The 57,298-nt window shown below is 63.5% G+C and carries 47 protein-coding genes and 1 tRNA gene (1 of these 48 cut by a window edge); 22 read left to right on the top strand and 26 right to left on the bottom strand.

Features of this window, described 5'->3' with window-relative positions:
• The 3 genes in view from rapZ to AC3WUT_RS11450 are tightly spaced (at most 3 nt apart) and all read right to left on the bottom strand, a layout consistent with a single transcriptional unit that may run on beyond the window.
• Positions 1 to 365, bottom strand: partial view of an RNase adapter RapZ gene (gene rapZ / locus AC3WUT_RS11460; protein ID WP_492347202.1) — the 5' end (the start) only. 487 nt of this gene lie to the left of the window's left edge; the window shows 365 of its 852 coding nt (coding positions 1–365); it begins with the start codon at positions 363 to 365; its stop codon lies beyond the left edge, outside the window.
• A gap of 3 nt (positions 366 to 368) precedes the next feature.
• Positions 369 to 2,081: a DNA repair protein RecN gene (gene recN, locus AC3WUT_RS11455; protein ID WP_492347201.1), complete on the bottom strand. Its 1,713-nt coding sequence runs from the start codon at positions 2,079 to 2,081 to the stop codon at positions 369 to 371.
• Positions 2,082 to 2,083: 2 nt separating this feature from the next.
• On the bottom strand, positions 2,084 to 2,980 hold the full coding sequence (locus tag AC3WUT_RS11450) for an NAD kinase (protein WP_492347200.1): 897 nt from the start codon (positions 2,978 to 2,980) through the stop codon (positions 2,084 to 2,086).
• A 29-nt stretch (positions 2,981 to 3,009) separates the two neighbouring features.
• On the opposite strand from AC3WUT_RS11450, the gene hrcA reads away from it, so the two are divergent.
• Positions 3,010 to 4,014 carry a heat-inducible transcriptional repressor HrcA gene (gene hrcA / locus AC3WUT_RS11445; RefSeq protein WP_492347199.1) on the top strand — a complete coding sequence of 335 codons (1,005 nt, stop codon included), beginning with the start codon at positions 3,010 to 3,012 and terminating at the stop codon, positions 4,012 to 4,014.
• 46 nt (positions 4,015 to 4,060) lie between these two features.
• Positions 4,061 to 4,137, top strand: a tRNA-Ile gene (locus tag AC3WUT_RS11440).
• 98 nt (positions 4,138 to 4,235) lie between these two features.
• On the opposite strand, the gene AC3WUT_RS11435 is transcribed toward AC3WUT_RS11440, so the two are convergent.
• On the bottom strand, positions 4,236 to 4,406 hold the full coding sequence (locus AC3WUT_RS11435) for a hypothetical protein (protein ID WP_492347198.1): 171 nt from the start codon (positions 4,404 to 4,406) through the stop codon (positions 4,236 to 4,238).
• Between the two features lie 169 nt (positions 4,407 to 4,575).
• On the bottom strand, positions 4,576 to 5,187 hold the full coding sequence (locus AC3WUT_RS11430) for a TetR/AcrR family transcriptional regulator (RefSeq protein ID WP_492347197.1): 612 nt from the start codon (positions 5,185 to 5,187) through the stop codon (positions 4,576 to 4,578).
• A gap of 138 nt (positions 5,188 to 5,325) precedes the next feature.
• Here AC3WUT_RS11430 and AC3WUT_RS11425 point away from each other — a divergent pair, with 138 nt between their 5' ends.
• The 3 genes from AC3WUT_RS11425 to AC3WUT_RS11415 are packed head-to-tail and all read left to right on the top strand — an operon-like array spanning position 5,326 to position 10,918.
• Entirely contained in the window at positions 5,326 to 6,705 is a 1,380-nt protein-coding gene (locus tag AC3WUT_RS11425) for an efflux transporter outer membrane subunit (RefSeq protein WP_492347441.1), read from the top strand.
• On the top strand, positions 6,702 to 7,859 hold the full coding sequence (locus AC3WUT_RS11420) for an efflux RND transporter periplasmic adaptor subunit (RefSeq protein ID WP_492347196.1): 1,158 nt from the start codon (positions 6,702 to 6,704) through the stop codon (positions 7,857 to 7,859). The genes AC3WUT_RS11425 and AC3WUT_RS11420 overlap by 4 nt, the downstream gene beginning before the upstream one ends.
• On the top strand, positions 7,856 to 10,918 hold the full coding sequence (locus AC3WUT_RS11415) for an efflux RND transporter permease subunit (RefSeq protein WP_492347195.1): 3,063 nt from the start codon (positions 7,856 to 7,858) through the stop codon (positions 10,916 to 10,918). The genes AC3WUT_RS11420 and AC3WUT_RS11415 overlap by 4 nt, the downstream gene beginning before the upstream one ends.
• 65 nt (positions 10,919 to 10,983) lie before the next feature.
• On the opposite strand, the gene AC3WUT_RS11410 is transcribed toward AC3WUT_RS11415, so the two are convergent.
• Entirely contained in the window at positions 10,984 to 11,685 is a 702-nt protein-coding gene (locus AC3WUT_RS11410; protein WP_492347194.1) for a GntR family transcriptional regulator, read from the bottom strand.
• Between the two features lie 306 nt (positions 11,686 to 11,991).
• On the opposite strand from AC3WUT_RS11410, the gene AC3WUT_RS11405 reads away from it, so the two are divergent.
• The 8 genes from AC3WUT_RS11405 to AC3WUT_RS11370 all read left to right on the top strand — a co-directional run bounded on the left by AC3WUT_RS11405 (position 11,992) and on the right by AC3WUT_RS11370 (position 23,583).
• Positions 11,992 to 13,623, top strand: a complete 1,632-nt coding sequence (locus AC3WUT_RS11405) for a DUF1302 domain-containing protein (protein WP_492347193.1) — start codon at positions 11,992 to 11,994, stop codon at positions 13,621 to 13,623.
• A gap of 13 nt (positions 13,624 to 13,636) precedes the next feature.
• Positions 13,637 to 15,010 (top strand): DUF1329 domain-containing protein, encoded by a 1,374-nt coding sequence (locus AC3WUT_RS11400; protein ID WP_492347192.1) that lies wholly within the window; start codon positions 13,637 to 13,639, stop codon positions 15,008 to 15,010.
• A gap of 125 nt (positions 15,011 to 15,135) precedes the next feature.
• The gene (locus tag AC3WUT_RS11395) at positions 15,136 to 16,248 is read left to right on the top strand and encodes a WD40/YVTN/BNR-like repeat-containing protein (RefSeq protein WP_492347191.1); all 1,113 of its coding nucleotides are present in this window, start codon (positions 15,136 to 15,138) and stop codon (positions 16,246 to 16,248) included.
• Positions 16,245 to 18,638, top strand: a complete 2,394-nt coding sequence (locus AC3WUT_RS11390; protein ID WP_492347190.1) for an efflux RND transporter permease subunit — start codon at positions 16,245 to 16,247, stop codon at positions 18,636 to 18,638. Before AC3WUT_RS11395 ends, AC3WUT_RS11390 begins: the two co-directional genes overlap by 4 nt.
• Positions 18,639 to 18,837: 199 nt before the next feature.
• On the top strand, positions 18,838 to 20,313 hold the full coding sequence (locus AC3WUT_RS11385) for an efflux transporter outer membrane subunit (RefSeq protein ID WP_492347189.1): 1,476 nt from the start codon (positions 18,838 to 18,840) through the stop codon (positions 20,311 to 20,313).
• Positions 20,310 to 21,629, top strand: coding sequence for an efflux RND transporter periplasmic adaptor subunit (locus tag AC3WUT_RS11380; protein WP_492347188.1), 1,320 nt, complete (start codon positions 20,310 to 20,312; stop codon positions 21,627 to 21,629). The genes AC3WUT_RS11385 and AC3WUT_RS11380 overlap by 4 nt, the downstream gene beginning before the upstream one ends.
• On the top strand, positions 21,629 to 22,378 hold the full coding sequence (locus tag AC3WUT_RS11375; RefSeq protein WP_492347187.1) for an ABC transporter ATP-binding protein: 750 nt from the start codon (positions 21,629 to 21,631) through the stop codon (positions 22,376 to 22,378). The genes AC3WUT_RS11380 and AC3WUT_RS11375 overlap by 1 nt, the downstream gene beginning before the upstream one ends.
• Positions 22,378 to 23,583, top strand: coding sequence for an ABC transporter permease (locus AC3WUT_RS11370; protein WP_019577917.1), 1,206 nt, complete (start codon positions 22,378 to 22,380; stop codon positions 23,581 to 23,583). Before AC3WUT_RS11375 ends, AC3WUT_RS11370 begins: the two co-directional genes overlap by 1 nt.
• Positions 23,584 to 23,765: 182 nt before the next feature.
• Here the strand turns inward: AC3WUT_RS11370 and AC3WUT_RS11365 are convergent, their stop codons facing one another.
• From AC3WUT_RS11365 to AC3WUT_RS11350, 4 genes are all read right to left on the bottom strand, one after another.
• Positions 23,766 to 24,383, bottom strand: coding sequence for a chalcone isomerase family protein (locus AC3WUT_RS11365; protein ID WP_492347186.1), 618 nt, complete (start codon positions 24,381 to 24,383; stop codon positions 23,766 to 23,768).
• A 49-nt stretch (positions 24,384 to 24,432) separates the two neighbouring features.
• Positions 24,433 to 25,020 carry a flagellar basal body L-ring protein FlgH gene (locus tag AC3WUT_RS11360; protein WP_492347185.1) on the bottom strand — a complete coding sequence of 196 codons (588 nt, stop codon included), beginning with the start codon at positions 25,018 to 25,020 and terminating at the stop codon, positions 24,433 to 24,435.
• A gap of 158 nt (positions 25,021 to 25,178) precedes the next feature.
• On the bottom strand, positions 25,179 to 25,409 hold the full coding sequence (locus AC3WUT_RS11355; RefSeq protein WP_492347184.1) for a hypothetical protein: 231 nt from the start codon (positions 25,407 to 25,409) through the stop codon (positions 25,179 to 25,181).
• Positions 25,410 to 25,434: 25 nt separating this feature from the next.
• Complete coding sequence (locus AC3WUT_RS11350) at positions 25,435 to 25,854, bottom strand: hypothetical protein (protein WP_492347183.1); 420 nt, start codon at positions 25,852 to 25,854, stop codon at positions 25,435 to 25,437.
• Between the two features lie 981 nt (positions 25,855 to 26,835).
• On the opposite strand from AC3WUT_RS11350, the gene AC3WUT_RS11345 reads away from it, so the two are divergent.
• Entirely contained in the window at positions 26,836 to 27,675 is an 840-nt protein-coding gene (locus AC3WUT_RS11345) for a pirin family protein (protein WP_492347182.1), read from the top strand.
• Between the two features lie 189 nt (positions 27,676 to 27,864).
• Here the strand turns inward: AC3WUT_RS11345 and AC3WUT_RS11340 are convergent, their stop codons facing one another.
• The 8 genes from AC3WUT_RS11340 to AC3WUT_RS11305 all read right to left on the bottom strand — a co-directional run bounded on the left by AC3WUT_RS11340 (position 27,865) and on the right by AC3WUT_RS11305 (position 37,963).
• Positions 27,865 to 28,866, bottom strand: a complete 1,002-nt coding sequence (locus tag AC3WUT_RS11340; RefSeq protein ID WP_492347181.1) for a Bug family tripartite tricarboxylate transporter substrate binding protein — start codon at positions 28,864 to 28,866, stop codon at positions 27,865 to 27,867.
• Between the two features lie 63 nt (positions 28,867 to 28,929).
• A complete protein-coding gene (locus AC3WUT_RS11335) occupies positions 28,930 to 29,523 on the bottom strand; it encodes a malonic semialdehyde reductase (RefSeq protein WP_492347180.1) in 594 nt (197 codons plus the stop codon).
• A 44-nt stretch (positions 29,524 to 29,567) separates the two neighbouring features.
• Complete coding sequence (locus tag AC3WUT_RS11330) at positions 29,568 to 30,461, bottom strand: acetoacetate decarboxylase family protein (RefSeq protein ID WP_492347179.1); 894 nt, start codon at positions 30,459 to 30,461, stop codon at positions 29,568 to 29,570.
• Between the two features lie 33 nt (positions 30,462 to 30,494).
• Complete coding sequence (locus tag AC3WUT_RS11325) at positions 30,495 to 31,949, bottom strand: aldehyde dehydrogenase (protein ID WP_492347178.1); 1,455 nt, start codon at positions 31,947 to 31,949, stop codon at positions 30,495 to 30,497.
• Between the two features lie 279 nt (positions 31,950 to 32,228).
• On the bottom strand, positions 32,229 to 33,089 hold the full coding sequence (locus AC3WUT_RS11320; protein WP_492347177.1) for a 4Fe-4S dicluster domain-containing protein: 861 nt from the start codon (positions 33,087 to 33,089) through the stop codon (positions 32,229 to 32,231).
• Between the two features lies 1 nt (position 33,090).
• A complete protein-coding gene (locus tag AC3WUT_RS11315; protein ID WP_492347176.1) occupies positions 33,091 to 36,066 on the bottom strand; it encodes a molybdopterin-dependent oxidoreductase in 2,976 nt (991 codons plus the stop codon).
• 25 nt (positions 36,067 to 36,091) lie between these two features.
• Positions 36,092 to 36,991: a fumarylacetoacetate hydrolase family protein gene (locus AC3WUT_RS11310; RefSeq protein ID WP_492347175.1), complete on the bottom strand. Its 900-nt coding sequence runs from the start codon at positions 36,989 to 36,991 to the stop codon at positions 36,092 to 36,094.
• A 39-nt stretch (positions 36,992 to 37,030) separates the two neighbouring features.
• Positions 37,031 to 37,963, bottom strand: a complete 933-nt coding sequence (locus AC3WUT_RS11305) for a VOC family protein (RefSeq protein WP_492347174.1) — start codon at positions 37,961 to 37,963, stop codon at positions 37,031 to 37,033.
• Between the two features lie 398 nt (positions 37,964 to 38,361).
• Here AC3WUT_RS11305 and AC3WUT_RS11300 point away from each other — a divergent pair, with 398 nt between their 5' ends.
• The 3 genes from AC3WUT_RS11300 to AC3WUT_RS11290 all read left to right on the top strand — a co-directional run bounded on the left by AC3WUT_RS11300 (position 38,362) and on the right by AC3WUT_RS11290 (position 42,317).
• Positions 38,362 to 39,081 carry an FCD domain-containing protein gene (locus tag AC3WUT_RS11300; RefSeq protein WP_492347173.1) on the top strand — a complete coding sequence of 240 codons (720 nt, stop codon included), beginning with the start codon at positions 38,362 to 38,364 and terminating at the stop codon, positions 39,079 to 39,081.
• Positions 39,082 to 39,131: 50 nt separating this feature from the next.
• On the top strand, positions 39,132 to 40,310 hold the full coding sequence (locus AC3WUT_RS11295; protein ID WP_492347172.1) for an MFS transporter: 1,179 nt from the start codon (positions 39,132 to 39,134) through the stop codon (positions 40,308 to 40,310).
• Positions 40,311 to 40,508: 198 nt separating this feature from the next.
• Entirely contained in the window at positions 40,509 to 42,317 is a 1,809-nt protein-coding gene (locus AC3WUT_RS11290) for a hypothetical protein (RefSeq protein ID WP_492347171.1), read from the top strand.
• 35 nt (positions 42,318 to 42,352) lie between these two features.
• Here the strand turns inward: AC3WUT_RS11290 and AC3WUT_RS11285 are convergent, their stop codons facing one another.
• Entirely contained in the window at positions 42,353 to 42,859 is a 507-nt protein-coding gene (locus tag AC3WUT_RS11285) for a flavin reductase family protein (protein WP_492347170.1), read from the bottom strand.
• 219 nt (positions 42,860 to 43,078) lie between these two features.
• Between AC3WUT_RS11285 and AC3WUT_RS11280 the strand changes: the two genes are divergently transcribed.
• The 4 genes from AC3WUT_RS11280 to AC3WUT_RS11265 all read left to right on the top strand — a co-directional run bounded on the left by AC3WUT_RS11280 (position 43,079) and on the right by AC3WUT_RS11265 (position 47,691).
• Positions 43,079 to 44,356, top strand: a complete 1,278-nt coding sequence (locus tag AC3WUT_RS11280) for an acyl-CoA dehydrogenase family protein (protein WP_492347169.1) — start codon at positions 43,079 to 43,081, stop codon at positions 44,354 to 44,356.
• 62 nt (positions 44,357 to 44,418) lie between these two features.
• Entirely contained in the window at positions 44,419 to 45,696 is a 1,278-nt protein-coding gene (locus AC3WUT_RS11275; RefSeq protein WP_492347168.1) for an MFS transporter, read from the top strand.
• A gap of 44 nt (positions 45,697 to 45,740) precedes the next feature.
• Positions 45,741 to 47,234 carry a carbohydrate porin gene (locus AC3WUT_RS11270; protein ID WP_492347167.1) on the top strand — a complete coding sequence of 498 codons (1,494 nt, stop codon included), beginning with the start codon at positions 45,741 to 45,743 and terminating at the stop codon, positions 47,232 to 47,234.
• Positions 47,235 to 47,259: 25 nt separating this feature from the next.
• The gene (locus AC3WUT_RS11265; RefSeq protein WP_492347166.1) at positions 47,260 to 47,691 is read left to right on the top strand and encodes a nuclear transport factor 2 family protein; all 432 of its coding nucleotides are present in this window, start codon (positions 47,260 to 47,262) and stop codon (positions 47,689 to 47,691) included.
• Between the two features lie 255 nt (positions 47,692 to 47,946).
• Here AC3WUT_RS11265 and AC3WUT_RS11260 read toward each other — a convergent pair whose 3' ends face one another.
• The 7 genes from AC3WUT_RS11260 to AC3WUT_RS11230 form a co-directional block, all read right to left on the bottom strand.
• Positions 47,947 to 49,827 (bottom strand): subtype B tannase, encoded by a 1,881-nt coding sequence (locus AC3WUT_RS11260; RefSeq protein WP_492347165.1) that lies wholly within the window; start codon positions 49,825 to 49,827, stop codon positions 47,947 to 47,949.
• 230 nt (positions 49,828 to 50,057) lie between these two features.
• Positions 50,058 to 50,876: an HpcH/HpaI aldolase/citrate lyase family protein gene (locus AC3WUT_RS11255; protein WP_492347164.1), complete on the bottom strand. Its 819-nt coding sequence runs from the start codon at positions 50,874 to 50,876 to the stop codon at positions 50,058 to 50,060.
• 25 nt (positions 50,877 to 50,901) lie between these two features.
• On the bottom strand, positions 50,902 to 52,140 hold the full coding sequence (locus AC3WUT_RS11250; protein ID WP_492347163.1) for an MFS transporter: 1,239 nt from the start codon (positions 52,138 to 52,140) through the stop codon (positions 50,902 to 50,904).
• Entirely contained in the window at positions 52,137 to 53,558 is a 1,422-nt protein-coding gene (locus tag AC3WUT_RS11245; RefSeq protein ID WP_492347162.1) for an MmgE/PrpD family protein, read from the bottom strand. The genes AC3WUT_RS11250 and AC3WUT_RS11245 overlap by 4 nt, the downstream gene beginning before the upstream one ends.
• A gap of 16 nt (positions 53,559 to 53,574) precedes the next feature.
• The gene (locus tag AC3WUT_RS11240) at positions 53,575 to 54,543 is read right to left on the bottom strand and encodes a Bug family tripartite tricarboxylate transporter substrate binding protein (protein ID WP_492347161.1); all 969 of its coding nucleotides are present in this window, start codon (positions 54,541 to 54,543) and stop codon (positions 53,575 to 53,577) included.
• Between the two features lie 59 nt (positions 54,544 to 54,602).
• Positions 54,603 to 55,106 (bottom strand): MaoC family dehydratase, encoded by a 504-nt coding sequence (locus AC3WUT_RS11235; protein ID WP_492347160.1) that lies wholly within the window; start codon positions 55,104 to 55,106, stop codon positions 54,603 to 54,605.
• 43 nt (positions 55,107 to 55,149) lie between these two features.
• Positions 55,150 to 56,313 carry an acyl-CoA dehydrogenase family protein gene (locus tag AC3WUT_RS11230; protein WP_492347159.1) on the bottom strand — a complete coding sequence of 388 codons (1,164 nt, stop codon included), beginning with the start codon at positions 56,311 to 56,313 and terminating at the stop codon, positions 55,150 to 55,152.
• A 141-nt stretch (positions 56,314 to 56,454) separates the two neighbouring features.
• Here AC3WUT_RS11230 and AC3WUT_RS11225 point away from each other — a divergent pair, with 141 nt between their 5' ends.
• Positions 56,455 to 57,270, top strand: coding sequence for a GntR family transcriptional regulator (locus AC3WUT_RS11225; RefSeq protein ID WP_492347158.1), 816 nt, complete (start codon positions 56,455 to 56,457; stop codon positions 57,268 to 57,270).
• Positions 57,271 to 57,298 lie beyond the last annotated feature (28 nt).

Raw genomic sequence — 57,298 nt, 5'->3', positions numbered from 1 at the left:
AGTTCGATGGCCTGAACCAGGGCGCGCTCTTGCGTGGCCCCCTGCGACAGCGGGTGGCGGCGCCGGGTTTCCGAGTAGCGCCGCACCAGGATGTCGGTGGTGGCGTCCAGAAACAGGGGCCGCACCGTGATGCCGGCGTCGCGCAGCGCACGCAGCTGTTGCGGCACCTGGGGCAGCGAGGTGGCGCTGCGCACATCCATGGCGATGGCCAGCTTGTGGGCGTGGTGTTCTTGCTCCAGGGCCACCAGAGGCTGCAACAACTCGGGGGGCAGGTTGTCCACGCAGTAGAAGCCGGCGTCTTCGAGCGCATGCAGCGCCACCGATTTGCCCGAGCCCGACATGCCGGTGATGAGGACGATTTCCATGGTTCAGGCCCTTTTCTTGCGCGTCACCGGCACTGCCGCGACAACGGGTTCCGGCAGCGCGCCCGGTGGCACCAGGTCCAACATCTCGCGGGCATGAGCCAGCGAGGCGGCCGATTGCACATCGCCGCCCAGCATGCGTGCCACCTCCTGGACGCGGGTGCCGCCAGCGATGGGGGCCACGTTGCTGCGGGTGCCACGGGGCCCCGACAGCTTGGACACCTGCAGGTGCTGGTGCGCATAGGCCGCCACCTGGGCCAGGTGGGTCACGGCCAGCACCTGCCGGTCCTGGCCCAGTTGCCGCATCAGTTGGCCCACGGTCTGTGCCACGGCGCCGCCCACACCTGAATCCACCTCGTCAAAAATCAGCGTCTGGGCCTGGCCCAGGCGACTGGTGGTGACGGCAATCGCCAGGGCAATGCGCGACAGCTCGCCGCCCGAGGCCACCTTGCCCACGGGCCGTGGCGTGGTGCCGGCATGGCCGGCCACCAGAAACTCGACGTCTTCCAGTCCGCAGGCCCCTGGGCTGCTGGCTGCGGGCAGGGCCACCTCAAAGCGCCCCCCCTTCATGCCCAGCGACTGCATGGCGGCGGTAATGGCCCGCGACAGCTGGGGCGCGGCCACGGCACGTTGGCGCGAAACCTGCCGTGCCTCGGCCAGAAAGGCTTTTTCGGTTTGCGCGGCAGCGTTTTCAAGCTTGTCGAGATCGGCCGCGGCGTCCAGCGTCTGCAACTCTCGCTTCCAGTCGGCCAGCAGGGCGGGCAGATCCGCCGGGGGGCGCTTGTAGCGCCGCGCCAGGCCCATCCACTGCGTCAGGCGGTGGTCCAGTTCGGCCAGGGTGTCGGGGTCGAGGTCGGTGCGGCGCAGCCAGGCGTTGAGCGAGTGCGCCGCATCTTCGGCCTGGGCCAGGCTGGAGGCCAGCACATCAGCGATCGCCTTGAATTCGGGCTCCAGGTGCTCATGGTCTTGCAGGCGTGCCTGGGCGCGGGCCAGCAGGGCCAGGGCGCCGGCATCCTCGCCCTCCAGTGTTTCAACGGCACCCTGAGCGGCCTCAAGCAAGGTGTGCATGTGGGACAGGCGGGTGTGCTGATTGCTCAGTTCGTCCCACTCATCAACCCCAGGGGCTAGTTTGTCCAGTTCGCCGATCTGCCAGGTCAGGCGCTCGCGCTCGCGCAGCAGCGTGGCCTGGGCGGCGCGGGCGTGCTCAAGGGCACCCAACGCCGTGCGCCATTGTTGCCAGGTGGTCTGCATGGCCCGGCTGTCAATCTGGGCATAGGCATCCAGCAGACTGCGCACCGACTCGGGGCGGGTCAGGCTTTGCCAAGCATGCTGGCCATGAATGTCGAGCAGCAGATCGCCCAGTTGGCGCAATTGGGTGGCGGTGGCCGGCGTACCGTTGATCCAGGCCCGGCTCTTGCCCTGGGCGTCCACCGTGCGGCGCAGCAACAGGCTTTGGTCGTCGCCCTCCAGGGCGGCTTCCTCCAGCCAGTGGCGCACCTCGGGGGTCAGGTCAAACTCGGCACACAGGTCGGCGCGCGCCGCGCCGTCACGCACCACCGTGGCATCGGCCCGGGCGCCCAGCGTCAGTTGCACCGCGTCAATCAAGATCGACTTGCCCGCACCGGTCTCGCCGGTGAGCACCGTGAAACCCGATGCCAGATCCAGTTCGAGTTGCTCCACGATCACGAAGTCGCGAAGGGCTATGCGTTTGAGCGCCACGGTCAGGAACCTCCCTCGTTCCAGTGCATTTTCTTGCGCAGGGTGTCAAAGTAGCTCCAGCCGCGCGGGTGCAGAAACCGGGCCCGGTGCACCGAGCGGCGCACGATGATCCGGTCGCCCAGCATCAGCGAGGCCAGCGATTGCATGTCGAAATTGGCGCTCACATCGCGCCCGCTCACGATCTCGATCGCCACCTCGCCCGTGTCGGCCAGCACAATCGGCCGGTTGGACAACGTGTGGGGCGCAATCGGCACCAGGATCCAGCCCGGGATCGACGGGTGCATCAAGGGCCCGCCGGCCGACAGCGCATAAGCCGTGGAGCCGGTGGGTGAGGCAATGATCAGGCCATCAGCCCGCTGATTGGCCACAAAATGACCGTTCACCTCCACCCGCAGCTCGACCATGCCCGAGGTGCCGCCCCGGTTGACCACCACATCGTTCAGGGCCAGGGCATCAAACACCACGTGGCCATCACGCATCACCTGCGCATGCATCAGGCTGCGATGGTCTTCTTCGTATTCACCCCGCAGCATGGGGCGCAGCGTGGTCTGGTAGTTTTCCAGGGGAATGTCGGTGATGAAACCCAGCCGCCCCTGGTTGATGCCGATCAAGGGCACTCCATGGCAGGCCAGCCTGCGCCCGATGCCCAGCATGGTGCCATCGCCACCCACTACCAGACACAGATCGCAGCGGGCGCCGATTTCTTCGACAGTCAGCGTGGCATAGGAGCCCAGGCCCGTGTTAGCCTGGGTCTCGCTTTCCAGCACCACCTCACAGCCCTGGCGGGCCAGAAAATGCGCGATGTCATCCAGCACCTGACGCGAGTTGACGGCATTGGCGCCAGGCCCATGAGTCTGGTACTTGCCGATCAGGGCAACGTGGTGGAATTTGGACTTCATTCGATAAATTACATCATTAAAATTGCGCCATGCTCGATGACCGTTCCAAGTTGTTGTTGAAAGCTCTGGTCGAGCGCTATATCGCTGATGGCCAGCCGGTCGGATCGCGCACGCTGTCCAAGGCTTCGGGCCTGGAGTTGTCGGCGGCCACCATCCGCAACGTCATGTCCGATCTCGAGGACCTGGGCCTGATCGCCAGCCCCCACACCTCGGCCGGTCGCATTCCCACGGCGCGGGGGTATCGGCTGTTTGTGGACACCATGTTGACAGTGCAGCGTGAACAATTGTTGACGCCCCAGCTGGCCCCTGAGCAACCCCAGAAGGTGATCGCCAATGCGGCCCACCTGCTGTCCAACCTGTCCCAGTTTGTGGGCGTGGTCATGGCCCCCCGGCGCACCTCGGTGTTTCGCCACATCGAGTTTCTGCGCCTGTCTGATCGCCGCCTGCTGGTGATCATCGTCTCGCCCGACGGCGACGTGCAAAACCGCGTCATCTTCACCGAGGCCGACTACACCCAGTCTCAACTGCTGGAAGTGGCCAACTTCCTCAACGCCAACTATGCCGGTCTGGCCATCGAACAGGTGCGCGAACGACTCAAGGGCGAAGTCGAAAGCCTGCGCGCCGAAATCGCGGCGCTCATGCAGGCGGCCGTCAATGTCAGTTCAGACGCACTCACCCAGGCCCAGGACGAGGTGGTCATCTCGGGTGAGCGCAACCTTCTGTCGGTCAGCGATTTTTCGGGCGACATGGGTCACCTGCGACGGGCCTTTGACCTGTTCGAGCAGAAAACCCAGCTCATGCGCCTGCTCGATATCTCCAGCCAGGCCGACGGCGTGAGCATCTTCATCGGTGGCGAAAGCAAAACCGTACCCTTCGAAGAGCTGTCGGTCGTCAGTTCACCCTACGAAGTCGACGGCCAGATCGTAGGCACCCTCGGCGTCATCGGCCCGACCCGCATGCCCTACGACCGCATGATCCAGATCGTCGACATCACAGCGAAATTGGTCACCAACGCCCTGAGCCACAACAAGTAGCCTCTTACAATACAAAGATCCTGACCCGGTCACGGGCTCAGGTTGGGGGGCGTTAGCTCAGTTGGTTAGAGCAGAGGACTCATAATCCTTTGGTCGCGGGTTCAAGTCCCTCACGCCCTACCAAGCTGCATAAGGAAATCCCGCTATTCAAAAGATAGCGGGATTTTTGTTTTCTGGGGTTGTGTAGCCACTGTGTAGCCAGATTCCAAGCGTTGCGGTGTTCATCGAAGGTCAACCTTGCCGGACTCCGCGATCCAGCGTCCATAAGCCTTGGAAACTGAGGCCAACTGGAATCCAATTTCTTTGTCCCGCACGATGAAGGCGGAAACCTCCAGGTGGTCGTGGGCGTCGAAGAACAGCTTGCCTTGGTATCTGCGTGCTTGCGTAGTCATGATCCGGTCGTGTGTCTTGTTTGTTGATGATGCGGGCCTTCTGGGGCGAATGCATCATTGATGTCACGAAGCCTCAGGTCTGCTCTTGATTCAAAAAATGTCCATTTAGAAGTGAAGGGGGCATCGTCGGGAGCTCTGATATGGGGGACAAGATGGGAGGACAGGCTGCTTACCACCCTTCGTCTTGCTGGGCTCCATAGACCGCCCAGAAAACACGCAGGGCGTGGCTAGCCGTCTCTGAGATCTCTTGCTCTGACGGCATCGGCATGACGCCAAACAGGCGCCCATGAAAGTAACGCGAGTCCAACAAGCCGCGCAGGTCACTCGCCGCCAGGGCAGTGTCGCAGCGCTTGAGCTCGCCCCTGTCGACGGCCTGGTTCAGAAAATCGACCAGGGGATGGTCAGGCATCCTGGGGCCTTTCTCCAAAAGACACTGGGCCACCAGCTTGTCGACTGAGCCCGCGACCGCCAGCCGGAACAAGGCCAGGGCATCGTCTGAGGTCGTCGCCCTCAGCATGGCTTCACCGAATGCCTGCAAGGCGTCCCGGGTGGCACCCGCTTGGTTCAATTGGCTGAAGGCCGTGTTGAACTGTGCGTCGGCCAGGGTCTGGATCGTCACCAGGAACAGGTCTTCCTTGGAGTCAAAGTAGCCATACAGAGTGGCTTTGGAATGACCCACTGTCTGGGCAACGTCAGACATCTTGGTGCCGGCGTAGCCCTTTTCCATGAAGACAAGGGCTGCAGCCCGAATGATGGCCTGCCGACGAGACTCGGTTTTCACGCGCATGCTTAACCTAACTTTACTTATTTCTACGCAGCGGATGTTTGCCCGGATTTAGCTTGTTTAAAAATAGACCCATAAGTTTAGTTATTGGTTGATCATTTCACAATGCAAATTCAAACACCGCTTCGGCTTTCAATGGTCGTGGCATGGGTAGCCACCCTGTTGGTGGGTTGTGCCACCGTGGGACCGGACTACGTCAAGCCCGACGTGGCCTTGCCGGCGACCTGGCAAGCGCCCCGCCCCCACGGAGGCCAGTTGTCTCAGATGGCGGATTGGTGGGCACAGTTCAATGATCCGGTGCTCGCCCAGTTGCAGAAGGCTGCTCAGGACAACAGCCCGAGTCTGGGCAAGGCGGCGGCGGCCATCCAGTCGGCCAGGGCCAGCGTGACTGTGAACCGGTCTGCGGGTCTGCCTTCGCTCAGTGCCAATGCGTCGTCAACCCGATCGGCCGATCAAACGGGCTCAACAGGCGTCTCCACGACGACCAGTGCGGGCTTTGATGCCAGCTGGGAGGTCGACCTGTTTGGCAGCGTGCGCCGCAACGTTGAGTCGGGCCAGGCCACGCTTCAGGCCAAGCAGGCTGATTGGCACGATGCCCGCATCAGCCTGGCAGCGGAAGTGGCCGGGGATTACGTGGACTACCGAGCCTGCCGTCTCAAGCAGGCGGCCTACCAGGACCAGGCGCTGTCTTATCAGCAGACGCTCAGGTTGACCCATGTCTCGGTTCAGTCTGGCTTCAGCGCCCCCTCGGATCTCATGCTGGCAAAGGCTGGCGCTGCTTCAGCCTCGTCTAGTGCCACGGCCCAGCGGGCCACTTGTGATGTGCTGGTCAAAACCCTGGTGTCGGCAACTGGATTGCCCGAGCCCCGGGTGCGCACCTTATTGGGTGAGCAGGCTGCGGCGCTGCCCAACCCCGCTGAGTATTCTTTGGACGCTCTGCCTGCCAGCGTCATCGGGCAACGCCCTGATGTGACCTCGGCAGAGCGGCAGGTGGCCTCGACCTTGGCCAAGATTGGCGTGGCCGAGGCCAATCGGTGGCCGACGTTCACCATCACGGGCTCGATATCGGCGGCCAGCACGGCGGGCTTGGCAACAACGCCCTGGTCATTGGTCCCTGCGATCTCGCTGCCGCTCTTTCAAGGCGGGTCACTGATCGCCAAGGTGGCCAGCGCCCGGGCCGACTACGACACCGCCGTGGCCAGTTACACCAGCACTGTGCGCAACGCGGTCTTTGAAGTGGAACAGGCCTTGGTCAACCTGGACAGTGCCGCCCTGCGTGAGCGCGATGCCCAGACCAGTGCCGAGCAGTATCGCCAGTACGTGGCCGCGTCCGAGGTCAGCTGGCGGTCTGGCCTGGGCAGCTTGCAAGATCTGGAGACCGCCCGGCGCTCTTACCTGTCGGCCGAACTGAGCCGCATCGAATTACAGCAATCGCGCGTGACTCAGTGGATCACGCTTTACAAGGCCATCGGGGGCAGCTGGCAAGGTGCCCTGGCTTCTGGAGAAAAATCATGAAGTGGATGACCACCCCCTGGCATCGCTGGACCGCCCTGGCCTTGGCGGCCCTCTTGCTCATCGGTGGCGGAACAGCCCTGCAAGTGCACTCACAGCAAAGCGCGGCCGCGACCATCGCCGCCGCGCCCGACACGGCACGCACGGCCTTGACCGTTCAGACCACCCAGCCCAGTACACAGAACTGGCCGCTGATGGCTACCGCCAACGGCACCGTGACCGCCTGGCAAGAGGCCGTGGTGGGTGCCCAGACCGGGGGCCTGCGGGTGGCCACTTTGCGTGCCGAGGTGGGCGACAAGGTGCGTGCCGGCCAGGTGCTTGCTGAATTGGCGAGTGAGGCGGCCCGTGTCGAACTGCGCCGCCTGGAAGCCAACCTGAGCTCGGCCCGGGCCAGCCTGGCGCAGGCCAAGGGCAATGCCGATCGGGCCCGTGCGGCGCGCCAAGGCGCGGCCCTATCCGACCAGTCCTACAACGAGTACCTGAACAACGAACTGACGGCCCAGGCCAGCGTAGACAGCAACCAGGCCCAGGTGGATGCGCAACGCCTCGTGCTCGACCACACCCGCATCGTGGCGGTGGACGATGGGGTGATCACCGCGCGCTCGGCGATGCTGGGCAAGGTGGTGGCCAGCGGCGACGAGATGTTCCGCATGATCCGCCAGGGCCGGCTTGAATGGCAGGCTGAACTGGATGCCGGCCAGATCGGCCGCATCCAGCCGGGACAGAGTGCCAGCCTCAAGTTGCCCACCGGCGTGGCCGTCAACGGCAGGGTGCGGGCCGTGGCCCCCAACCTGTCCACTTCTACGGGGCGTGGCATCGTCTATGTGAGCTTGCAGGCAACGCCCGCCAAGGCGGGCATGTTTGCCAGCGGCAGCATCGAAGTCGGCAATGCGCCGGCACTCACGGTACCGCAATCGTCGGTGGTGTTGTCCGACGGCTACAACTATGTGTTCGAACTGGGCAGTGGCGATCGCGTCACGCGCCGGGGCGTGAGTTTGGGGCGCCGGGTGGGCGATCGCGTCGAAATTGTCGAAGGCCTCGATCCGTCGGCCCGCATCGTCAGTTCGGGCGGTGCTTTCCTGGCGGACGGCGACAAGGTGGCGGTGGCCACCCAGGCCCCGGCGGCGGCCAGCCGCCGTGAGGGGGCTCAGCGATGAACTTCTCCTCCTGGGCCATCCACAAGCCGGCGCCCACCGTGCTGTTGTTCATTCTGTTGACCGTGCTGGGCTTTCTGGGCCTGCACAACTTGGGCATCCAGAAGTTCCCGGACATGGACTTGCCCACCATCAAGATCAGCGCCACCCTTGAAGGGGCGGCACCGGCCCAGCTCGAAACCGAGGTGGCGCGCAAGATCGAGAACAAGCTGGCCTCCCTCAGCCGGCTGGACCATGTCACGACCACCATCTCGGACGGCTCGGTGTCCATCTCGGTGAGCTTTGATATTGCCAAGAACGCCGAAGAAGCCCTCAACGAAGTCCGCAACGCGGTTGACAGCGTCAAGGCCGAATTGCCCACCGCCATGGCGGCCCCGACGGTGGCCAAGGTGACCATGGCGGGCTCGGCCCTGCTCACCTACACAGTGCAGAGCGACCGGCTCAATGAATTCGAAGCCTCTTGGTTTGTCGACAACAACATCTCCAAGGCCATGCTGGCCGTCAAGGGCGTCGCTCAGGTGCAGCGCGTGGGCGGGGTGGACCGCGAAATCCAGGTGGATCTGGACCCGGCCGCCATGGCCGGCCTGCAGGTGAATGCGGCCAATGTGTCCAGCCTTCTGAAATCGATCGAGAAGGACTATTCCGGCGGCCGGGGTGACGTGGGCGGAGCGCGTCAGTCCATGCGCATCCTGGGCGCGGCGGCTTCGGCGCAGGACATCGCTGCCCTGACCTTGCCCTTGTCCGACGGTCGCCGCGTGCGCCTGGACCAGGTGGCCCGCATCAGCGACACCCATGCCGAGCGCAGCACCCGCGCTTACTTCAACGGCCAGCCGGTGATCGGCTTTCAGATCACCCGCTCCAAGGGCTTCTCCGATGAGGGCGTGGCCCGTTCGGTGCGCGCCGCGGTGGCCGACTTTGCCGCGGCCAACCCCCAGGTCAAGATCCAGGAGGCCTATAACACCGTCACCCCGGTAGAAGAGAACTACAAAGGCTCGATGCAACTGCTGTACGAGGGTGCGGCTTTGGCCGTGGTCGTGGTGTGGTGGTTTCTGCGCGACAAGCGTGCCACCTTGATCTCTGCCACCGCCTTGCCCATCTCGATGGTGCCGACGTTTGCCGTCATGCAATGGGCTGGCTTCTCGTTGAACACCGTGTCGTTGTTGGCCCTGGCCCTGGTGGTGGGCATTCTGGTGGACGATGCCATCGTCGAGGTCGAGAACATCGTGCGCCACCTGAAGGCCGGCAAGCCGCCCAAGCAGGCGGCTGAAGAGGCCGCTGGCGAGATCGGCTTGGCCGTGATCGCCACCACCCTCACGCTGGCCGCCGTGTTCTTGCCCACCGCCTTCATGGGGGGCATCCCGGGCCTGATCTTCCGGCAGTTCGGCATCACGGCGGCCACCGCCGTGCTGATGTCGCTGCTGGTGGCGCGCCTGCTCACGCCCATGATGGCGGCCTACTTTCTCAAGACCCCAACCCACGAGGAAGCACCTGACGGCCCCATCATGCGCCGCTACCTGGGCTGGGTGAACCTGTGCCTGAGCCACCGCAAGACCACTGTGGCGGTGGTCGTGGCCCTCTTTGCGCTATCGGTGGCCTTGATTCCGCTGATCCACACCGAGTTCTTTCCGGCGGGTGATGATGGCCAGGTGCAGCTGACCCTGACCCAGCCCCCAGGCAGCACCCTGGACACCACCACGGCCGTGGCCCTGCAGGCCGCCGACATCGCCCGCCAGTTGCCCGAGGTGAGCGATGTGTTCATCTCGTCCGGCACAGCCAGTTCGGGCGATGGCATGAACGCCTCCACCACAGCCGAAGTGACCAGCGCCATCGTGACCCTGAACCTCGTCCCTCATGGCGAGCGCCACCGCAAGCAATCCGAGGTCGAAGGCGATCTGCGCAAACGCCTGCGCGCCCTGTCGGGCACCCGCGTCAGCGTCGGCAATGGCGCTAGCGGCACCAACCTGACCCTGACGCTGGCCAGCGACGACCCGGGTGCCCTGAGCCGGGCCGCCAATGCCGTCGAAAAAGACCTGCGTGGCCTGCCGGGTCTGGGCAACGTGACCTCCAGCGCTGCGCTGCAGCAGCCCGAGGTGCAGGTGCTGCCCGATTTTGCCCGGGCCGCCGCCTTGGGCGTGTCCACCTCCGACCTGGCCGACCTGATGCGGGTGGCCACCAACGGTGACTTCAGCACCAGCCTGGCCAAGCTCAATCTACCCCAGCGCCAGGTGGCGGTGCGGGTGCGCCTGGACCCTGCGGCGCGTTCCAATCTGGCGACCATCGCCCAGATGCGCCTGCCCGCCACCAATGGCAGCGTGGCCCTGGCCTCGGTGGCCGAGGTCCAGATGGGCTCCAGCCCGGCGCAGATCAACCGCATCGACCGTGAACGCAACGTCACCTTGACCATCGAGCTCAATGGTCAGACCCTGGGCGATGTGAACCGGGCCGTGATGAATCTGCCTTCGGTGCGCAACTTGCCCCCGGGCGTCCACACCGTGGCCCAGGGCGACCTGCAGCGCATGTCCGAGATGTTCAGTAGCTTCGGCATTGCCATGGCCATCGGTGTGTTCTGCATCTATGGGGTGCTGGTGCTGTTGTTTCATGACTTTCTGCAGCCTGCCACCATCCTGGCAGCACTTCCCCTGTCGCTGAGCGGTGTTGTCGCCGCCTTGCTGGTCACGGGTAACAGCTTCTCCATGCCCACCGTGATCGGCTTTGTGTTGTTGATGGGCATTGTCACCAAGAACTCCATCCTGTTGGTCGAGTACGCCATCATGGCGCGCCGCGACCACGGCATGACGCGCCACGATGCCCTGGTGGACGCCTGCCACAAGCGGGCCCGACCCATCGTCATGACCACCATCGCCCTGACGGCGGGCATGCTGCCGATTGCACTGGGCCTCGGCGCTGACCCCAGCTTCCGCCAGCCGATGGCCATCGTGGTGATTGGTGGCGGGATCGCGTCGACGGCCCTCAGCCTGTTGGTGATCCCTACCGTGTTTACTTATGTGGACGACTTGTTGATCTGCGTACGAGGGTGGTTCATCCGCCGAGCGCCCTCGTGAACGCTTCTCGCCTGCGGTGCAGGTGCGCATTAGCAATGCTGGTCTTGCTCAGATGTTTGAAAACATCACCCAGTCGCTTTTCGAGCGCCGGTGGCGCGGGAAGAGTAACCATCGCGTTGTCCAAAACCAGCCTCGAGAATGATGTTGGCGGTTTGCCAAAAATGGTCTTCAAGAATCTTGCAGGCCAGGTCTGCATCCTTGCCCATGACCGCTTCCATCAACTGTTGGTGTTCATCTGAAGTGTTCCGTCCCTGGCTTGCCGGCACGACTGCTGAATTGTTTAGGTACTTTTCGGCCAGATTTCTGTAGCGCTCGGACTTGTCATAGAGCAGTCCGCACAGGCGCATCAACCATTCCGAGCGGCAACCCGAGACCAGCGACTCGTGAAACTGCCGATGAGCCAGCGCCCAGGCGGCGTGTTTCTCAACTGAAGTAGGCAGGTCGGTCCGTGAGAGCCGGTGGAAGCTCGACAGGATCCGCGTCTCCCATTCCACATCACCGCGCTCTACAGCTTGGCGCAAGGCCAATTGTTCGATCTGGATGCGGGTTTGCGTGAGGTCGACCAGCTCTTCCTGTGAAACCGGCGCGACGCAAAAGCCGCGCTGCTCTTCCGATTCGACCAGTCCATCCGTCACCAGGCGTGACAAGGCCTCCCGGATGGCGGTGGCCCCGATGTTGTATCGCTCGCTCAAGGTCTGGATGCGCAGGCGCTCGTCCGGACGCAGCTCACCAAGAAGTATGTCGGCACGCAGCAGTTCAAACGCCATGGTGGTGAGGCTGCGGGCATTTGAGGCGACTGGGGCAGTTGCAGTGGGTGTGACCATGAAGCAAGTGGATGGAAATCGAACTGAAATCTTACAGGCTCGCAATGATGGATGAACCTTCACTTTGTGTCTATATCGTTGTTTCTATGGATATCCCTAAGAAAAATATATAAAACACAACTTAATATATACATCAGCCCGGTAGCAATGTACCGGTGGCCAGGTGAGAGGTTCACATCACCCCAGAAGGGGAAAAGAGGAGACTTAATGAGGACAGATATGAGGACGGGGGGTGCCGGGTCTCGGCGCATGGCTCCATTGGCTGCTGCGGTTGCGCTGTTGGGATGCGGCGCAGCTCATTCGCTTGAGCTTCAGACTGACAACAGTGACTTGTCGGTGCGGTGGGACAACACCGTCAAATACAGCTCTGCCTTTCGAGTGAGGTCACCCAGTGCGACGCTGTTGTCGAATCCCAACAACGATGATGGAGACCGCAACTTCAGCAAGGGGCTGATCTCCAGCCGCCTTGATCTGTTCAGCGAGATGGACCTGAGCTATCAGCGCAACTTTGGCATGCGCCTGAGTGCGGCGGCCTGGAATGACAGTGTCTATCTCCGGCCTAACGGCAACCCTGGCTTTTCTGGTGGTGCCTACCCCAATCAGACCTCCGTGGCAGGCAACCGGTTTACGCAGGCCACTCGCGACATTCATGGTCGCAAGGCGGAAATGCTGGATGCCTTCGTTTTTGGCAAGTTCGATCTGGATGGCCGTTCGGCCAGCGTTCGTGCTGGCCGGCACTCACTGCTCTGGGGTGAAAGCCTGTTTTTTGGCGGCAATGCGATCGCGGGTGCGCAGCAACCCTTTGATGTGGTCAAGCTGGTCTCGGTGCCCAACACCCAGTTCAAGGAGGCCATCCGCCCGGTTCCCCAAATTTCCGGTCAGTATCAGTTGAGCTCGACAGCCTCAGTCGGGGCCTATGTGCAAACTGGCTGGGCGCCCAGCCGCATGCCCGGGGTCGGCAGTTACTTCAACAACACCGACCCAGCACCCGTGGGTGGCGAAAGCATTTTGCTGTCCCCCGGCACATCGCCTGCGCAAAGATCGGCCGATGTCCGGCCCAGCGATCGCGGGCAAGGAGGGGTGCAGCTGAAATTGCGGGGCGAAGAGGCTGACTATGGCTTTTACCTGATCCGCTATCACGCCAAGACACCCCAACTGGTACCTCATCTGGTCATGACCGCCGGGGGGCCGACGCCTGATTCCTACTCACTGGTCTATCACCAAGGTACGACCGCACTGGGTGCCAGCGCAAGCAAGACATTCGGTAATTTCAATGTGGCCATTGAGGGGTCGATCCGGCACAACGCCGACCTGGCTAGCAGTCAAGCGGCTGATGTGAGCGCCTTTGCAGCGGGTGGGGCCACCAACAACACCAACAATCCGGGATATGCGGTCGGCAGGACCGCGCATTTCAATGTCAACACGATCGGCAGCCTCGGGCCGGGGCCGCTGTGGCGTGAAGCGAGCCTGATTGGCGAAATCGCGTGGAACCGCCTCTTGTCGGTGTCCAGAAACGCGGCGGCGCTCGACACCAACGGCACCCGGGATGGTGTGGCTTTCCGGGTGGTGCTGGAGCCGATGTATCGCGGCCTGATTGATGGTGTTGACCTGGGCTTACCGATCGGCCTGGGATTTGCCCCCAAGGGCTCGCGGCCCTTGGCTGTGAGCAACCCGAACGCTTGGGTTCCCGCAGGTGGCGGTGATCTATCCATTGGGGTCAACGCCATCTACCGCGACGCGTGGCGTTTCTCGATGGCCTACACCCACTATTTCGGTCCAGCGAACACTTTCAACAACGCGAATCAGAACGGCGCCTATACCTGGGCCCAAACCCTCAAGGATCGCGACTTTGTGTCGGCTTCCCTCACGTACACCTTTTGACCCTGTGCTCACCATGAAACGTAACCACAAACTGAGCGGCCTCGCTGCCTTATCGATTGCGCTGACTCTTGCATATGCCGCGGCCCACGCAGCCGTTTCAGCCGAAGAAGCCGCAGCCCTCAAGGGCCCCCTTACCCCGATGGGTGCAGAAAAGGCCGCCAACAAGGACGGCACCATCCCGGCCTGGAACGGAGGTCTGACGACCGTCACGCCGGGATTCATCAATGGCGGTCGCCGGCCCGATCCGTTCGCCTCGGACAAGGCCGTTTACAGCGTGGACGCAAAAAATGTCCAAGAGCACGCTGCGCGCCTCCCGGACGGAGTCAAGCAGTTGATGCAACGCTACCCAAACAGCTTCCGTGTGGATGTCTATCCGACTCGGCGAACCGCAGCGGCGCCGCAGTACGTTTATGACAACACCTTCCGCAACGCCACGCGGGCGAAGATGGTTGAAACCTCTGCAGGCCCGGTGCCAGAAGGCGCGTTTGCCGGCGTCCCCTTCCCGATTCCCAAGACCGGGGCAGAAGTGATGTGGAATGTGCTGTTGCGTTGGCGTGCAGAGTCCTGGTACAGCGAGTTCAATGGGTATACCTTGACGCCCGAGGGCAAGCAGGTATTGGTGCAACAGACCCGCAACGATTACCAGATGCCGTATTACGCACCCGATGGCTCGCCCGAAAAGTTCAGCGGTGAGCATTGGATGGTCCGCTCGATCAACACGGGGCCCGCCATTCGCGCAGGGGAAGCGCTCACCGGCCGTGAACAACTCAATGGCGACAAGACCCAGGTGTGGGTTTATTTGACCGGGCAACGCCGAGTTCGCAAGCTGCCCAATGCTTGCTGCGATACACCGACTCCTTTTTCTGCAGGCGTGGCCTCGTTTGATGAGGTGGAGGGCTTCTCCGGTCGTTTGGATCGCTTCGACTGGAAGCTGGTGGGCAAGCAGGAGATGCTGATTCCGTACAACAGCAACCGCTCGCTGGTTCCCCTCAAGGACAACGAACTGGTCGGAGAGCACCACCTCAACCCTGACAACGTGCGCTGGGAGTTGCACCGGGTATGGGTCGTCGAGGCCAACCTGAAGGCCGGACAGCGCCATACCTCACCCAGGTCGCGCTACTACATTGATGAGGATTCCTGGTTGCTGGTGTGGGGCGATCGCTGGGATTCCAAAGGCCAACTGGCGCGTTCCCAGTTCACTTTGCCGGTTGCCATGCCCGATGTGCCCGCACAAGCCGCCACGACCTGGGGCGCCTACGACCATATGGCTGGCAGCATGTTTGTCACCTTGGTGATGAACCAGCAGAAGAGCCAATACAAGATCCAGAAGCGCTACAGCGACTCGGTCTTTACACCTGACGCCATGGCCGGTGAGGGCGTGCGTTGAGATGAACACACCCACCACACCCCAGTTCGAAGCTGCTGCGCCACAGCATCCGTGGCTCAACGAAGCGGTTTTCATTGGAGATCACTTGCTGTCCGCCCAGCCTTGGGTCGTCTCAATCGAAGTTTATGAAGCCCTTTGAATTGGTAAACCGTCGCCGCTTCAGCGCAAGCGCGGCCTGCTTGGCTGTTTTTTTCAGCGGCGCTGGCAAGGCCACGGAACCTGGTGAGCGATCTGACGGCGGCAAATTCGGCGCGTTGGAACGCCCTGCTCAGACCGTGCGGTATCCGGAAAAATGTGTCATGTTGGCGGTCACACAAGCCGGCAAGCGCCTGGTGGCGGTCGGCGAGCGCGGCGTGGTCATTCTGTCGGATGACGCAGGGCGCTCCTGGCGCCAAGCCAAAAGCGTACCCGTGAGCACCACCTTGACGGCCGTCGGGTTCTCGGACTCCCAGAACGGCATTGCCGTGGGGCATGGCGGGGTCATCCTGGTCACCCGCAACAGCGGTGAATCGTGGCAACTGGCCGCAGATGGCCGCAAGCTGGCCTCGTTGGCCCAGTCCGCGGCCCAGTCTCGTCAGATGGCCGGCGATCGTGCTGCGGCTGCGTTGCTGAAGGAGTCCGCCCTGCTCATGCAGGACGGACCTGATAAGCCCTTGTTGGACCTCGTCATCCTCGGCCCTCAACGCGCGGCGGTGGTAGGTGCCTACAACCTGTTTTTTGAAACCACTGACGGCGGCATGACATGGAACAGTGCCCTCGACCGCCTTGACAACCCAAAGTCCCAGCACCTCTATGCGATCCGGGCCCACGGCCCCGTTTGGATGATTGCTGGCGAACAAGGCCTGCTGCTGCGTTCTACGGATGCAGGTCGAAGTTTTCAGGTCTTGAAGTCGCCCTATGAAGGCAGCTGGTTCACGTTGGCTGTCACTCCCGAGGGCGGCTGGGTGGTCGCTGGTTTGCGTGGCAATGCGTACTTCTCTCAAGACGCAGGCAATTCCTGGCGCAAGCTCGCTGGAGCACCTCCGGTGTCCTTTGTCAGCGCGTTGGCGTTGCCGGATGGCTCGGTGGTTCTGGCCAACCAGGCTGGCGAGTTGTTCACGGCACGGAATGACGCCCCCCTGCAGGCCATGGACCTCCCCACCCTGAGTCCCTTGTCGCAGGTTGCCGTGATGGCGGGCGGCGATGTCGTCACTGTTGGAATGAGCGGGACCTCTCGCCTGGAAGCGAAAAAGCCATGAATCTCGATGAATTTGATCGCCATTCCGGGTCGGTCCTGGAACGCCTGTTGTTCAATCATCGGCGGTGGGTTGTATTCCTGTGCCTGATGGTGACGCTGGTGCTTGGGTGGCAGGCCACACACTTGCGACTCTCTGCCAGTTTCGAAAAGACCATCCCGACCCGACATCCTTTTGTCGCGAACTACCTGCAAAACCAGTCGGAGCTCAGGGGCCTGGGGAATGCACTGCGAATCGCCGTCGCCAATCCGAACGCGACCCTCTACGACGCTCAGTATCTGGAAACACTGCGGCAGCTCAGCGACGAAGTTTTCCTTTTGCCGGGTGTCGACCGCAATGCAATGAAGAGCCTGTGGACGTCCACGACGCGCTGGACGGGCGTCACTGAAGACGGCCTGGAAGGTGGCCCGGTCATTCCCGATGGCTTCGATGGTGGGCCGAACAGCTTGCGCCAATTGGCAGCGAACATTGCACGCTCTGGCGAAATAGGTCAATTGGTCGCTTTTGACGCGCGATCCAGTGTGATTTACGTCCCTCTGATGACAAAGCAAGCTGACGGGCGTCCGGTTGACTATGGCCAGCTTGCGCAGTCCCTGGAAGGGCTGCGCAGCAAGTACGAGGCTCAAGGCGTGACGGTCCACATCACCGGGTTTGCCAAACTGGTGGGTGATCTGATCGAGGGTGTGCAGGCTGTGTTGCTGTTCTTTGCCGCAGCCGTTGCCATCGCCGCAGCCATGGTCTACTGGTACACCCGGTGCGCGCGTTCCACCTTGCTGGTGGTGTGCAGCTCATTGATCGCGGTGGTTTGGCAATTGGGACTGCTGCCGACCTTGGGTTTTGCACTCGACCCGTACTCGATGTTGGTGCCCTTCCTGGTATTTGCCATCGGCATGAGTCACGGTGCCCAAAAAATGAACGGCATCATGCAGGACATCGGTCGTGGAACGGACAAACTGGTGGCCGCACGCTTCACCTTCCGCCGCCTGTTTCTGGCTGGTCTGACGGCGCTCGTGGCCGATGCTGTGGGCTTTGCCGTGTTGCTGGTGATCGACATTCAGGTCATTCGTGAGCTTGCTATCGCTGCTTCGATTGGCGTGGCGGCGTTGATCTTCACCAATCTGATCCTGCTCCCCATTCTGCTGTCCTACACGGGCGTAGAACCCGCCGCCGCGCGACGCAGTCTGCAGGCCGAGCTGGCTGATGAGGCTGGGGCTGCAAAGCACCCGTTGTGGGCCTTTCTTGACCGTTTCACGCAGCCCTTCTGGGCGCGTCTGGCGGTTCTTGGTGGCATGGCTTTGCTTGTTCTGGGAGGGGTGGTCGGCAGCCGGCTTTCGATTGGTGATCTGGATCCGGGCGCACCTGAGTTGCGAGAGTCGAGCCGCTACAACCGGGACGTGGCGTTCCTCAATGCGGCCTATGGCGCTTCGAGCGATGTGCTGGCCGTGATGGTGAAGACGCCCGATGGGGAATGCACGCGCCTGCAGACGGTTCAGAAGGTTGACGATCTGGAATGGCAATTGCGCCAGATCGATGGAGTTGAATCCACCAACACCCTGGCGTTGCTGAATCGACGTGTGCTGACGGGGCTGAACGAAGGCAACCCCCGTTGGTATGAACTGCTTCCCAATCAGGAGATGGTCAACACGGTCACCGCCAATGCGCCGCGTGGTTTGTACAACGACAGTTGCAATCTTCTCACCGTCTATGTGTACTTGCGCGACCACAAGGCCCAGACGCTGCGCCGGGTGACCCAGCTCGTGCAGCAGTTCGCTGCGGCCAACGACACCGCCGATACGCACTTCCTCCTTGCCGCCGGCACGGCAGGCATCGAGGCTGCCACCAACATCGTTGTGAAAGACGCATGGAACCTGATGCTGTGGCTGGTCTACTCCGCGGTGGCCTTGCTGGCCTTCATCACCTTCCGTTCCTGGCGTGCCGTCCTGGTCGCGATCATTCCTTTGCTGGTCACCTCCGTTCTCGCTGAGTCTCTGATGGTGGCTTTGGGGATGGGGGTCAAGGTCGCGACCCTGCCCGTGATCGCGCTCGGCGTGGGCATTGGTGTTGACTATGCCCTGTACATCCTGTCTGTTGTACTGGCCCGGCTGCGCGAAGGCTGCACTTTGTCCGAGGCTTACTACCGTGCTTTGCTGTTCACCGGCAAGGTGGTGATGTTGACCGGTGTGACCTTGGCCATCGGTGTCATCACATGGGTGGCCAGCCCGATCAAGTTCCAGGCTGATATGGGCCTTCTGCTTGCCTTCATGTTTCTTTGGAACATGCTGGGTGCGATGGTCTTGCTGCCGGCACTGGCGTATTTCCTCCTCAAGCCGACCCCTCACGTGGGTCGGATTTCTCCGAACCCGATGGTCTTCAAGGTCCGGGATGCAGCTTGACTTCCGCTGCAGGCATTCCCTTCGTGGGCCACCCAGTGATCGATCTGGAACGCATGGCGTCGTGACTCTCTGAGTCAGAGGCTGTTGACACAGTTCTGATACGACCACTTCATCAGGCTTTACGTCTCGGAAGTGCGCAAGGCCTTGACGCCACAGTCCGACTGCATAAACTATACCCATGAGTTTAGTTAAGTTTCGGATGCAACCCTTTGCCCTGAGCGGCCCCGTAGGGTTGATCGTGTTGGCCGGGACTCTACTCACAGGCTGTGCTGTGGGGCAGGTGTATGTCCTACCAGGAATGACCTCGCCGGCATCCTGGCAGGCCTCGTTGCCCCATGGCGGCCAACTCGACCAAATCAATGACTGGTGGAGACAGTTCGACGACGCCACCATGGCCACTCTGGTGGCGATGAGCGAATCAGGCAGTCCCAGCCTGACGATCGCTTGGGCGAACATCGAGAAGGCCCGTGCCACGTTGGCGTCGGTGCGCTCGGGGCGGCTGCCGTCCGTGAACGCCTCGGCCTCTGCAAGTCGGGAACGCTCCTTGGGGGTGGTCCAAACGGCACGCAGTGCCGGTTTTGACAGCTCGTGGGAGCTGGACCTGTTCGGAAAGTTGCGGCGCAACGAAGAGGCGGCCACAGCCCGGGTGGAGGCGCGCACCCGGGATTGGCACGACACACGTGTCTCATTGGCGGCCGAAGTGGCCGATGTCTATGTGCAATGGCAGGCTTGTGGCTTGCTGGCCGATGCCTATGACCGCGCGCTGGCCTCCAACCAACAGACCGAAACGGTGACGAGGGCCCTGGTCCGCGCCGGTCTCGATGCGGTAGCCGATGGCGCGCTCGCGCAGGCCAGCGTGGCCAGCGCATCTGACACCTTGCTGGCTCAGCAAGCCCAGTGCGACCTCTTGGTCAAGGCCATGGTGTACTTGAGCGGCGCCAATGAGGGCGCGCTGCGAGCACTCCTGGAGCAGGCGCCGCGTCGTCTTGCCGAGCCTCGGGAGTTCGTCGTCACCGCCGTGCCGGCTCAGGTCCTGCAACAGCGGCCTGACTTGGGCGCTCTGGAGCGCGAAGTGGCCGCCACCCACGCCGAAATTGGCGCGGCTCAGGCTGCGCTCTACCCCAGTCTGTCGCTGAGTGGCTCAATCGGCCTCTCGGCGACAACCGGCACACCTTCGTCGGCTTGGTCCTTCGGACCCTCGATCTCGTTGCCGATATTCGACGGAGGGTCGCGACAAGCCGCGATCGCGAATGCCCAAGCAGCCTATCGCTCCGCGTATGCCAGCTACCAGCAGGGTGTGCGCCAGGTCGTGAAGGACGTTGAACAATCTCTCGTGCGCCTGAACAGTGCCACAAGCCGTGCCCAATATGCCTTGATTGCTGAGACACGGTACCGGGATTACTTCCTGGCGACTGACAGCAACTGGCGAGCCGGAAAGGTGAGCTTGCTGACGCTGGAAGAAGCCCGCCGCTCGGCCCTTTCCGCTGAAGTCCAGCGCATCTCGCTGCAGCGCGACCGAGTTCAGTACTGGATTGCGCTTTACAAGGCGGTTGGAGGAGGCTGGACACAGCAGCTGGCTCAGGCCCCAGCCGCAGGGGCGGCCATGGCGTCCGGGCCCACGGTAGGCGCCATCGCCTCCGATGAATTCAAATTGCAACATCAGGCTTTGCCATGACTCAAGATACCTCGCATCCACGGACGCGGCCCTTGACGGCCGATGCCGTCGCCAAACAGTTGGGCGACGGGCAGGGCGGGACGCGGTTTTCATTGAAGCAACGCAAGTGGATGCTGGCCGTGCTGCTGGGCACAGCCGCCTTGGGTGGCCTGTCGTTCTGGAAGTGGCAGTCCGGCGCCTCGCGACAGCAATACGAAACGGAAGAGGCTTCGACTGGTGCTCTGGTTGTTCGGGTCTCTGCCACGGGCAATCTCCAGCCCCTGACGAAGGTGGATGTCGGCAGCGAGCTGTCAGGCACGATCGACAAGGTCCGGGTGAAGGACAACGACACGGTTTCCCAGGGGCAGATCCTGGCGGAGCTGCAGACCAGCAACTTGCAGGATCAGGTCACGGCATCGGAGAGCGCGTTGCGCAAGGCCTCGGCCTCGCTGCTGCAATACAAGGCGGCCACTCGGGATGCCCAGGCTGGGGTCAAACGCAATGAGGAAGCATGGAAGCTCTCTGGCGGCATGGTTCCTGCGAAAAGTGAACTGGAGGGCTCGCAGATCACCTTGGAAAAGGCTCAGGCCAATGAAGCCAGTGCGGTAGCTGCAGTGGATGAAGCTCAGGCCACTTTGAACACTAACCGGACCAACCTCAAGAAGGCGACCTTGCGATCGCCGATCAATGGCGTGGTGCTGAAACGTTCGGCGGAGCCCGGGCAGACGGTGGCGGCCAGTTATCAAGTCACCACACTCTTCACGCTGGCCCAGGACCTTACCCAGATGAAACTGGAGGTCAATGTCGACGAAGCTGACGTTGGCCAGGTCAAGGAAGGGCAGTTGGCTGACTTCACGGTCGATGCCTATCCCGATCGCAGTTTTCCGGCCCGGATCGTCCGGCTGCGCTATGGCGCTGACACGACAAACAATGTGGTGACCTACCAGGCTGTGTTGGAGGTCAGCAATAAAGACCTGAGCTTGCGGCCTGGAATGACGGCGAATGCCCGCATCGTCACCCTGCGCAAGGAGCGGGTGTTGCAGGTTCCCAATGCCGCGCTACGATACGCCCCGCCTCCGGTGTCGCAACAGACCACCAGCAGCGTGACCAGCCTGCTGATATCCGTGCCTCGGCAGCAAAAATCCACCCAGACCAGCACGTCTGTCACGAGTGGCAGCGAGCAGTCCGTGTGGAAGCTGATCGATGGCCGGCCCACCGAGGTCAGGCTGCTGGTGGGCGCCAGCGACGGCAGGATGACGGAGGTCTTGAAAACGCTGTCGGCGGAGTTGAAGGCCGGCGACCGCCTGATTGTGGACAGCAGGGAGCCTTCAAAGTGATGGCGCGGGTCCCTTTGCCAGAGGACACGCCAGTCATCGCCTACGCCAAGGTCTGCAAGACTTATGGCGAGGGGGCGACCCGCTTCCAGGCGCTCACCGATGTGGATCTGGAGATCCGCCGCGGCGAATTCGTGGCCATCATGGGCCCCAGCGGATCGGGCAAATCCACGGCCATGAACATCATGGGGTGCCTGGATACGCTGACCTCGGGAAGCTACCGCTTTTTCGGCACCCCCGTTGAATCGCTGAGCCAGGACCAGTGCGCACTGCTGCGTCGCAACTACATTGGCTTTGTGTTCCAGGGGTTCAACCTGTTGCGCCGGACTTCGGCGCAGGAGAACGTTGAACTACCGCTGGTTTACCGAGGTCAACGCCCCGTCGAGCGGGCGCAGTTGGCGCAGGCGGCTTTGGCCGAGGTGGGCCTCAAAGGCTGGGAGCACCATACCTCGGCTGAGCTTTCTGGCGGGCAGCAGCAACGTGTGGCGATCGCCCGGGCTATCGTCACCGAGCCTGCCTTGTTGCTGGCTGACGAACCCACCGGGAACCTGGACACCCATCGAAGCGACGAGATCATGCAATTGCTGGTCCGGCTGAACCAGGATCGAGGGATCACGGTGGTGATGGTGACCCACGAAACGGACATGGCCGCCTACGCGGATCGGATCCTGCATTTCGTGGATGGTCGGCTGGTCAGTGACACCCCGACAGACGGCATCCGTTCCTCGGCGCAGAACAGTGGAGGCCAGTGATGTGGGGCAACACCTTCTTGCTGGCGTTGCGGGAGATTCGGCGCAACCTCATGCGCTCAATGCTCACGATGCTGGGAATCGTGATCGGTGTGTCGGCAGTGGTCACCATGGTCACGTTGGGCAACGGCGCCACGGCCTCTGTGTCCAGCCAGATCTCCAGTCTCGGCAGCAACCTGATCATTGTGATGCCCGGCCAGCGCATGGAGCTGGGCACCAGCACCTCGCCGCCCAAATTCAAGCAGGCAGACATCGAAGTCATGCGCTCACAGGTGACCGGTGTCGATCGGGTGGCGCCCATGGTGACTGCGTCACTCATGGCGATCTCCAGCGCCAAGAACTGGAGGACCAGTGTCACGGGCTCCAATGGCGACTACCTCGTGGTGAGCAACTGGGTGGTCAGGGATGGCCGCAGTTTCACGGATGCCGAACTGAGAGGCGGCAAGTCGGTCTGCATCGTCGGGGACCGCGTGCGTAAAGAGCTCTTTGGCGACAAGAAGCCTTTGGGCACAGATTTGCGGCTACAGAACTTCAGTTGCCAGATCGTTGGCTTTTTCAAGGCCAAAGGTCAGAGTTCGACGGGCACAGACCAGGATGACTTCGTCCTGGTGCCGATATCCACGCTGCAGCGACGGGTCGTGGGCAATACCGATATTGGCGCCATCCTGATTTCTGTCCGCCAGGGGTTTTCCACCGATATCGTCAAGGGGCGCATCGAGCGTCTGATGAGGGAGCGCCGACACCTCACCGATGGGGAGGACAACAACTTCAATGTCATCGATACCAAGCAGCTTTCTGACACCCTCTCGGGCACTACGCGCATCCTGACACTGCTGCTGGGCGCGGTGGCCGGGGTCAGCCTGCTGGTGGGGGGCATTGGCATCATGAACATCATGCTGGTCAGCGTGACGGAGCGAACACGTGAGATCGGAATCCGGCTGGCCATCGGAGCGATGGCCCGTGAGGTCTTGATGCAGTTCCTGGTCGAAGCGGTGTCGCTGTCGGCGGTTGGCGGCCTGGTCGGCCTGTTGCTGGCGGCGGTGGTCTCCATCACGCTGTCTTCCTTGATGGGGCTGCCCTATCACTTTGATGCACAGATCAACCTGCTGGCCTTCATGTTCTCTGCGGCCATCGGTATTGTTTTCGGCTACACACCGGCAAAACGCGCGGCCAGACTGAACCCTATCGAAGCGCTGCGGCACGAGTGACCGCGTGCGGCGTGCTGGCCGTATCCACACGAGGTCAGCCTGCGGATGGATTCCGCAGACACAGGACCCGCAAGCGCTGCTCGACGACCCTGCGTGGCCCCTCATGCTGTGCTATGGAAATTGAACTTGGGATGCGCCAGCCCCGCACTGATGCCATCGGAGGCCCTGGCGGTTCAGGTGGCTCAGTCTGCCGCGGCGCGTGATGCCGCAGGGCGGCCCAGCAGGTTGCTGCGCAGCGTCGAATCTGAGGCCTTGTCACCCAGCCAGATCGCCAGCAAGGTGTTGTAGAAGCCCCTGTCATGGCCAGGCAGAGGGGTCATGTTCTGGTTGTAGCTCATGCTCATGCCCTCGTTGGGCACCCAGTCCAGGGTCAGGCTATCCCCTTTGTGCAGCACGGGTGCCAGATTGGAGATGATGCGGCCCAGGTGGAGCACCTTCTGGGCAGTGCGTGGGTCGGGGTTGTCGCCGTGGGGGCCGAAGTGGGTCGCTACCGCATCGTTGAAGTCGGCACTGCTGAGTTCACGCAAGGCCGTGATCACGACGCGCCGAGGTTCGTCGATGGTCATCACATCCTGAGCCGTGAGGCGCCGCTCGGGCAGATACAGAGCAATGGCATAGACCTTGAACAAAAAGCGGTAGCCGACGCCAGCCCCATTGAGCCGAAGTGGTTTGCCAGCCATCACAAGCTGATCGTCGAAATGGGTCCCGGCCAGTTCGATGGCCGAGGCCGGGCAGGTACCTGCCTGGCCGGCAAGGCCCAGTCCTGCGGACAGGCATAGATGGATGAGTCGTTGTGTCATGTCCTTTCCTTTCTTGTGTTGGTCGGGGACAGCCTTCGGTTTGTGGGCCTTACCAGATGGACAGGCTGTTGGTCTGCGTGCGTTGCTCGGCGTTGCGTGAGCTGGCTTCGGATACATCACCTTGGCCTGCAACCTCAAGGCGGGCATTGGCCACGTTGGATGAGGCCACCACGTTGCCTGTGGTCAGGTCCTTGGGGTTCACCACGCCCGAAAAGCGCAGGGTGCGCGTGCCGCCATTGAGGGCCACGCTGCGCTCGCCTGCCACCACCAGATTGCCGTTGGGCAGCACGTTGGTCACCGTGGCCGTCAGCTGCCCTGTGAAGCTGCTCACGTCAGTGGTCTTGCCTTTGCCCTTGTACGAATCGCTGCCCTCGGCGCTGGCGTCCAAGTTCAGCAGCGAGCGGATGATGCCGCTGCCCACGCCTTTGACGCCGGGGCCCTTGGTGCTCATCGCATTGCTGCGGCTGTTGTCGGTGGTCAGCACATTGCTACCGTTGATGCTTTCGGAGATGTCTACTTTGAGAATGTCACCGACGGCGCTCGGCTTGCGGCGGCCGGTGAACAAGGCGGCCGATGTCTGGCCGGGGCGGAACAACGAGCCTGGGTTGATCCGTTCAATATTCGCAGGCTCAGCCATAGGCGTTGCCGTCAGCGGCCCGGGTACCGTGCTGACGGGGCTATTGCTGCTGCAGCCACCCAGCAGCGCCAGGCTGCTGCACAGGGCCAGGACCCTGATGTGTGGGAGGTGTGAGGGATGGTGGGTCATGGCGGTGTCTCGGCTGCTTGGGTGCGTCATTAAGAACCGGTGTCCAGGGGCGTCATCACAGGGCAAAACGAGCCCGCCAGAACGGGATGCAAGCGCATGCCTGTGACGTTGGCCACACCCGGCAGGGGAGTGGGGATGAGGAACGAGGCTCCGCCCACGGCGGCGCCTGAGCCCGGTGTGCCCAGACGGGCCTGGGTTCGTGTCTTCGGGGCGCGGGGTTGGCCGGCTTGCGCGCGATCATGGGTCTGTCTTGCCGTCATGGTGAATCTCCTGACAGGGCGTGGCTCAGACCGAGGTGTCGAGCAGGGGCACGGTCGCCTGCGTGCTCAGGGTCACGTACGCGCTTATGTTGACCACGGTGTCGTTGCCACTGCCGCTCACAGAGAGCGCGGCGATGCAGACCGCGCTGGCGGCATCTGTGATGGGGGGGGGGCGTACCTCGCTGGCTGCCCCGCTCGCTGCGGAGCTCGGGCTTTCCGCGGCGTGCCAATCCCCGCTGATGGCGTTGCTGAGTCTTTGCAAACTCTCCGCGCTGAAATTGGGAACCGCACTGGCGGTCCCGGCGCCCACGTCGACCGCGTCGACGGCGCCCACGTCGACCGCGTCGACGGCGCAGGCGACGACCGGCCCGTAGGCGTTTGTGGTGATCTCATGGTGACCGGGGCTGACCTGGTAAGCCGCACTGCGGGTTTGGATGGTGCTCACGCGTTTTCTCTTGAGAGTTGGCGTGCCTGAATCGTAGGTTTTGGCTTGGGAAACCAGCGCTTGATGAGTCCTCGGGATTCGCTTCAATTTCGGCAAAAGAAGCATGCATCGAAATACAAACACACATCTTCTTGGTACGTATTGCGTCTCGGTGGTTTGTCGGCGAATTGGCTTGCAGGCAACTACTGTCAGGGGCAGTTTGTACGGGATGTGGGCGCAGTGCGTTGGAAAGCAAACGCGAGTGCCATGCCACTGAAAGGGGGGGGCCGCTGGGCAACGAGGACGAGAACTGATGCTCAGTCTTCAGCAGGGATGGGCTGAAGACGATGTGGTGGCCCGCCTGATCAATCGATGCCAGTGGTCAAAAGCCACGGGCCGCAGCAGGACTTGATCACTCCCTGCCGTTCTGAGCTGAACGGGATGGATGAGTGCGTGATCCACACGCTCGAAGACCTATGCGCGCACCGCCACTGCTTTGAAACTCTGCAGTGGGCCAGCCGCGTGATGGCGAACTGTATCGGCCGATACAGCCATCGGCGCATCTCACCAGCTACTGAAAATGAAGACTCCCGCTGGGGCTGATGCGTTAGCGGCCTGACCTGCGCAGAAACCTCTGGGTCAATACAGGCAGGGAGGGCTCATGGCTGGGCGAGATTCGTACAAGATCTGGCCGAGGTGAAGGTGTACCCATTCGAGCTTCGCCTGAACAGGAGCAAAGCCGAGTGTGTGCATTGCCTGGGGCAAATGGTTGTCATCGAGGGGATGCCGGGTCGGCGGCCCGAGACGCCAGACGCGTGGGCGGCGGAGGGTCAACTGCCATCAGCGGATCTGTTGCAGTGCCCACTCCTGGAAGGCGCACTCCGTGAATGCCGGTAGTCACAAGAGGCCTCAGGCTCGGATGTGACCTTCTGACCAGGGTGAGGTTCGCACGAGCTCGCTACCATCGCTCGCAGGCCCCCGCATCAGCATTTGTCGACCCCCATGCAAGTCCTCCACGTACACGCCCCCACACCTGTCATGCAGCGCGCGCCTACGCAGAGCGCACGCTTGCTCATCGCGCCCGAGCAATTTGAAGCGCATTCGCCTTTCTTGCTGATGGCCGAGGATTGGTTCGCGCCACCCGCGGGGTTCCCCACACATCCGCACCGTGGCATGGAAACCGTGACCCTGGTGCTGGAAGGCGAGGTGCAACACACCGATCACACGGGCGAGAACGGCACGTTGCAGGCGGGTGACGCTCAGTTCATGACCGCAGGCCACGGCGTGATGCACAGCGAGATGCCTGGACCCGGCGGGGTTCACCTGCTTCAGCTGTGGTTGAACCTCCCCGCTCGCCTCAAACACGTCAGCGCGCGCTACACGGACCTGAGGGTCAATCACGTGCCGGTGCATACGGCGCCGGGCTTGCAGGCGCGTGTCTATGCGGGGCGATGGGACGGTGCCGTGCAGGCGCATGGCAGCACCTGGCCCCTGAGCTTGTTTGACATCGAAATCGCGGCCGGTACCAACGCGGAGGTGCCCGTGCCTGCAGGCGAGCGCGCCTTTGCCGTGCTGCTGTCTGGTGCCGTCACCTTGGCGGGCACGGAGATGCAGGCACCGAAGGTGGCATGGATGGACATCGGATCGGCCCCTTCTCCAGGCCAACACCCGTCAGCCGACCCGTCGTTCACGCTGCATGCGATCCAGACGTCGCGGCTGCTGGTCTATGCCAGCCCGGTGATCGATGAGCCGGTGGTCGCACACGGTCCCTTTGTCATGAACACCCGAGCTGAAATAAAAGAGGCCTATGCCGACCTTCGAAGCGGCCGCCTGACCGGCTGAAAGCGGAACTCATGGCCGAAGGCATGCCTAAGAAGCGCAGCTCGACACATCGATGCGATCGTGAACGACCGGGGGCTGGAACGAGGAGGGTCGACAATCGGCGTTGTCTTTGCCCAGCCAGCTTTGCGGCGCGGTTGCCGCGCTCATGGAGCCGGTGGCGTCGAGCGCCCACTTACGGGGTTCGCGGCGTCAAGAGCCCGTCGGCGTGGCCTTGGCGATCGCCTGATAGCGGCCGATGTCGTGTTGGTACAGAGTGTCCAGCTCGGCCAGGCTCATGGGCCCCATCAGGTCGGTGCCTGTCGAACGCGCCCACTCCCGGACCTGAGGGTCTCGGCATGCTTCATAGAACACCTGGTTCAGACGCAGCTGCACGGCCTCGGGGGTGCCGCGTGGCACATGCATGCCGCCCCATACGTCGTAGTTGAACCCAGAAAACACCTGACTGGCGGCCGCCATCGGCTTCAGCGAGGGATACAGCGGGTACGGTGCGGTGGCCGTGATGCCCAGCGAGCGCAGCCTGCCCTGCTCGATGAGCCCCATGGTGCTACCGTTGACCGGAATGAATGCCACGTCGAGTTGGCCGCCCAGCAAGTCCTGCACCATCGGCGGCACGCCCTTGAAAGGCACATGCAGCACGGGGACCCCGCTCACTTTCTCGAACTGCGCGCCGATCAGGTGAATGAGCGAACCTGGCCCGATGTTGCCCACGGTCAGGGGATTGCCACCGGGCTTGTTTTTCAACGCCACCAAGTCGGCGAGGCTGACCTGGGGCAGGTTCGCACGTGCGACCAGGATGTACGGCACGCGCCCGAACAGGCCAACCATGCGGAAGTCGGAGGGCGCGTAGCGCACGGATGGAATCGTCAGCGGGCTGAGGATCAGCTCGGTGGGGGTTCCCATCAGTATCGTGTGCCCGTCGGCGGGTTGTGAGAACACCCGCCCCGCACCCAGGGTGCCACCGGCACCGGCGATGTTCTCGATCACCACGGTCTGGCCAAGGGACTTGGTCAGCAGGGGCTGCAGCGTGCGTGCAATGGCATCTGTCGGGTTCCCGGCTGGCCAGGGAACGACGAGCGTGACGATCCGTGTGGGCCAGTTTTGCTGCGCTCGCACCGGCAGCGTGGCCGCCAAGGGCAGCGCGGCCATGGCCTGCAACAGACGGCGACGGGCTTTTTGTGGGGTGATGTTCATTTCAATGTCTCCTTGTCGGCCTCGGTCACGTTGAATTTCACTCACGACGCTCCGGCGCCCTCATCAGGCCATCACGACGCTGTCCTCGAATGCCAGACGGGGCCCGCGCGGACGGTTGCCCGATGGATCACCCCAACCGAGATTGATCAGGAAGTTGACCTTCAAGCGACCATCGGGGAAAAAGGCTTCGTTCACTGCCGCAGGATTGAAGCCGCTCATGGGCCCGGCGGCCAGACCCAGGGCACGGGCCGCCATGATCAGATAGGCGCCTTGAAGGGCGCTGTTGCGGGAGGCGGTTTCCGCGCTCAGTCCCGCGTTGTTGGCAAACATGTCGCGCGCGCCGGGATTGGCGGGAAACTGCATCGGCATGTGCTCGTAGAAAGTGGAGTCAAAGGCGACGATGGCCACTACGGGGGCTGCCATGGTCTTCTCCACGTTGTTGGGCATCAGGGCGGGTTTCAGTCTTTCCTTGCCCTCGACACTGCGCACGAAAACCACTCGGCCAGGCTGCGTGTTCATGGAAGTCGGGCCCCACTTGTACAGGTCGTACAGCTGCTTGAGCAGGTCGTCGCTGACGGGCTCGGTCGTGAACTTGTTGTAGGTGCGCGCGGCCAGGAAAAGCTGGTCCAGGGCGGTTGAGTCAAGGGCTTGGGTCATGTTGTGATGTCTTTCGGTGATGGACGTTTGGGCTTGAGGGCGGCTTATGCGGGCTCGACCACCCGGTGGCTGTTCGTCGCCACGGCATTGCCCGGAGCCGAGAACTCGATCATCTCGGCGCTCACATACTCCAGGATCTCCAGGTCGGCAATGCCGTTGACGACATGGCACGTCGTGGGCAACTGCTCGAAGGTGGCGCGGTGCCACTTCACCGACCCGCCCTTGGCCTTCCACTTCCTGAAGGCTGCATCTTCAAATTTGATGGGTGAAGTTCCACGGGACGCGCCTTGCATCGGTTGCGAAGTGGTGACATAGGTGACGTCGGCCCCGCCAGAACCAAAGGGGCCGGTGCGTGGCATGTACTTGAAAAAGATGGGTCCGCCGGGTGCCCCGAGCAGATTCATGCTGTCCACGGTGGTCTCTTCAATGCCGTGCATCTCCATCTCGAAGAACTTGAAGTCGAGCCAGGAGGCCTGGCCGCTCAAGGCGCCGCTGTCTGGGTCCAGGCGCACATCCGGGATGTCGGCAAACAGTTTGGGAAACCCCAGCTCTTCGCGACCGGTCATGATGGCATCCGGTCGCCCCTCCCAGATCGACAGGCAGAGGCCGCCCTCGACGGTCTCGGACTTACCGGTGTAGATCACAGGCACTTCAACGTTGACCAGCCCGTAGCCCCGTCCGGCCAGCCAGTACAGGTTGCGGAAGAAACCGAGCGTGACATACACCAGAGGATCGCCGTTGAGGCGAAAGCCCGCTGGGAGCAAGGCCTCCAGCTTGTCCCTGTGGGTGCGGTACCCGATGGTCGCCCACTGCACATTGGCGGTGCCGGACTCTTCGGCCTGCCAGGGGGTGCCATCGTGTTTCTGACGGGGACCCGGCGCGGGCCCGAAGACCACCGGCATCCGATAGCGCACATTGGGTTTGAAAATGAAACTCATGGAATAACTCTTTGGGTGGGAAAAGGTGAAGTTTCAGAAGGGGTACTGACGGGGCGTGGTCTGCACCGTGACCCAGCGCAGCTCGGTGAATTCGTTCACACCTGCACGGCCGCCGAAACGACCGAAGCCGCTGGACTTCACACCGCCGAAAGGCATCTGTGCTTCGTCGTGCACGGTCGACGCGTTGACGTGGCAGATGCCCGACTCGATGCGGCCGGCCACTTGCAGCGCGCGCGTTACGTCGCGCCCGAAAACGGCGGCCGACAGCCCGTACTCAGTGTCATTGGCACAGGCGATGGCTTCTTCGACCCCGTTCACACGGATGATCGGCTTGACCGGTCCGAACGACTCGTCTCGGTAGATGGCCATGTCGGCCGTCACGTGGTCTAGCAGCGTGGCGGGCATCAGGGTGCTGTCGGCCTGGCCGCCGCACAGCAGCTTCGCGCCCTTGGCCACGGCATCGTCGATCAGCGCGTTGCAGCGCTGCACGGTGGTGCTGTCCACCACGGAACCCAGCACCACCGGATCTTTGCCGCGTGGGTCACCGAGCGGCAGGCGGCTGGCCTTGGCAACCAGGCGCGCCACGAACTCATCGGCGATCTTCTCGTCGACGATGATGCGCTCGGTCGACATGCAGATCTGGCCTGAGTTCATGAATGCACCGAAAGCAGCAGCGTTCACGGCGGCGTCCAGATCGGCGTCGTCCAGCACCACCAGGGGTGCCTTGCCACCGAGTTCCAGCACGGAGGGCTTGAGGTGCTTGGCGCAGGTGGTGGCGATGATGCGACCGACCCGGGTGGACCCGGTGAAGTTGACGCGACGCACGGAGGGGTGGGCGATCATGGCTTCGACCACTGCCGCCGCATTGGCTGGCGCGTTGGTCACGAAGTTCACCACGCCCGGTGGGAAGCCCGCTTCCTGCAGCGTTTCAATGATCAGTTGGTGCGTGCGCGGACACAGTTCCGATGCCTTGAGCACCACGGTGTTGCCGCAGGCCAGCGGTGTGGCAATGGCCCGAACGGCCAGAATCACCGGCGCGTTCCACGGGGCCATTCCCAGCACCACGCCAGCGGGCTGGCGCACGGCCATGGCCAGGCTGCCCGGCACATCGGAGGGGATGACCTCGCCGGTGATCTGGGTGGTCAGCGAAGCCGCTTCCAGCAGCACACCCGCCGCGAGGTGCACGTTGAATCCGGCCCACATGGCGGTCGCGCCGGTTTCGGCACACACTGCCTCGATGAATTGAGGTGTCTTGGATTCGAGCAGCTCTGCGGCCTTGAGCAGCAGGGCCCGGCGCGCGCTGGGACCTTGCTGAGACCAATTCTTGAAGGCCGCCGAAGCGGCTTCAACAGCCGCCACGGCATCGGCCGGTGTGGCGGCGGCGGCACGCGAGACCACCTCCTGGGACATCGGATTGCGGCGCTCGAAAGTAGCGCCATTCGAGGCCGGAACGCTGTTTCCGGCCATTAGCAGATTGACATTGAACATGGTGGTTTCCTGGGGGTTGAACAGGTTTCTTCAGACCGATGGTGATCGGTCACTGGGGACGAGAGCGACACGGCCTGCGCCAGGCGGCGATAGCGTTCGGTCTGATCGGTGAGGCGTCGGTCGGCTTCGGCCAGCCATGACGATGGGCAACGTAGGTTGCTCTGGCCAACGCGACAGGTGCTGCGCGGCGAATTTCGAAATTTTCAAGACAGTGTCTCCTTCGACAAGGCGCACGAAACCGCTCCGCACTTGCAGGGGGGGCTCAAGGCGGCGCGGGTTTCAGGTTGGGGGGATGACTGCGAGTTCGATGTCGTGCAGCACCACACTGTCTGCACCGATGCTCACCGGGCGTTCGATGGCCCCATGCTCCGGATGCGAGACGCGCACAAGGTACGCTCCGCTGTGCGGTGGCAGTGCATCGAACTTGAAATCACCGAACACATCGGTGACCGTGCTGGCGAGCTGAGCGCCCGCTCGCAACAGTGCCACGTCGGCGCCCTCCAGGCACTCCAGGCGCCCCTCCACCGTGGCCGCCACGCTGCCTGCGATGTAGCCGTGGTCGGCGCGGTGCAGGTTCTTGTAGTAGACGCGGGGCTTGGTCCCGAACTCGGGTTGGAGCGTGCGCAGCCCCTCGTCTTTCACGCGCTGCGCCATGGGGGCGTCGCCCAGCTTCACGGCTTCAATGGCCTGCGTGGGGCACACACCGACACAACGCGGGGCGCCAGCCCCGGTGTCCAACAGGTGCGCGTCGAAGAACCAGCTTTGTGGCAGTTGCAGCTGATCGTTCCAGACGATGGCACCATAGGGACAGGCGTCCAACAGATCGCGACGGCCCTTCGCCTTGACCGGATCGATGATCACAATACCATCGTCCCGCTTCCGGACCGCGCCGTCTTCGCCCGCTTTCACGCAGGGCGCATCGTCACAGTGGTTGCACATCTTCGGGACATAGGCCGCGTCCACCAAGGGGGCCGCGCCGCGCACCGTGCGTTCGATGTGAATCACGCCACGGCCCTGGGCCGGGTGCGGGGCTGTATAGCCTGGGAAGTCATTCCCCACCAGTTCGTCTTTCGTGGCAAGTACGCAGTTGTTGCAGTTCTCGCAGCCGGCGACATCAATGATCAGATTCCATTTATCCATGTCAGGCCACCTTCCGCACACGGGTTGCATGCGCCCATTTCTCCACCTGCACCAAACACGAGTTCGGCGACATGCTGCTGGTGCCACGCATCTGCGAGCGCGAGGGCGTCAGCGTGTTCATGCACCCGCCCAGGTCCACCCATTCGCCGTCGATTTCCACCGGCTCGAACTCAGCGCTCGATTCAAAGGACTTGACGACGCCCGACGCCACCATCGGTGAAACGTCGACCGCGCAGATCACGGCACCCCTGTCGTTGAAAACCTTGACCAGGTCGTGGTGTTCAATGCCCCGGGCTTGCGCGTCCTGCACGCTCATCCTGAGCAGCCAGTAGTAGTGGCCGGCGATCAGGACCCGGTGGTCTTCGATGTCGTTGGTGAAGCTGTTCTTGCCGTCCACGTTGGTATGGAAGCTGTAGCGTGAGTGTGTGGCAATCATCTGCAGGGGGAATCGCCCGATCAGCGCGACGGTCTGTCGCCCTTCCCACGACGGGATGTAGCGGTTGAGTACCGGGCGCTCGGCGTTGTCCGGGTCGGAACGCTTCAGGGTTTCGGGCATGAACTCGAACTTGCCGCTCGGCGTCTGCAAGCCCTTGCCGAAATCGCCGGCCCATTGCGACGGCAATGGCTGGGCTTCCGGGACGTCCTTCATCCTGCCCTCGGCAAACCAGCGGAAGACCACCGGTGCGCGGGTGGCCTCGGGCTCAGGAGGTACCACGTAGTAACCTTTCGTGCAGAACGCCTGCCAGGAGATGCGTTTGGCCACGTCCGATGACTTGAACACCCGCTTGACCCAGTCAAGCTCGCTGCAGCCTTCGGTGAAGATCGCTCCCAGACCCAGGCGGGTGAGGATGTCGGTGAAGATCTGGTAGTCGGACTTCGACTCGCCCAGCGGCTCGATGCACTTGTGTTGCAGCGCGATGACTCGGTGGTTGACGCCATCGAAACCGTGCTGCAGGTAGCCGCCACCTGCGCCCCATTCACCGATGTCGTAGCGCTCGAAGTTCGTGCAGGCCGGCAAGATGATGTCCGCGAACTGCGTTTCGCCTTCCATCCATATCGACTGGTTGACCACGCACTCGATGCTCTCATGGCGGTAGGCCGCCACCATGCGGTTCGACTCGGTCAGCGTGCTGAACGCCGATCCACCGTACTTGTAGATCATGTGGATGCGGGGGTAACCCGGCATCGGGTAGCTATAGGGCTGGAACTGGATCTCGGTGGCAATGCCATCCCACAGATAGCCTGTCGCCTTGCCTTCGATGATGGCCTCAGGGAACTGCTGGCGCGGCACCAACTGGCGCACCGGGTTCATCGAGATCACATGCGGCATCTTCTGGTAGTTGTTGACCGAATTGCCGTTCCACTGCAGCTCGCCCGAGATCCCGCCATCGGCATAGCCTGGGAAATAGAACTCGTAGTCCACCGGCGCGCCTGCCTGCAGGTTGCCCATGTTGACGCCGGGTTTGCCCAGGCCCTGCATGGCCATCATCATGACCATGCAGCGGGCCCACTGGGCCCCGGCTGCGCCCCGGCAGGCGCCCCCGAAGCCGCCGCCATTGGCACCGGCCGCGAGGTAGGTCTTCTTCCTGGCCCACTGGCGGGCCAGCGCCCGCACCACCCGGGCCGGCACACCGGTCTCAGGCTCTTGCCATTCCGGCGTCTTCGGAACCCCGTCGTCCTTGCCCAGCAGGTGGTCGCGCCAGTCGTCGAAACCCGTGGTGCGCGTGGCGACATAGGCCTTGTCGTACAGGTCCTCGGCTAGCCACACTTGCATGATGGCCTGAGCCAGTGCGGCATCGGTTTGCGGCCTGATCGGAATCCAGCGCCCCCCAAGCAGTTGCGCCGTGGGGTTGTAGTGCGGGTCAATGTGGATGAACTCGATGCCCAGTGCCTTCGCCCAGAGCCGGCGCTGCGTTCCCTCGAAACCCATGTAGGCGCCGTTGGTGCTCTCCGGGTCGCTTGACCAGAACACCATCAGCTCGCTCTCTTTGAGACAGTCTTCCACCGTGCCATAGGCCGCTGCGATGCCCACTCGCTGGCTGTGTCCCCAGTGGTGCATGGCCCCCCAGTACCAGCCTTCCCAGCTGTCGGGGTTGGCGGCCATGCGGGTGAAGCCGATCTGGTTGCCAAAGCGCATCAGCGCGCTGAGGTAGTAACCGACATTGCCCCACTGGTGGTGTGACGACATCGGGATGACCATCGACCCTTGGCCATACGTCGCCTTTTGGCGCTTGATCTCGCCGACCACGATGTCCAGCGCTTCGTCCCAACTGATGCGCTCGTAGCCGCTCTTGCCCCGATTCTGCGGATTGCGTTCGCCGTGGGGGTCGAAGTCCACGCGCTTCATAGGGTAAAGGATGCGCTTGTCGGAGTACACCGCCGACTTCATGGCCATGGCATGCGGGGCGATGGTCGCCTGGCGACGCGGCGTGAAGCTGCGTCCTCTGGCGCGGATCGTCCAGCTCGGCGCGTCTGTTCTGTCGAGGTCGATCGGCGTCATGCGCACGATCTTGTCGTCCTTCACATGCACGAACAGAGGCCCTCCGTTGGTCAACATCGTGAAGCGTGTGCAACCATCGGACATGGGGGTTCCCATCTGCAGGCCGGAGGTTTGCGAGAAATTGAGCAACTGCATGAACCAGACCACCAGGGGATCCGGCCCCATGACCATGACCTTGAAGTTCTTGGCTGCGTGCACGACCTCGCCCATGTCCGGGTCGGGCTTCATCATCAGCAGCGCCGTGTCCACGTCCTTGAAGACCATGTTCACGTGCGGGCGCGGGTGAGCGCCGGCCACTGACTTCACCTTGCCGGCGGCGATGATGAAGTGGCGCACGATGCTGCCGTCCTTGAGCCCGATCTGGGCAACGATGTCGTGCTGTTTGAGCCGTACCCGAAAGGCAGGTCGCGTGCCCGCGACCCGGTTGAGCATGGGGCCCAACGCAAAGAGAATGGTCCGGAAGATCGTGCGTTTCATACAGGCCTGAATGGGGGCGTGGCGATCACAATGCTGCGGCGTCGGGGACGTGGTCTTCGACAGGCTCTTCGATGACACGGTTTTCGATGTAGCCCAGTTTGTCGATCTCGACCTTGACGACGTCACCCGGCTGCAAGAACTTGCCCAGGGCGATGCCCACATTGGCGCAGGTGCCGGTGGCAATCAGGTCACCCGGCTCCAGCGTCATCACCTGAGACAGGTGGTGAATCTGCTGCCAGATGTTGTAGATCATCTGGCCCGTGTTCTGCTCCTGGCGCAGTTCGCCGTTGACCCACAAACGCATCATGAGGTCGTGCGGGTCGTCGATTTCGTCGTGGGTGGTGATCCAGGGGCCGATCGGGCCGTGCGTGTCGAAGGACTTGCCCAGCGTGAAGGTCGGGCTGGCAAACTGCCAGTCGCGCGCCGTGAGGTCGTTGGCGACAAAGTAGCCCGCGACCACACTGCGCGCATCGGCTTCAGAAACATAGCGGCAGCGCTTGCCTATCACGACGCCCATCTCGGCCTCGTAGTCCATTTTGGAGGACACGCGCGGCTTGTAGACCGGCGAATAGGGCCCCGTGATGCAACTGACCTGCTTGTTGAACCAAAGCTGGTTCTTGGGTACGGCCACGCCCGCTCGAGCCGCCTCGTCGGCGTGGTCCTGGTAGTTCATCCCGATGGCGAGGTATTTCTGCGCGTCGGGGATCGGGGCTTCGAGCTTCACCTCGGTGAGCGTATAGCCTGCGCCAGCCGGCAGCTGGTTCAGGGCGGCGTTGATCTGCTGACGCAGCGCAGCGCCAGCAGCGAGCACCCCGGTGACGGTGGATGGTGCGTTGGGCAGCAGGTGGGACAACTCGATCACACGGCCCTCGCGAACGAGTCCGATGGTGGTGTGGTCATCCCGGGAAAAGCGAGCCAGTTTCATAGGTTCTCTCTGAGTTTTGAATGGAAGATGGATGCAGCTTCAGGCAAAGAAATCGGGGGTCAGAGGAGGTGCCCACTGGCGCAGTTCCTCGTTGCTGATGGGGTCGTTGCCGACCGGCGTGTTCTCGTTCACGAGGTCGCCATCGGTCCAGTGCTCAACCTTGTTGCCGAACGGATCTCGCCAGTAATCGAAGAGCTGGCTGCCCTGGATGTGGCGGCCGACGCCCCAGGAGTGCTTCCACTCCTTGGACTTGAGGTGTTCGTTGCCTTGCACCACGTCGTCCAGGTCCAGCACCTCGAATGCGGTGTGGTCGAAACGGTTGGTGCCATCGGGCGAGGCGATCACGGCCAGCGTGTGGTGGTCGGTCCATTGCGGGCCGAGCCCGCAATGCATGAAGGCGGCGATCTTGTTGTCGGGGTGGCCTGCGTGGTAAGTGTCGGAGGGGCGGAAGCCCAGCACACGCGTGTAGAAGTCCAGCGCTTTCGGAAAGTCCGCCACCAGCAGCGCGGCATGACCCAGGCGCATCACCGTGGAAGGCTGCGGCTTCAAGCGCACCACCTTGCCGAAGCGGGCGCGACCTGTGGCCGGGTTCATCAACAGAGGCTCTCGGTGCGGAAGTTCGGGCAGGGTTGCTTGGCCATGGATCACGTCCACGAGGAAGCCCATCGGATCCCGGAAACGCACGCGCATGCCGCCCCCAGGCTCGGGGTTGTCCTCCACGGTGCTGTTCACTTCCAACGCGAGCTTGTGAAGGTCGGCCTCGCTCTGGGCGTGCAAGCCGAAGCCCAGGGTCGCGTTGGTCTCACCCAGCTCGGTGATGTGGCAGTGGTGTGCCGTTCCACTGGAGCGCAGGTATAGCACCTGGTCGGTGCGTTCGATGCGATAGAGCCCAAAGTCCAGCATGAACTTCTCCATCTGGTCCAGGTCGGTCGCCTGGTAGCGAACGAATGCAATGTCTTTCACGGAAATCATGCGGGTTTCCTTTTAACGAGCGTGGGGTTTCTGGCATCGGCAGGCTGCGCCGACACGGTGGAGGGAGGCTGAAGGTGCTCCTGCGCAGGCTGCAGCATGGGTGCGGCTTTGGCAACAGGGGGCGCGCCACGACGTGGTCTCTGGCGTCCTGTTCATTGGCATGTTCGTCTCCTCGGTCATCTGCCTTTGTTGGGGGGGCTGACGGCGTTGTGCACTGGGTGCCCCGCAGCATTCGGATCGAATACTAAGTCATGTTTTATCGATAAATCATGGGGAAAACCATTATCTGTGAAATTTACTTTTATCGATAATATTCAAAAAAAGAGATGGACATGGCGTAAGACGATGACCCAGGGCAGCCACTCGCAAGTGGCGCTTCATCCCTCTCAGGACACACAATGGTTATTCAAGAGATCGACAACCGCAGCCTGACCTCACGCGCCGTAGAGCTACTGCGCGCCGACATCATTGGCGCCAGCCTCAGGCCCAACGAGCGCTTGCGCATTCAAGCCCTCAGCGAGCGCTATGGCGTCGGGGCCACCGCCATTCGTGAGGCGCTGTCTCGTCTGGTGTCGGATTGGCTCGTGGTGTTCGAAGACCAGCGCGGGTTCTGTGTGGCACCGATGTCGCGGGCCGAGCTGCTGGAAATGAACCGCACCCGGATCGATGTCGAAAGCCTGGCCATCCGCTATGCCGTGGAGGAGGGCGATATCCAGTGGGAGTCTGGTCTCATCAGCGCTTTTCACCGGCTGTCGCGCACCCCCCCACCCTCCGACCCCACCCAGCAGCCCATCTGGGCCGAAGCCCACCGGCAGTTCCATGTGGCCCTCATCGCGGGTTGCGGCTCTCCCTCGTTGATCCGCCTGTGCGCGCTGCTGTACGACCAGTCTGAGCGCTACCGCAACTTTGCCAATTCCCAGCGCGAATCCGCTGGACGTCACGTGGGCGTCGAGCACAAAGAACTGCTTGACGCCGCGCTCGCGCGTGACGTCAAGCACCTGACCCTGCGGCTGGGCAGCCATTTCACCCGCACCACCGACATCATCCAGAACGCCGACTTTGGTGAAACGGGCGCCAGCGCGCGCCTCAACGCCAACCGTGCGTCGTCACAGATGTAAGACAGCCGGCGCGGGCTGAGTTTCATTACAACCTTGACCCGGAGACAACCATGAGCACCTCGCCCCAACCCCAACCCATCGACACGCTGCGTGGCCGCGCCGTGCTGTCCGTCGCGCACGTCGCCGGCATGGTCGACATGGTCTCCCTGCCTGTTTGGGTGGGCACACTGATCTCAAAGTACCAGTTGAGCCCGCAGCAGGCCGGTGGCCTGGTGACTCTCTTCCTGGCTGGGGTGGTGCTGGCCAGCCTGATCGGCGCACCCTTGTTCCGCCGACTGCCGACGCGGGCCATGACTCCCGTGGGATTCACGCTGGCAGCGCTGGCCTTTGCCGCATTGGGCTCGACCACCGGCTTCATGACGATGGCCGCCCTTCACGCCGCGGCGGGTGCCTGTGTGGGATGGGCGCTGTGTTTCACACACGGCACAATGGGGCGCACGTCGAACCCTCACCGCATGTTTGCGATGGCAGGCTTGGCGCTGGGCATCTTCGCCGTGATCTTTCTCGGGTTCGCACCCAAGCTGATCGAGGCAATGGGCGGTGCCATGCTGTTCCGGGTGTTCGGGGGTCTCATGTTGTTCGCAGCGGTGATCACCGCGATGGCCTTCCCCTCGCCGCCGACTGCCAGCGCTGCGGAATCGGCTGCGCGTCAGTCTTCTGCGCGCATCCCGTCGGTTGTCTGGGGCGGCATCGTTGGCATCGGCCTGATGGCCCTCATCCAAGCCATGATGTTCAGCTTCATGGAGAGTTTGGGCGTGTCGCGAGGTTTCAGCACCGAGCAGGTGCAAGCCGTGCTCATCGCGGTCGGCTTCATCAATTTGCTTCCAGCCATCGTCGCGACCTGGCTTCAGGAGCGCTTGCCCGCGCACCGCGTGCTTTTGGCGGGGCCGTTGGTACAGGCCATTCTGGCGCTGATCATCACGCAATCCATGGGTTACATGCCTTTTGCGCTGGCCTGCAGCGTCTATGTCTTCGTGATGATCTTCACCCACATCTTCGCGTTTGGCATGTTCGCCGCCCAAGATCCGTCGGGACGGGCCGTGGCCGCGACCCCGGCCATGATCATGACGGGATCGGCCGTCGGTCCGATTCTGGGCGGGGTGTTGGTGCAGAACTTCGGCTATGAATGGCTGGGGTATGCGATCGCGCTGCTCGCTGTGGTGGCCATCGTGGCGTTCTCCCGGGTACGGCGTGGCAGCGGCGCAACAGCCACGGTTCAAGCTGTTTGAACGGGCCCGTCGGCAGACCCCCTTGAGCGAAAGACGCAAGAGGACTCCGGTAGCCGGAGCCCCTGCAATCCATGTCGATCTGCGCGCCCCCGGCGTTCCCCGTTGACCCTCTCCTGGGGCCGCGCGCGGTCGAGCGGCCACCCAAGCCCCGAACCCATACTCGACTGCGCACACAGTCGGCCAAGAAGGAGCGATGCCATGGCAGATGATTCCACAGGCCCCACCGTCGACCCGGCCGCTGCGCTGTGGCGAGAAGAGCTTGCACGCGTGCTGGCCAGCGACAGCTTCGTCGGCGCGACCCGCATCCGGGCCCTGCTGACGTTCCTGGTCGAGGAAGTGCTGGCCAAGCGTGGGCGGCGCCTGAAGGAGTACGTGATCGGCGTCGAAGCCTTGGGTCGTTCGTCTGACTTCGACCCACGCGTGGACACCAACGTCCGCACAGAGACGTGGCGGCTGCGCGTGAGGCTGGAGCGCTACTATGCCAGCGAGGGCGCGATCAATCCTTGTCGGATCGAACTGCCACGGCGGTCTTTTGTACCGCTGCTGCACAGCCAGATCGCGGCGGCCGACACCCCCTCCGTCACGCATGCCGAGAGCCGGGCGCCCACCTGTGGATTTCGCCGCTCCGAACCCTTCCATCTCGCGCTTCAGCAGCTTCGTGAGACCTTGCCCGAGGGAGATGACGCTTCCGGCCTCGGTGCCAGTCTGCTCGACGAGCTGGCACTGGAGCTCGGCGATCACCCGGGCCTGCGAATTGCAATCGCGTCCGATGCCATCACCAGCCAGGCCACCTCACGACAGTCCGACTGGACACTCAGCGGCAGTGTGCGACGCGTGCAGGGTGCACTCCGGGCTGTTGTGCATGTGGTGCGAACAGACGATCAGGAGCAGGTGTGGAGCCACGGCTTTCAGTGCCCGGCGCAGGCCGTTCAGGACACCCAGGATCTTCCGCGTGAGCTTGCCCTCAACGTCGCCCGCCAGCTCCTGAGCAGCCCCGCCGTGCAAACGTTGGGCATCAACCGGCCCATGCCCCTGGGCGTGGCGAGTGGCAGTTTCGTCCGCAGCCTACTTTGCTCGGGGTTTGCGCGCATCGCGTCTGACCCAGAGTCTCTGCGGCGTCAGGTGCGGCGCGTCGATGCCTGGTTGCTCGACCATCCGCAAGATGCCGCAGCGTACCGGCAGCTTGCCATGTTGCTGGCCTGTCTGGCTTGCGCCGCACCCGCTTCGCGCGGTGAGCTGTCCGGGCATTTGCGGCGCTGCGCGCATTCATTGCTGGCAAGGCCTGAGGAATCCGTTGACGCCCTGCAGGCCCTGGCGCTGGCTTCCATGGTCGATTTTGACTGGTACAGCGCCATGTCACTGCTCGACACAGCCATCCTGGCCGACCCGCAGTGCTCCGACGCTCGGGTGGTGCGCGGGCTGTGTGCGATGCACGTCGGCGATTCGGGGGCAGCACAGAACGACCTGGCACAGGCCTGTGCCATTGACTCGCAATCGTCGCTGGCTTTTGCCACACTTGGCCTGCACCACTTCCAGCAACACCAATTCGACCGTGCGGCCAACGCAGCCCGGCACGCGCTGGCGATCGACAGCCGCTGTGAGCCCGCGGCGGTGCTGTTGGCCGATGCGGAGTTGTGCGTTGGTCAGATGGACGAAGGCATCGCCGTGCTGCAGCAAACCCGACACTGGAGCGGACGCTGGCCGGTCATCCTGGGGCGCCTCGGGCATGCACACGCCGTGATGGGGCGTCCGCAACTCGCGCGCACCCTGCTCGGCGAACTGCAGCAAGGCGTTGCTCATGGCATGCAAGCGCATGCGGCGATGGCCGACATCCACATCGGCCTCGGCGACAGCGAGGCAGCGCTGACGCAGCTGGACCAGGCCGTACAGCGCCACGACCTGCCCGACCTGCTCCTTCTGCGCTCAGCGCCGCGCTACCAGGGGTTGCGCCGCGAGGCCCGGTTCCACCAGATCATTGAACACATGATGCTGCCGGCCGCAGCCTGATGCCGCGTCGGGTCGTCCAGGAGGTGTGTCGGTGCTCATGCCTCGCACAAGGCCGGCGCCAGTTGCGCGTAGCGGCCTGCGTGAAATACCAGCGGCTGCGCCTCCCAGTGTTCGCAGGCCAGCACCTCCCCGATAAATATCACATGGTCGCCGGCCAGGTGCTGCGCGACCGTGCAGCACTGGAGCACGGCCGCGCAATCGGACAGCAGCGGAATGCCACCCTCACCGTGCCCGATTTCCAACTCGGCAAACCGATCTTCGCTGCGGCGCGCGAACCGGTCTGACAGCGATTGCTGCTCTGCCGAGAGCACATGAACAGCCCAATGCCGCGCGGTCACGAACGATTCCATAGCGCTGGAATCACGGCGCAGGCTCCACAGCACCAGCGGTGGCGACAGGGACACCGAACTGAAGCTGTTGGCCGTCAGACCGACAGGGCGCCCGCCAGCCGAGCGCGTTGTAACGATGGTCACGCCGGTGGCAAAGCTGCCGAGGACGCGGCGCAGTCGGTTCGGATCAATGGAAGAAGAGAAGGCTGTCATGGCGACCTCATGGAGAACACGGTGACGTTGATTGGACGGCCGATGCCCGGCAAAAAAAAGACTCTTCAGGTCTCGTCCTCGTGACACGCCTCCGGTGTGACGTTACGTGACTTTCCTGCCGCGCGGCAGTTACGAGAATCCACACCGCATTGCTACTGCGTGTCCGGCAAAACGCCCGAATCCAACTTGAATCTCAACCGAATCCAGGAGGCATCTGAGATGAGCACCTATACCCCAACCTACCGAGACACCCCCTTGGTCACTGAAGCAGGCCGGCGCATTCGGGACGAAGTCACCGCGCTGATCCCGCTGCTTCGCCGCAACGCGCTGGAAGGAGAGCGCATCGGTGCCATGCCGCAGGAATCGCTGGAGGCCTTGCACCGCACGGGGGCCTTCACGATCACCACGCCCGTCGAGCTCGGCGGATACGCGCTCGGCATCCGCGACGTGGTGGACATCGTCGCCGAGATGGCGCGTGGCGACGGTGCCGCTGGCTGGCTCGGATTTGTTGCTGGCGGCGTGCGCAACCTGCTCGGCTTCCCCGAGCAAGCGCTGCAGGAGCTGGCCCAAACCGGTCGGCAGGCGGTTGGCCCGTGGGCGGTGGGTGCTTCGATCTTTGCCACCAAGGTGGGCGATGGCCGCCGTGTCGACGGTGGTTTCATGGTCAAAGGCACTTGGCACTTCGGCAGCGGCTGCAAGCACGCTGCGTGGGCGGCCGTGGGCATCATCTACACCAGCCCCGAGGGCGTGCCGCACCGGGGCATGGTGCTGCTGCAGCGAGATCAATACGAGATCCTCGACGACTGGAAGGTCATGGGCATGCGAGGCACCTGCAGCAACTCCCTTCGCGCCGCAGAGGAAGTGTTCGTTCCCGCGCACCGCTTCATCGACATGGCCGAGCTGCCGGTGCGCATGGACGCATTGAACGGGCGCTTCCAGGGCCTGGCCTACCAAGTGGGTGCACGCAGCCTGATGATGATCACCAACCTCACCAACATGGCCGTCACCTACGGCATGGCCCAGGGTGCCCTGGAGTGTTTCATCGAGCAGGCGCAGAAACTCAAACCCTTCAACTTGCCCTACGCCACCGTTGCCGACGCAGCCTCCACCCAGATGGTGGCAGCCAAGGCACATGCCATGCTCAACCTCACGCGCAGCGTGATCCACGAAATGGCCGAGACCGTGGACCGTACCGCCATTGACCACACCGAAATTTCACAAGACCTGGAGTCGGCGATGCTGATGAACTCGGTCTACGGGCGTCAGCTGTGTGACGACGCGGTGAGCATGCTGCAGCTGTGCCTGGGCTCATCCACCGTGCATGAGAGCAACCCTATCCAGCGCTTCGCGCGCGACATCCGGGTGGCCAACACCCACGGCGCCGTGCGCGTTGACCCGACCGCCGAATTGCACGGGCGGCACCTGCTCGGGCGCGCGCCGTTCAACATGTTCGGGGGCGGACTGCCGAACGTCGCTGGCAAACCACCGGCCGCCTGACAACCGAGCCCAGCACCGCGTCGGACTCGTTTCCGGCGCGCGACATAAAACAGGAGACAAACATGGCATTCGATTCTTCATTGGTCCTCGGCGACCGCGCAAAAGCGGCGGCACGCACGGAGCCCCCCAGCTACCGGTGGCGCATGATCGCCGTGCTCTGGTTCGTGGTGGCCGTCGTGGTCGCGCTGCCCAGCGTGGGCTCGGGCGTGCTCAACGCGCGCATGCTCACGGAGCTCGGCTTCGATCACGGGCTCTACGGGATGGCATTCGGCCTCTTCGTCATGATGATGGGCGTCCCCGGGCCGTTGGTGGCCGCGGGGATACGCCGTTACGGCGTCAAGGCCGTGATGCTGTGCGGGACCGCCATGGTCATGACGGGGGCTACGCTGATCGGCACCGTGGTTCGGGAGGGCTGGCATTTCCAGCTGGCGTTCGGTCTGTTGCTTGGCGGCGGCGTCGCGATGGCCGGCGTGCTTCCAGCCCAGGCCGCCGTCACACATTGGTTCCAGGACAAGCGCGCGCTCGCCCTGTCGATCGTGTTGTCTGCGATCGACATCGGAGGCATTGCCGCTGCCCCCCTGCTGGAGTGGGTGGTCACCGGCCGCGACTGGCGCCTCGGTTGGTTGGTGATTGCGGCCCTGGCCGCCGTCGGGATGCTCGCCGTGGCGCTGTTTCTGCGTGCGGAGAGTGGCTATGCCGTTGACGCCCCCCCGGTGGAGCACCTGTCCCACGTTCACAAGACCACTCGCGACTGGACACTGCGCGAAATCATCGGAACCCGGGCGTTCTGGTTCATCGCCATCTTCAACATCGCGGTGGGGCTGTCCTGGATTCTGCTCATGGCGCACGGTGTGGTCCATCTGCGCGACCTTGGCTTTTCTTCAGGTCAGGCCGCTCAGACGGTGGCGCTCATGGTCAGCGCATCGTTGGCGGGCAACATCATTGCGGGCTCGCTGGGTGACCGTATTCCACCGCACCGCATTGGCGCCTTCACCATCGCGTTGATGGTGGTCGGGATGTTCCTGGCCGCCCATCCCAGCGGATCGTTGGGACTGATCGCGTTCGCCCTGCCGGTGGGCTTTGCGTACGGCGCCTCGCAGGTGTGCCTGATGGCCTTGCTCGGCAACTACTTCGGCCACCGTGCGTTCCCGTCGGTCTTCGGTCTCCTGCTGGCCATGGGAACGATCGCTGCGGCGGCTTTGGCGGCCACTGCGGGCGTGGTGTTTGAACAGATCGGCACCTACACACCCGTTTTCTACGTTTGTGCCGCGATCACGGGCATCGCCACCCTCGCCATCGCCATGGCGTCTCCCCCGCGCGCCGCCCTCATCACCGCTTGACGTTCGTTGTAGTCCTTCCAAATAAAAAAACTCGGAGACCAACCATGAAAAAGCTCATTTTGTTCACCCTCCTGGTCGGCGGCTTAGCCTCACTGGCCCTCCAGGCCGTGGCGCAGTCCATAGACGCATCGAAACCGCAGGCACCTGAATTCGTTGTGCGCGGCCCCCAAGAGTCAGGAGCTGCGCTGGGCAGCGAGGCATTGGGCAGCATGGTCGTGCCGGTCGCACCGATGCCGCCATTGCCCCCAGGCCCGCTCACGGTTCTGGGCAACCGACTGCGCGAGAGCGGCGTGAGTCCCGGGCTCACCTTGATCAACGCCAACTTCCGCAACCCCTCCACAGGCATCTCGCGGGGCAAGTCGGCCAACTATGGCGAGCTGATGTTCAGCGTCGGCCTCGACCTCGAGAAAATTGCCGGGCTTTCTTCGACCGAGCTGAACATCACCCAGGTGGTGCACCGGCCTTCAAGCAACACCGACCAGTACCTGTTCCAGACCGGCTCCGCATTTACACCGTTCCCGGTGCTCAATAAGGCAACCGACCTGGCCAACTTCACCGTGAGCCACCGGACACTGGATGATCGGCTGAAGCTGGAATTCGGGCGCATGAACCTGACGAGGGAGTTCATGGTCGGCAACATGTGCAGCGGCTGCATCCTGAGCGCGCAGGCCACCGTGCTCAACCAGCCTGGCATCTCCAAGTCGGTGTGGGGTGCCACAGCCCGCTATGCGCTCGACCCGTACCGCACCATCGGGCTGGGGGTCCTTGAAGACAACCCGGACAAGTGGCAGAAGACCTCCGGTTGGAACTGGGGTCACAGCTCGTCCATCGGCACGATTGCCGTGTTGAACTACACGCAGCGGCGTGGCTTCGAGGACACGCCGCTCCCGTACAAGCTCGAGACGGGGCTGTTCCATTCCACATCAAGCTACAGCGACGCGCTGTACAACACCGACGGCAGCTCTCAAGCTGAGAACAGCGCCGGCACACCATTGCAGCACAACGGTCGATCAGGCGGCTATGTCCAAGGGCGCAAGGTGTACTGGCGCGGTGGCAGCCCCGGCGTACCGGAAAACCTGGCCGCCTACGGTGGCGTGGTCTTGAGCCCGGGCGCAGGAGAGAAATATCCCTTGGAGGCCTATGTGGGCACGGAGTGGAGCGGTTTTGCGCCCAGCAATCCGCTGGCCATGATCGGGTCCACGCTGCGCTTCATCCGCCTGAGTGAGCAGCGCGCCTTGTTCGAACAACAAACCCGCAAGGGCTACACCACCGCCATGAACATGATGACTGGCGGCGCGGTGCCCGTCGTGGACGAACGGGTTCCCCGCAACATGTTTCTACTCGACGTGCACGGCCGTGTCGGCCTCATGCCGGGCGTGTTCCTGGAAGGCAGCGTCCAGTACCTGAAGAACCCCAATGCGCTGATCCCCGCCACCACCGAACGGATCCGCAACGGCTTCATGACCAGCTTGATGCTGGTGATCGATTTCGGTGTGGTGTCCGGCCTCTCCCGCATGCCTGGCGACAAGATTTTCTGATCTTCCCACTGAAAGACCCTAACCCATGAACGACATACCCGACGCACAAGTGCGCTTCGAGCGCGCGCAGAAGAACAAGCAGCTCGTGATCGACCTGTACCGGCACGTCTTTGACGCACTCAATCCCGCTGCGGTGAAAGATTTTGTGCGGGAGGACTATCTCCAGCATTGCCGCCACATGCCGCAAGGCCGTGCAGGGCTGGAGCAGTTCGTTGCCCGCGTGGCAGGTGGTCGACCACCGCTGCCGGTGCAACCCGACCTGCTCAACAAGCCGGTGTTTATCGTGGCCGAAGACGATATCGTCGCGATCGGTGGTGCACTGCCGCAGCCCGACCCGGAACGCCCGGGCGAGTTCTATGACTATTTCATCGTCGACACCTTCCGGGTGAAGGACGGCCTGCTTGCAGAACATTGGAGCAGCATTAACAAGATTGCCCCACCCAAGCACCCCGGCTGAAGACGACGCAAAGGCCTGGGCGCTTGCGCCTGGCCTTTTAAGGCATCGCGTCAGCTTCCCAGGGCGTCCGCCCCTGTCGATGACCTGTCTGGCAATTGTCCGGGAACCAGTACCTCTGTCACGCTCAGCGGTGACAGCAGTTCGGGATCCCCAAGTCGGTGCAGCGGTAGTTGCTCGTTGGTCGCCTTGCAGGCTGCGCACCTATTCACTGCCGCCTTGGGAGGAGCCTGATGCAACGGGCCTCTCAGCCCCGCCTCAGTTGCCGGCAGCCAGCCGCTGGTCGATCCAGTTGAAGGCGTCCTGCACGTCGTAGTTGCCGGCATGGCCCTGGTCCCAGAACAGGGCGTAGTCCACATCCTTGACCTTGGTGTCGGCCTTCAGGGCGCGGCTGAGGTTGTAGGCCACGGTGAAGGAGGTGTCACGGTCACGCGCACCCACGCGGATGCGCCAGTGGGGGGTGATGCCATCGGTTTTGCCGACATAGGCCAGGGCGTTGATCAGCTTGTACTGGTTCAGCAGGTAGGCTTGCTGGGGGTTGTTGGCCCAGGTGTAGCCGGTGTTCTTCAGGCCCACATCGCTTTGCGCAGCGTTGATGGTGTCGCCGCCGTTGTTGTTGTTCCAGGCGTACTCGGTGAAGTTGGAGTACACCTGGGAAGCCGTGCCGAACAGGTTGGATTCGCCGCCGCTGTAGTTACCGTAGACGGTGGCGCCTGCCTTGGTGGTGTCGCTGGTCGCGGTGGCGGCCAGGGCTGGGGTTTGTCCCAGTTGGTCGAAGGCGGGCACGGCCTTGAGGCGGGCTTGCTTGGCCACGAACTTCAGGTAGTTCGACATGTTGAAGAAGGTGACCGTGCCGCTGGTGTCCACGTTGATGAAGTCGTTCTTGTAGCTCAGGGTGCCGCTGCCGCCGGCCACGCCGTTGGCGGCGGCGCTGCCGGTGGCGTTGTAAGCGACGATGGCCTTGCCCGATTTCACGTAGTTGCTGGCGGCTTTCTGGATCTCGCTTTGCAGGGCGGCCAACATGTTGTCGGCGGTGAGTGCGCTGCCGTCGTCGTTCTTCAGGCCCAGGCTGGTCTGGTAGGCCACGAACTTGTTCATCAGGCTGGCGCTGCCAGCCGGGTCGGGATTGGAGGCGCGAACCAGTTCGTTGCCGCTGGCATCGACGATCAGCCCGGCCTTCTGGTCTGTCGAGACCAGGCTGCGGGTGTTGAGTACGTTGAACATCCACTCGTAGGCCAGGTCGGCGCTGCCCATGTCCTGGATGGGGCAGTAGGCCACGACCGCATAGACCTTGTCGCTGAGGGCGGTGCTGTTGCCGTTGACGTCGATGCCGGCGGCGCCGACGGCTTTCAGATATGGCAGGTAGTCGGCGCTGTCACCGGTGGCTGCCAACTGGGTGCTTTGCGCGCCGCCACCGCTGGTGCCGTTCACCACGATGCGGCTGGCATTGCCCGGCATCAGGCTGTCGTTCAGGTGCAGGTAGCGCACGGCAGCCTTGGCATCCACGATGGCGGCCGGTGCCTTGCCTTGGTAGATGCCATCGGTGTAGACGCCCGCAGGGGCCACAGCCCCCCGGCTGCGCGAGGCCATGTTGATGTAGACAAAACCGCGGGCGAGGGCGGCGCCCTTTTTGTCGGTGTCGCTGGTACTGACATAGCTGCCGCCGTTGACGATGTCGGCGCCGCTGTAGTTGCTGCTGGTGATGGCGTCGGAGCCGTTCCAGCCGCCCTTGCCCCCCTGGTAGCTGGCCAGCCAGCCAGCGTTGTTCACGTTCAGCACGATGGCGTTGTCCTGCCGCGCTGCGTCGACCTCGCGCACGAAGATGTTCATGTTCTGGTAGCCGCAGGTCTGGTTGTCCACCGCGCCGGCGGATTGGGTGGGGGCCAGTTGCATCGGCTTGCCGACGTAGCAGACCTCACGGTACCAGCGCACGGGCGTGCTCACGCCGTCGAGTGTGACGGTGATCGTCGTGTATTTGGTCTTGTCGAAGGCCAGTTGGCTGTCGTACGCGCCTGAGACGATGCCGCCTCCACCGCCGCAGGCAGTCATGAGGCCGGCGGCCGAGAGGGCCGCGACGGTGCCGGCCAGGGTGCTGGTCAAGGTACCGGTGAAGGTGCGCAATGGGATGGGCTGGGTCATGTTTGTCTCTTCAGATGTTGTGGTGACCGGCATCACGTGGCAGCCCGCACCCGGTTGGGGGGGGCGCTGACGTGTTCTCCGTTGGCTTGCTTGGGCGCCCGATCATCGAGCGCTTGTCTCCCGCAAGTGGGCGGATTCTTGAGACACGCGGTCCTTCTGAAAAGATGCTGGGTTGGCGGGCGTGAGTTCTTCTGGTTATCGCGCCCGTCGCCCCCTTTTGCCCGGGCGCTTCAGCCTGCGCTGTCCGGGGGGGCTTCGGCCAGGATGGCGCGCGCCAGCAACTCCACGGGTTTGTCGACCAGCTTGCCGTCCACGCTCACGGCCCCTGAGGGGCTGCTGGCCAGGGCCTGTACCACGCGGCGGGCCCAGCCGATCTGCTGGGGGCTGGGCAGAAAGCCATGGTTCACCACCGCCACCTGCTTGGGGTGGATGCACAGCTTGGCGCCAAAGCCGAAGCGCCGCGAGCGGGCGGTGTCGGCGCTGAGTTGCGTGGCATCGTCAATCGCCAGCGACACGCCATCGATGGGGGGCTGGATGTTGGCCCGGCGCGAGACCAGGACGAGAGGCGTGCGCACGGCGTCCATTTCCTCGGCGTCGCCCTGAATGCCCGAGTCGGCCATGAAGTCCACCGAACCAAAGGCCAGTCGGTGCACCTGTGGGCAGCGGGCCAGGGCTTCGGCTTCGAACCAGCCTGTCACGGTTTCCACCAGGGGGATCAGCTGCTGTCCGGGCTGCAGCCGCCGGGCCAGGGATTGCAGGGCGGCGGCGTCCTGCGCCTTGGGCAGCATCAGTCCGCGCACACGCGGGGCCTGCAGCAGCCCCAGATCCTCATCGTGCCAGGATGAGCCCTGGGGGTTCACACGCACCCAGACGGACCCTCCGCCCGTGCTGTGCAGCCAGTGACGGATGGCTTCACGAGCCTCGGGCTTGCGTTCGGGCTGTACGGCATCTTCCAGATCCAGGATCACGGCGTGCGCGCCGCTGGCCAGGGCCTTGCCAAAGCGCTCCGGGCGGTCGCCCGGGACAAACAGGTAGCTTCGTTCCAGCATGGGTGGGGTTCCTTTGACGCGAGGGTCAAACCTGGCGTTGGGTGGTCGTCTTGTTCTGCTCAGGGGCTAGCGGGCGGTATCGGGTCAGGGTCAGGCAACAGCCGGCGGTCAGCAGAGCCAGGCCCAGGTAACCTGCGCTGTAGCTGCCAGCCATGCTGGAGAGTGCGCCAAACACGGGCGGCCCCAGGACCACGCCCAGAAAGGTGAAGGCCAGGGTGCCCCCCGTGGCCACGCTGGCCAGGCCCGGTGGGGCCTGCCTGGCCACCTCGGCCAGGTAGACGCCGTTCCAGCCAATGGCCGAGGCCCCGAAGATGGCCAGCAGGCAGCCCACCAGCCATGACGGTGTGCCTGCCGGCAGCAGGGCTGTCAGTGCGGCGCTCAAGGCCATCACAGCCCCCAGCACGGCCAGCATGCGGCGCGCCCCCAAGCCCCGATCGGCCAACCAGCCCCACAGAATGCGACCTGCCACGCCGCCGCATTGGGCCACCGACAGCAGCAGCCCCGCAGCCACCAGGCTGTAGTTCAGTTGCTGGCTCAGAAACGTGACCAGGTAGGTGGTGAGCGAGAGCTGCGCGATCGAGAACACGAAGGAGCAACCCGCCAACAGGCGCAGGCCCGGCTGCGACAAGACCAGCCGGATGGGCTGGCCCAGGTGGCCCAGGGCCAGAGGGCGCTCGGGTTGTCGGTCGGCGTCCAGGGCGGTGCGCAGGGGTTGGGCGGCGGCCATGCACAGCAGGCAGGCCAAGGCCGACAACAACAGGCTGGGCTGCCAGCCAAAAGCCAGCATCAGGCTGGGGATCAGCGCGCCAGCCAGCATGCCGCCCAGGGGCACGCCGGTCTGCTTGATCGAAAACACCACCGACATCCGGTGCGCCGGGGTGGTGCGGCTCAGCAGGTGGGAGCTGGCTGGGGTGATGGGGCCATAGCCCAGGCCAATGAGCACGGCGCCTGCCGCGCAGGCCCAAAGGGAGGGCAGGGCGCACAGGGCCAGGCCGGCGGCGCACAGCAGCAGGCCCCATTGGCTGACCCGGATGGCGCCCAGCCGGGCCACGCCAGCCCCGGCAGCCAGGCTGGCGGCCATGGCGCCGGCATACACCAGGGCCACGTAGACGCCCACCAGAGAGGGCGACACCCCGAGCGCCTGGGCCGCGACCGGTGCCATGACCGGCAGGGTCAGCAAGGCCATGGAAACCAGGGCCTGAACGGCCAGCGTGATGGCCAGGCTGAGCCAGGGCCCGGGCGGATGGCTGGGGTGGGGCCTCACGTAGACCGGCCCTTCGCGGGCTGGCCAAGGCAGCGGGTGAGCTCCGCAACCGAGACCTGCTCAATGTTCAGCACCAGGTCCTGCAGCTGATCGGCCTGCTGGCGGCTGACCGCGCGGGCTGCGTTGTCATGGAACTTGGCCACGATGTCGGCATGGCTGATCGGGCGCCCGGCCGCGCCACGGTTGATGGGTTCGTGGTGGCGCAGGGTGCGGCCATCGGCCAGCTCCAGGATCACCTCGCCGCCAAAGTAGCGCGGAAAGTCGGCCGTCGGGTCACTCTGACATTCCACCAGCGCCGCCAGAGCGAGGGTTTCGGGGTCTTGATAGGCTGCCGGGTCGAGTGCATCGAGGGTGAAGCGACCCAAGCGAAGACCGGTGGCCACTGAGTAGGGCACGCTGAACTGGGCGTCGTAGGCATTGGCCGGTCGCAGCTTTTTGTCGATGGGCTCGCACACGGCCTTCATGGCCCCGCTGGGCACCCGGGCCACGATGCGGCGGATGGGGCTGCCATCCCATTGCCGCGACAGCACGCTGGCGGCGTCGGCGAAGGCGTGGGTGAAGTGGCAGGCGGGCACGGGCTTGATGGCCACCTGCATCACCTCCCAGACCCGCCCCAGGTCGGCGCAGACCATCGATAAATCGGCTTTGGCCAGCAGGTCAGGGCCGAGGTGGCTGGCGTACAGACCAAAGCGCCCCTCGTAGGCAGCGCCGGGCCCGACAAAGCCATGCCGGCCCAGGGTGGCGGCGGTGATGCCACTCGCGGCCCCCCAGCCGGGGTGCAGGCGTTTGGTCCAGGCGCCGTCCTCCAGGCACTCCAGGCTGCCTGAGGCCAGCGACAAGGCAATGCCCTGGGCGTCCACCATCTGGTCCGCGTTCAGGCCCAGCAGGCGGGCTGCCGCCAAGGTACAGCCGAAGGTGCCGACCAGGCCGGTCGGATGGAAACCCACCTGGTGAAAGCCGCTTTTGGCGGCCGCACCGATCCGGGTGGCGGTCTCCATGCCCAGCACATAGGCCTGCAGCAGCTCGGCGCCGCTGCTGCCCAGGCGGTGGCCCAGACCCATTACGGCGGGCAGCACCGAGGTGGTGGCGTGGATCACGCCGGCCGGGTGGGTGTCGTCGTAGTCCAGGCCGTGGATCAGCAAGGCGTTCATGATCACGGCGTCACGCAGCGGCAGGTTTTGTGCGCAACCGATCACAGGCACGTCGCCACCGGGGCCGGCCAGCTCGCGCAGGCCCGCCAGGGTGGTGTTGGCAAAGTCCCATTGGGTGCAGGCCAGGCCGATGCCCAGCGCGTCGAGCATCAGGTGCTTGGCCTGTTCCTGCACGTCAGGCGGCACCTGTTCCAGCGCCAGGCCGACGGCAAAGTCGGCCAGTTGCCTGGACAGCCGGGCACGGGGAGAGCGGGTTTCAGAGGTCATGGCCGGTGGTCCCTGCTCAATCCACACGGGCGCCCGACAGCTTCACGGCCAGGCCCCATTTCTCGATTTCTGACTGGATGTACTTGCGGAACTCGGCTGGCGTCATCACGGCCGGTTCGGCCCCTTGCCCATTGAGTTGTTCGCGCACGTCCGGTGCGTCGCGCCAGTGGGTCTGCAGGGCTTTGTACAGGATGTCGATCACTTCCTTGGGGGTGCCTTTGGGCGCTGCCAGGCCAACCCAGGCGGGCGCCACGAAGTTGCCCAGGCCGGCTTCGGCCATGGTGGGCACGTCGGGCGCAGCCGGGTTTCGCTTTTCGCTGGCCACGGCCAGCACGCGCAGCTTGCCGCTGCGCATGTGGGGCAGCAGGGCCGGGCCGGTGTCGATCATGGCGTTGACCTGACCGCCGATCAGGTCTGTCACCGCGGCCGGGCTGCCTTTGTAGGGCACATGGGTCAGGTCGATGCCCTGCGCGTTCTTGAGCAACTCCATGGTCAGGTGACTGGTCACCCCACTGCCGCCCGAGCCGTAGTTGATCTTGCCGGGCGTGGCCTTGGCCATCTGCACCAGTTCAGCCGCCGTCTTGGCCGGAAACCCGGGGCTGACCGCCAGGAACAGCGGCACCACCGAGAGCAGGCTGACCGGCTCGAAGTCTTTCAGGGGCTGGTAGGGCAGCTTGGAGTACAGGCTGGGGTTGATGGCCATGGTGCCGCTGGAGCCCACGACCAGGGTGTAGCCGTCTGGTGCGGCCTTGGCCACCAGCTCCGAGCCGATGATGCCGGCAGCCCCGGGCTTGTTGTCCACGATCACGGCCTGGCCCAGGGCTTCCTGCAGCTTGCGGGCGGCGGCCCTGGCCACGATGTCCGTGGCCTGGCCGGGTGGGAAGCCGACCACCAGGCGGATCGGCTTGTCGGGGTAGGTGGCCAGGGCCAGGCAGGCCCAGCTGCTCAGCAGCAGGGCGACCAGGGGTTTGCGCCAGAGGCTCATGGTGTTGTCTCCGTCTTGTTTTGAAGTGCAGGTGCAGGCGGGTGGGTGGGCGCGCGCGCTCAGTCGCCCACGCCGTGGCCACGCATGGGGATCAGCGACATGCGGATGAACTCCATCACCATCACGCCGTCCTGGTTGAACCCACGGGTGCGGGTGGTGACGATGCCCTGGTTGGGGCGGCTTTTGGAGGCGCGCTTTTCCAGCACCTCCGACTCGGCATAGAGGGTGTCGCCACCGAATACCGGTGCGGTCAGGCGGATTTCTTTCCAGCCCAGGTTGGCGATCGCCTTGGCGCTGACGTCGTTCACCGTCATGCCCAGCACCACGGCCAGTGACAGACCGCTGTTGACCAGCAGGCGGCCAAATTCACTTTTGGCAGCAAAGTTGGCATCGCAGTGCATGGGGTGGGCATTCATGGTCATCAGCGAGAACTGGATGTTGTCGTTGTCGGTGATGGTGCGGCCCGGGCGGTGTTCGTAGGTGTGTCCCACTTCAAAGTCTTCGAAGTAGCGGCCGTAGGAGGCCCGGAAACGCTGGGGGCTGATTTCAATCGCGGATTGCATGGTTTTGTCTCCTGGGGAGGTTGGGGCAGATTCGGGGAGTGACTCAGATGCGGTGGCGCTCGATCAGTTGTTTGGCGATCACCTGGCGCAGGATCTCGTTGGTGCCTTCGCCGATGCACATCAGCATGGCGTCGCGGTAATAGCGCTCGATCTCGTACTCGACCGAATAGCTGTATCCGCCAAAGATGCGCATGGCCTGTTGAGCGCATTCGGCGCCCGCTTCCGAGCCCGCCAGCTTGGCCATGGCTGCCTCCAGGTCGCAGCGTTCACCGCGGTCGTATTTGGTGGCAGCCTGCTGCAGCAGCAGCTTGGCACCCTCCACCTGGGTCACCATGTCGGCCAGTTTGAGTTGCAGGGCCTGGTGCTGCCAGATCGGCTTGCCAAAGGCCTCGCGCTCCTGCACGTAGCGCAAGGCGTGGCGCAAGGCGCCTTCGGCAATGCCGGCCCCGCGGGCGCCGACGTTGATCCGCCCCAGCTCCAGGCCACCGGCGGTCTGTGCAAAGCCTTTGCCCTCGACGCCGCCCACCAGTTGCCCCGCGGGCACGCGGTAGTTGTCGAAGGTCAGCTCGCAGGTGTCGATGGCGCGATAGCCCATCTTCTTGAGCTTGCCCACCACATTGAAGCCTGGTCCTTTGTCGGCGATCAGCAGGCTCATGCCCTGATGGCGGGGTTGGGCCTGCGGGTCGGTCTTGACCAGCAGCAGGGTGCCGTGGCCATGCATGCTGTTGGTGATCCAGGTCTTGCTGCCATTGACCACGTAATGGTCGCCGTCGCGCCGGGCCACCGTGCGGATGGCTTGCAGGTCGGAGCCTGCGTTGGGTTCGGTCAGGCCGATGCTGCCTCGGTACTCGCCGGTGGCCATGCGGGGCAGGTAGGCCTGCTTCTGGGCTTCGGTGCCGTGGCGTTCGATGGCGGCGGCCATGATCAGGTGCGAGTTGAAGATGCCCGACGGCGCCATCCACACGGAGGCGACCTTGATCACGATCTGGGCATAGGTCCAGGCCGACAGGCCCAGGCCACCATAGGCCTCGCCGATGGTGGCACCGAACAGGCCCAACTCTTTCATCTGCTCCACGATCTCGTGGGGGTACTCGTCGGCCTGGTCGTAGCGGCGGGCCACGGGCTTGAGCTCTTTGGCGGCCCAGGCTTCCACGGCCTCTACAAATTCATGTTCGTCGGCCGCGTCACGGACGGGGGGGGGGGTCATGAAGGCTCCTGCTTGTCTCGGATGGGTTGAATCGGGAGGCATCGAAGTTCTCTGTATCGATTTATTGTCCGGACATTATTGCGCGCTCATTTGTATGGTGTCAATCCTTGGCGTGGCGGCAATCTGATGCAGACTTGGGGCATGAGCTCCATCCCACCCCCGCCCTCTGAAGACGATCTCCCTCTGGATGAGGCGCCCGCCGAGCCGGCTGCTGAGCCGGTTGTTGCAGGGCAGCCCATCTACCAGCGTGTGGCTGCCGAATTGCGGCGCGGCATTGCCGACGGCCGCTATCCGGTCGGCGCTCGCCTGCCCACTGAGCTGGAGTTGTGTGAGCAATTTGGCATCAGCCGCTTCACGGCCCGGGCGGCGATCCGGCTTTTGTCGTCGGCAGGCCTGGTCACCCGGCGTCAGCGCGTTGGCACGGTGGTGATCGCCCCGCCTGACGAAGCCCGCTACCGCCACGACGTGCGCTCGTTGCCAGACTTGTTCCAGTACGCCCAGGACACCACGCTGCGCATCGTCTACATCGGGCGCATCCCGCTCACGCGCACGCAGGCGCAGGACTTCGGGGCCGAGGTGGGGCAAGAGTGGGTGCTGGCGGTGGGCTTGCGCCATGACGAGACCAGTGCGGGCGGTGGCGCTGCGCGACCCCTGTGTCTGACCCGGATCTTTTTGAACCCCATGCTGCAGGGCATCGAGGCCAGGTTGGCGGGGCGCCAGACGGCGGTCTATGCCCTGATCGAGCGGGATTACAAGGTCACCATCCAGCGCGTGGAGCAGGAAATCCAGGGTGTGGTGTTGAGTGCGGACGATGCGGCCAGCCTGCAATGTCCGGCGGGTGCGCCGGCCTTGCGCATCGTGCGCCGCTACTACAGTGACCAGGGTGAACTCATCGAGGTGGCCGACAACCTCCACCCCAGTGATCGGTTCAGTTACCGGATGGAGATGTCCCGTTGAGCTTGGTCGCGTTCTGAAACTTGCTATT

The sequence above is a fragment of the Curvibacter sp. EU05-FHT14A10 genome, assembly GCF_058791075.1.
The sequence above is the reverse complement of the archived record's forward strand: the minus strand, read 5'-3'. Positions and strand labels throughout refer to the sequence as shown.

Bases quoted from the DNA above. Each gene is read 5' to 3' on its own strand.
- AC3WUT_RS11265 (WP_492347166.1), top strand. From the start codon at position 47,260: ATGAACGACATACCCGACGCACAAGTGCGCTTCGAGCGCGCGCAGAAG.
- AC3WUT_RS11270 (WP_492347167.1), top strand. From the start codon at position 45,741: ATGAAAAAGCTCATTTTGTTCACCCTCCTGGTCGGCGGCTTAGCCTCA.
- AC3WUT_RS11315 (WP_492347176.1), bottom strand. From the start codon at position 36,066: ATGAAACGCACGATCTTCCGGACCATTCTCTTTGCGTTGGGCCCCATG.
- AC3WUT_RS11290 (WP_492347171.1), top strand. From the start codon at position 40,509: ATGGCAGATGATTCCACAGGCCCCACCGTCGACCCGGCCGCTGCGCTG.
- AC3WUT_RS11280 (WP_492347169.1), top strand. From the start codon at position 43,079: ATGAGCACCTATACCCCAACCTACCGAGACACCCCCTTGGTCACTGAA.
- AC3WUT_RS11295 (WP_492347172.1), top strand. From the start codon at position 39,132: ATGAGCACCTCGCCCCAACCCCAACCCATCGACACGCTGCGTGGCCGC.
- AC3WUT_RS11245 (WP_492347162.1), bottom strand. From the start codon at position 53,558: ATGACCTCTGAAACCCGCTCTCCCCGTGCCCGGCTGTCCAGGCAACTG.
- AC3WUT_RS11435 (WP_492347198.1), bottom strand. From the start codon at position 4,406: ATGACTACGCAAGCACGCAGATACCAAGGCAAGCTGTTCTTCGACGCC.
- AC3WUT_RS11380 (WP_492347188.1), top strand. From the start codon at position 20,310: ATGACTCAAGATACCTCGCATCCACGGACGCGGCCCTTGACGGCCGAT.
- AC3WUT_RS11275 (WP_492347168.1), top strand. From the start codon at position 44,419: ATGGCATTCGATTCTTCATTGGTCCTCGGCGACCGCGCAAAAGCGGCG.
- AC3WUT_RS11405 (WP_492347193.1), top strand. From the start codon at position 11,992: ATGGCTCCATTGGCTGCTGCGGTTGCGCTGTTGGGATGCGGCGCAGCT.
- AC3WUT_RS11300 (WP_492347173.1), top strand. From the start codon at position 38,362: ATGGTTATTCAAGAGATCGACAACCGCAGCCTGACCTCACGCGCCGTA.
- AC3WUT_RS11355 (WP_492347184.1), bottom strand. From the start codon at position 25,409: ATGACGGCAAGACAGACCCATGATCGCGCGCAAGCCGGCCAACCCCGC.
- AC3WUT_RS11285 (WP_492347170.1), bottom strand. From the start codon at position 42,859: ATGACAGCCTTCTCTTCTTCCATTGATCCGAACCGACTGCGCCGCGTC.
- AC3WUT_RS11370 (WP_019577917.1), top strand. From the start codon at position 22,378: ATGTGGGGCAACACCTTCTTGCTGGCGTTGCGGGAGATTCGGCGCAAC.
- AC3WUT_RS11420 (WP_492347196.1), top strand. From the start codon at position 6,702: ATGAAGTGGATGACCACCCCCTGGCATCGCTGGACCGCCCTGGCCTTG.
- AC3WUT_RS11225 (WP_492347158.1), top strand. From the start codon at position 56,455: ATGAGCTCCATCCCACCCCCGCCCTCTGAAGACGATCTCCCTCTGGAT.
- AC3WUT_RS11385 (WP_492347189.1), top strand. From the start codon at position 18,838: ATGCAACCCTTTGCCCTGAGCGGCCCCGTAGGGTTGATCGTGTTGGCC.
- AC3WUT_RS11240 (WP_492347161.1), bottom strand. From the start codon at position 54,543: ATGAGCCTCTGGCGCAAACCCCTGGTCGCCCTGCTGCTGAGCAGCTGG.
- AC3WUT_RS11360 (WP_492347185.1), bottom strand. From the start codon at position 25,020: ATGGCTGAGCCTGCGAATATTGAACGGATCAACCCAGGCTCGTTGTTC.
- AC3WUT_RS11310 (WP_492347175.1), bottom strand. From the start codon at position 36,991: ATGAAACTGGCTCGCTTTTCCCGGGATGACCACACCACCATCGGACTC.
- AC3WUT_RS11365 (WP_492347186.1), bottom strand. From the start codon at position 24,383: ATGACACAACGACTCATCCATCTATGCCTGTCCGCAGGACTGGGCCTT.
- AC3WUT_RS11425 (WP_492347441.1), top strand. From the start codon at position 5,326: ATGGTCGTGGCATGGGTAGCCACCCTGTTGGTGGGTTGTGCCACCGTG.
- AC3WUT_RS11320 (WP_492347177.1), bottom strand. From the start codon at position 33,089: ATGGATAAATGGAATCTGATCATTGATGTCGCCGGCTGCGAGAACTGC.
- AC3WUT_RS11325 (WP_492347178.1), bottom strand. From the start codon at position 31,949: ATGTTCAATGTCAATCTGCTAATGGCCGGAAACAGCGTTCCGGCCTCG.
- hrcA (WP_492347199.1), top strand. From the start codon at position 3,010: ATGCTCGATGACCGTTCCAAGTTGTTGTTGAAAGCTCTGGTCGAGCGC.
- AC3WUT_RS11255 (WP_492347164.1), bottom strand. From the start codon at position 50,876: ATGCTGGAACGAAGCTACCTGTTTGTCCCGGGCGACCGCCCGGAGCGC.
- AC3WUT_RS11235 (WP_492347160.1), bottom strand. From the start codon at position 55,106: ATGCAATCCGCGATTGAAATCAGCCCCCAGCGTTTCCGGGCCTCCTAC.
- AC3WUT_RS11400 (WP_492347192.1), top strand. From the start codon at position 13,637: ATGAAACGTAACCACAAACTGAGCGGCCTCGCTGCCTTATCGATTGCG.
- AC3WUT_RS11375 (WP_492347187.1), top strand. From the start codon at position 21,629: ATGGCGCGGGTCCCTTTGCCAGAGGACACGCCAGTCATCGCCTACGCC.
- AC3WUT_RS11345 (WP_492347182.1), top strand. From the start codon at position 26,836: ATGCAAGTCCTCCACGTACACGCCCCCACACCTGTCATGCAGCGCGCG.
- AC3WUT_RS11335 (WP_492347180.1), bottom strand. From the start codon at position 29,523: ATGACCCAAGCCCTTGACTCAACCGCCCTGGACCAGCTTTTCCTGGCC.
- AC3WUT_RS11450 (WP_492347200.1), bottom strand. From the start codon at position 2,980: ATGAAGTCCAAATTCCACCACGTTGCCCTGATCGGCAAGTACCAGACT.
- AC3WUT_RS11410 (WP_492347194.1), bottom strand. From the start codon at position 11,685: ATGGCGTTTGAACTGCTGCGTGCCGACATACTTCTTGGTGAGCTGCGT.
- AC3WUT_RS11395 (WP_492347191.1), top strand. From the start codon at position 15,136: ATGAAGCCCTTTGAATTGGTAAACCGTCGCCGCTTCAGCGCAAGCGCG.
- AC3WUT_RS11340 (WP_492347181.1), bottom strand. From the start codon at position 28,866: ATGAACATCACCCCACAAAAAGCCCGTCGCCGTCTGTTGCAGGCCATG.
- AC3WUT_RS11330 (WP_492347179.1), bottom strand. From the start codon at position 30,461: ATGAGTTTCATTTTCAAACCCAATGTGCGCTATCGGATGCCGGTGGTC.
- AC3WUT_RS11415 (WP_492347195.1), top strand. From the start codon at position 7,856: ATGAACTTCTCCTCCTGGGCCATCCACAAGCCGGCGCCCACCGTGCTG.
- AC3WUT_RS11260 (WP_492347165.1), bottom strand. From the start codon at position 49,827: ATGACCCAGCCCATCCCATTGCGCACCTTCACCGGTACCTTGACCAGC.
- AC3WUT_RS11390 (WP_492347190.1), top strand. From the start codon at position 16,245: ATGAATCTCGATGAATTTGATCGCCATTCCGGGTCGGTCCTGGAACGC.
- AC3WUT_RS11230 (WP_492347159.1), bottom strand. From the start codon at position 56,313: ATGACCCCCCCCCCCGTCCGTGACGCGGCCGACGAACATGAATTTGTA.
- AC3WUT_RS11305 (WP_492347174.1), bottom strand. From the start codon at position 37,963: ATGATTTCCGTGAAAGACATTGCATTCGTTCGCTACCAGGCGACCGAC.